Source organism: Paraburkholderia sp. J10-1, assembly GCF_905220165.1.
GTDB lineage: Bacteria > Pseudomonadota > Gammaproteobacteria > Burkholderiales > Burkholderiaceae > Paraburkholderia.
Genome location: NZ_CAJMYW010000029.1, coordinates 1 through 56,490, shown reverse-complemented (window position 1 = coordinate 56,490; position 56,490 = coordinate 1). Strand labels below are relative to the sequence as shown.

General features: G+C 65.6%; 51 protein-coding genes. 32 read left to right on the top strand and 19 right to left on the bottom strand.

The features are described 5' to 3' along the window. The first annotated feature begins 148 nt into the window (after window positions 1–148). The gene (locus tag U5A65_RS38745; RefSeq protein WP_321935790.1) at window positions 149–1,453 is read left to right on the top strand and encodes an MFS family transporter; all 1,305 of its coding nucleotides are present in this window, start codon (window positions 149–151) and stop codon (window positions 1,451–1,453) included. 24 nt (window positions 1,454–1,477) lie between these two features. Here U5A65_RS38745 and U5A65_RS38740 read toward each other — a convergent pair whose 3' ends face one another. Continuing rightward, window positions 1,478–2,896, bottom strand: a complete 1,419-nt coding sequence (locus U5A65_RS38740) for a PLP-dependent aminotransferase family protein (RefSeq protein WP_321949517.1) — start codon at window positions 2,894–2,896, stop codon at window positions 1,478–1,480. 98 nt (window positions 2,897–2,994) lie between these two features. Here U5A65_RS38740 and U5A65_RS38735 point away from each other — a divergent pair, with 98 nt between their 5' ends. From U5A65_RS38735 to kch, 4 genes are all read left to right on the top strand, one after another. After that, the gene (locus tag U5A65_RS38735) at window positions 2,995–3,942 is read left to right on the top strand and encodes a DMT family transporter (RefSeq protein ID WP_321949516.1); all 948 of its coding nucleotides are present in this window, start codon (window positions 2,995–2,997) and stop codon (window positions 3,940–3,942) included. A gap of 98 nt (window positions 3,943–4,040) precedes the next feature. Beyond that, a complete protein-coding gene (locus tag U5A65_RS38730) occupies window positions 4,041–4,577 on the top strand; it encodes an N-acetyltransferase family protein (RefSeq protein WP_321949515.1) in 537 nt (178 codons plus the stop codon). Between the two features lie 123 nt (window positions 4,578–4,700). Further along, window positions 4,701–5,582, top strand: a complete 882-nt coding sequence (locus tag U5A65_RS38725; protein ID WP_321916870.1) for a mechanosensitive ion channel family protein — start codon at window positions 4,701–4,703, stop codon at window positions 5,580–5,582. Then, window positions 5,579–6,760 carry a voltage-gated potassium channel protein gene (kch, locus tag U5A65_RS38720; RefSeq protein WP_321949514.1) on the top strand — a complete coding sequence of 394 codons (1,182 nt, stop codon included), beginning with the start codon at window positions 5,579–5,581 and terminating at the stop codon, window positions 6,758–6,760. Before U5A65_RS38725 ends, kch begins: the two co-directional genes overlap by 4 nt. 629 nt (window positions 6,761–7,389) lie before the next feature. Here the strand turns inward: kch and U5A65_RS38715 are convergent. The 3 genes from U5A65_RS38715 to U5A65_RS38705 form a co-directional block, all read right to left on the bottom strand. After that, window positions 7,390–7,650, bottom strand: coding sequence for a hypothetical protein (locus U5A65_RS38715; protein WP_321949513.1), 261 nt, complete (start codon window positions 7,648–7,650; stop codon window positions 7,390–7,392). Then, window positions 7,650–8,714, bottom strand: coding sequence for a hypothetical protein (locus U5A65_RS38710; RefSeq protein WP_321949512.1), 1,065 nt, complete (start codon window positions 8,712–8,714; stop codon window positions 7,650–7,652). Before U5A65_RS38710 ends, U5A65_RS38715 begins: the two co-directional genes overlap by 1 nt. A 223-nt stretch (window positions 8,715–8,937) precedes the next feature. Beyond that, window positions 8,938–9,519: a putative glycolipid-binding domain-containing protein gene (locus U5A65_RS38705; RefSeq protein WP_321949511.1), complete on the bottom strand. Its 582-nt coding sequence runs from the start codon at window positions 9,517–9,519 to the stop codon at window positions 8,938–8,940. 178 nt (window positions 9,520–9,697) lie between these two features. Here U5A65_RS38705 and U5A65_RS38700 point away from each other — a divergent pair, with 178 nt between their 5' ends. From U5A65_RS38700 to U5A65_RS38670, 7 genes are all read left to right on the top strand, one after another. Next, window positions 9,698–10,669 carry an urea transporter gene (locus tag U5A65_RS38700; RefSeq protein WP_321949510.1) on the top strand — a complete coding sequence of 324 codons (972 nt, stop codon included), beginning with the start codon at window positions 9,698–9,700 and terminating at the stop codon, window positions 10,667–10,669. Window positions 10,670–10,679: 10 nt separating this feature from the next. After that, window positions 10,680–11,456 carry a class II aldolase/adducin family protein gene (locus U5A65_RS38695; protein ID WP_321949509.1) on the top strand — a complete coding sequence of 259 codons (777 nt, stop codon included), beginning with the start codon at window positions 10,680–10,682 and terminating at the stop codon, window positions 11,454–11,456. A 44-nt stretch (window positions 11,457–11,500) separates the two neighbouring features. After that, window positions 11,501–11,689, top strand: coding sequence for a 4-oxalocrotonate tautomerase (locus tag U5A65_RS38690; protein ID WP_028205614.1), 189 nt, complete (start codon window positions 11,501–11,503; stop codon window positions 11,687–11,689). A 410-nt stretch (window positions 11,690–12,099) separates the two neighbouring features. Further along, window positions 12,100–13,539 (top strand): cytochrome ubiquinol oxidase subunit I, encoded by a 1,440-nt coding sequence (locus tag U5A65_RS38685; protein WP_321916861.1) that lies wholly within the window; start codon window positions 12,100–12,102, stop codon window positions 13,537–13,539. A gap of 37 nt (window positions 13,540–13,576) precedes the next feature. Further along, entirely contained in the window at window positions 13,577–14,581 is a 1,005-nt protein-coding gene (gene cydB / locus U5A65_RS38680; RefSeq protein ID WP_321935796.1) for a cytochrome d ubiquinol oxidase subunit II, read from the top strand. After that, window positions 14,556–14,696, top strand: coding sequence for a hypothetical protein (locus U5A65_RS38675; RefSeq protein WP_321916856.1), 141 nt, complete (start codon window positions 14,556–14,558; stop codon window positions 14,694–14,696). Before cydB ends, U5A65_RS38675 begins: the two co-directional genes overlap by 26 nt. 86 nt (window positions 14,697–14,782) lie before the next feature. After that, the gene (locus tag U5A65_RS38670) at window positions 14,783–15,562 is read left to right on the top strand and encodes a hypothetical protein (protein WP_321949508.1); all 780 of its coding nucleotides are present in this window, start codon (window positions 14,783–14,785) and stop codon (window positions 15,560–15,562) included. A 6-nt stretch (window positions 15,563–15,568) separates the two neighbouring features. On the opposite strand, the gene U5A65_RS38665 is transcribed toward U5A65_RS38670, so the two are convergent. Both U5A65_RS38665 and U5A65_RS38660 read right to left on the bottom strand, forming a co-directional pair. After that, on the bottom strand, window positions 15,569–16,273 hold the full coding sequence (locus U5A65_RS38665) for an isoprenylcysteine carboxylmethyltransferase family protein (protein WP_321949507.1): 705 nt from the start codon (window positions 16,271–16,273) through the stop codon (window positions 15,569–15,571). Between the two features lie 47 nt (window positions 16,274–16,320). Continuing rightward, window positions 16,321–17,181 carry an arylamine N-acetyltransferase gene (locus tag U5A65_RS38660; RefSeq protein ID WP_321949506.1) on the bottom strand — a complete coding sequence of 287 codons (861 nt, stop codon included), beginning with the start codon at window positions 17,179–17,181 and terminating at the stop codon, window positions 16,321–16,323. A gap of 320 nt (window positions 17,182–17,501) precedes the next feature. On the opposite strand from U5A65_RS38660, the gene U5A65_RS38655 reads away from it, so the two are divergent. From U5A65_RS38655 to U5A65_RS38630, 6 genes are all read left to right on the top strand, one after another. Further along, on the top strand, window positions 17,502–19,016 hold the full coding sequence (locus tag U5A65_RS38655; RefSeq protein WP_415766395.1) for a carbohydrate porin: 1,515 nt from the start codon (window positions 17,502–17,504) through the stop codon (window positions 19,014–19,016). Between the two features lie 94 nt (window positions 19,017–19,110). Further along, entirely contained in the window at window positions 19,111–20,271 is a 1,161-nt protein-coding gene (locus U5A65_RS38650; protein ID WP_321949505.1) for a hypothetical protein, read from the top strand. A gap of 2 nt (window positions 20,272–20,273) precedes the next feature. Then, window positions 20,274–21,593 carry an iron uptake transporter deferrochelatase/peroxidase subunit gene (efeB, locus tag U5A65_RS38645; RefSeq protein WP_321916848.1) on the top strand — a complete coding sequence of 440 codons (1,320 nt, stop codon included), beginning with the start codon at window positions 20,274–20,276 and terminating at the stop codon, window positions 21,591–21,593. Between the two features lie 42 nt (window positions 21,594–21,635). Continuing rightward, window positions 21,636–22,655 (top strand): iron ABC transporter substrate-binding protein, encoded by a 1,020-nt coding sequence (locus U5A65_RS38640; protein WP_321949504.1) that lies wholly within the window; start codon window positions 21,636–21,638, stop codon window positions 22,653–22,655. 73 nt (window positions 22,656–22,728) lie between these two features. Next, complete coding sequence (locus tag U5A65_RS38635) at window positions 22,729–24,354, top strand: iron ABC transporter permease (protein WP_321949523.1); 1,626 nt, start codon at window positions 22,729–22,731, stop codon at window positions 24,352–24,354. Window positions 24,355–24,358: 4 nt separating this feature from the next. Then, on the top strand, window positions 24,359–25,408 hold the full coding sequence (locus U5A65_RS38630) for an ABC transporter ATP-binding protein (RefSeq protein WP_321949503.1): 1,050 nt from the start codon (window positions 24,359–24,361) through the stop codon (window positions 25,406–25,408). Here U5A65_RS38630 and U5A65_RS38625 read toward each other — a convergent pair. Further along, entirely contained in the window at window positions 25,396–26,265 is an 870-nt protein-coding gene (locus tag U5A65_RS38625; RefSeq protein WP_158759449.1) for a LysR family transcriptional regulator, read from the bottom strand. The two genes, U5A65_RS38630 and U5A65_RS38625, sit on opposite strands and share 13 nt — an antisense overlap. Before the next feature lie 149 nt (window positions 26,266–26,414). Between U5A65_RS38625 and U5A65_RS38620 the strand changes: the two genes are divergently transcribed. After that, window positions 26,415–27,341, top strand: coding sequence for a DMT family transporter (locus U5A65_RS38620; RefSeq protein ID WP_321916843.1), 927 nt, complete (start codon window positions 26,415–26,417; stop codon window positions 27,339–27,341). A 19-nt stretch (window positions 27,342–27,360) separates the two neighbouring features. Here the strand turns inward: U5A65_RS38620 and U5A65_RS38615 are convergent, their stop codons facing one another. Next, the gene (locus U5A65_RS38615; protein WP_321916842.1) at window positions 27,361–28,662 is read right to left on the bottom strand and encodes an MFS transporter; all 1,302 of its coding nucleotides are present in this window, start codon (window positions 28,660–28,662) and stop codon (window positions 27,361–27,363) included. A 217-nt stretch (window positions 28,663–28,879) separates the two neighbouring features. Here U5A65_RS38615 and U5A65_RS38610 point away from each other — a divergent pair, with 217 nt between their 5' ends. The 8 genes from U5A65_RS38610 to mdcH are packed head-to-tail and all read left to right on the top strand — an operon-like array spanning window position 28,880 to window position 35,895. Further along, complete coding sequence (locus tag U5A65_RS38610; RefSeq protein ID WP_321916898.1) at window positions 28,880–29,683, top strand: GntR family transcriptional regulator; 804 nt, start codon at window positions 28,880–28,882, stop codon at window positions 29,681–29,683. Beyond that, window positions 29,667–31,340, top strand: coding sequence for a malonate decarboxylase subunit alpha (mdcA, locus tag U5A65_RS38605; RefSeq protein ID WP_321916840.1), 1,674 nt, complete (start codon window positions 29,667–29,669; stop codon window positions 31,338–31,340). Before U5A65_RS38610 ends, mdcA begins: the two co-directional genes overlap by 17 nt. Before the next feature lie 6 nt (window positions 31,341–31,346). Continuing rightward, complete coding sequence (locus U5A65_RS38600) at window positions 31,347–32,303, top strand: triphosphoribosyl-dephospho-CoA synthase (protein WP_321916838.1); 957 nt, start codon at window positions 31,347–31,349, stop codon at window positions 32,301–32,303. Then, the gene (locus U5A65_RS38595) at window positions 32,291–32,593 is read left to right on the top strand and encodes a malonate decarboxylase subunit delta (RefSeq protein ID WP_321916836.1); all 303 of its coding nucleotides are present in this window, start codon (window positions 32,291–32,293) and stop codon (window positions 32,591–32,593) included. Before U5A65_RS38600 ends, U5A65_RS38595 begins: the two co-directional genes overlap by 13 nt. Further along, window positions 32,590–33,471 carry a biotin-independent malonate decarboxylase subunit beta gene (locus tag U5A65_RS38590; RefSeq protein WP_321949502.1) on the top strand — a complete coding sequence of 294 codons (882 nt, stop codon included), beginning with the start codon at window positions 32,590–32,592 and terminating at the stop codon, window positions 33,469–33,471. The genes U5A65_RS38595 and U5A65_RS38590 overlap by 4 nt, the downstream gene beginning before the upstream one ends. Next, on the top strand, window positions 33,468–34,283 hold the full coding sequence (gene mdcE / locus U5A65_RS38585; RefSeq protein ID WP_321949501.1) for a biotin-independent malonate decarboxylase subunit gamma: 816 nt from the start codon (window positions 33,468–33,470) through the stop codon (window positions 34,281–34,283). The genes U5A65_RS38590 and mdcE overlap by 4 nt, the downstream gene beginning before the upstream one ends. Beyond that, window positions 34,283–34,960: a malonate decarboxylase holo-ACP synthase gene (locus U5A65_RS38580; protein WP_321949500.1), complete on the top strand. Its 678-nt coding sequence runs from the start codon at window positions 34,283–34,285 to the stop codon at window positions 34,958–34,960. The genes mdcE and U5A65_RS38580 overlap by 1 nt, the downstream gene beginning before the upstream one ends. Next, complete coding sequence (mdcH, locus tag U5A65_RS38575) at window positions 34,957–35,895, top strand: malonate decarboxylase subunit epsilon (RefSeq protein WP_321916828.1); 939 nt, start codon at window positions 34,957–34,959, stop codon at window positions 35,893–35,895. The genes U5A65_RS38580 and mdcH overlap by 4 nt, the downstream gene beginning before the upstream one ends. A gap of 135 nt (window positions 35,896–36,030) precedes the next feature. Here mdcH and U5A65_RS38570 read toward each other — a convergent pair whose 3' ends face one another. Both U5A65_RS38570 and U5A65_RS38565 read right to left on the bottom strand, forming a co-directional pair. Beyond that, entirely contained in the window at window positions 36,031–36,627 is a 597-nt protein-coding gene (locus U5A65_RS38570) for an alpha-ketoglutarate-dependent dioxygenase AlkB family protein (RefSeq protein WP_321949499.1), read from the bottom strand. Between the two features lie 89 nt (window positions 36,628–36,716). Then, window positions 36,717–37,052, bottom strand: coding sequence for a hypothetical protein (locus tag U5A65_RS38565; protein WP_321916822.1), 336 nt, complete (start codon window positions 37,050–37,052; stop codon window positions 36,717–36,719). Between the two features lie 453 nt (window positions 37,053–37,505). Between U5A65_RS38565 and U5A65_RS38560 the strand changes: the two genes are divergently transcribed. Both U5A65_RS38560 and U5A65_RS38555 read left to right on the top strand, forming a co-directional pair. Next, complete coding sequence (locus U5A65_RS38560; protein ID WP_321916820.1) at window positions 37,506–38,663, top strand: metallophosphoesterase; 1,158 nt, start codon at window positions 37,506–37,508, stop codon at window positions 38,661–38,663. Window positions 38,664–38,768: 105 nt separating this feature from the next. Beyond that, window positions 38,769–39,860 (top strand): AI-2E family transporter, encoded by a 1,092-nt coding sequence (locus tag U5A65_RS38555; protein WP_321916818.1) that lies wholly within the window; start codon window positions 38,769–38,771, stop codon window positions 39,858–39,860. A gap of 30 nt (window positions 39,861–39,890) precedes the next feature. On the opposite strand, the gene U5A65_RS38550 is transcribed toward U5A65_RS38555, so the two are convergent. From U5A65_RS38550 to U5A65_RS38525, 6 genes are all read right to left on the bottom strand, one after another. Further along, window positions 39,891–41,330 carry a heavy metal sensor histidine kinase gene (locus U5A65_RS38550; RefSeq protein ID WP_321916816.1) on the bottom strand — a complete coding sequence of 480 codons (1,440 nt, stop codon included), beginning with the start codon at window positions 41,328–41,330 and terminating at the stop codon, window positions 39,891–39,893. Continuing rightward, on the bottom strand, window positions 41,327–42,016 hold the full coding sequence (locus tag U5A65_RS38545; protein ID WP_042265081.1) for a heavy metal response regulator transcription factor: 690 nt from the start codon (window positions 42,014–42,016) through the stop codon (window positions 41,327–41,329). Before U5A65_RS38545 ends, U5A65_RS38550 begins: the two co-directional genes overlap by 4 nt. 139 nt (window positions 42,017–42,155) lie before the next feature. Further along, window positions 42,156–43,685: an efflux transporter outer membrane subunit gene (locus U5A65_RS38540; protein WP_321935826.1), complete on the bottom strand. Its 1,530-nt coding sequence runs from the start codon at window positions 43,683–43,685 to the stop codon at window positions 42,156–42,158. A 2-nt stretch (window positions 43,686–43,687) separates the two neighbouring features. Beyond that, a complete protein-coding gene (locus U5A65_RS38535; RefSeq protein WP_321949498.1) occupies window positions 43,688–44,935 on the bottom strand; it encodes an efflux RND transporter periplasmic adaptor subunit in 1,248 nt (415 codons plus the stop codon). Between the two features lie 19 nt (window positions 44,936–44,954). Beyond that, window positions 44,955–48,164, bottom strand: a complete 3,210-nt coding sequence (locus U5A65_RS38530) for an efflux RND transporter permease subunit (RefSeq protein ID WP_321916813.1) — start codon at window positions 48,162–48,164, stop codon at window positions 44,955–44,957. Between the two features lie 265 nt (window positions 48,165–48,429). Beyond that, window positions 48,430–49,476 (bottom strand): LysR family transcriptional regulator, encoded by a 1,047-nt coding sequence (locus tag U5A65_RS38525; RefSeq protein WP_321935812.1) that lies wholly within the window; start codon window positions 49,474–49,476, stop codon window positions 48,430–48,432. A gap of 217 nt (window positions 49,477–49,693) precedes the next feature. Here U5A65_RS38525 and U5A65_RS38520 point away from each other — a divergent pair, with 217 nt between their 5' ends. Further along, window positions 49,694–50,401 carry an MgtC/SapB family protein gene (locus U5A65_RS38520; RefSeq protein WP_321916809.1) on the top strand — a complete coding sequence of 236 codons (708 nt, stop codon included), beginning with the start codon at window positions 49,694–49,696 and terminating at the stop codon, window positions 50,399–50,401. A 186-nt stretch (window positions 50,402–50,587) separates the two neighbouring features. Next, entirely contained in the window at window positions 50,588–50,839 is a 252-nt protein-coding gene (locus U5A65_RS38515) for a GlsB/YeaQ/YmgE family stress response membrane protein (protein WP_321916894.1), read from the top strand. 87 nt (window positions 50,840–50,926) lie between these two features. On the opposite strand, the gene U5A65_RS38510 is transcribed toward U5A65_RS38515, so the two are convergent. From U5A65_RS38510 to U5A65_RS38500, 3 genes are all read right to left on the bottom strand, one after another. After that, window positions 50,927–52,453 carry an acetyl-CoA hydrolase/transferase family protein gene (locus U5A65_RS38510; protein WP_321949497.1) on the bottom strand — a complete coding sequence of 509 codons (1,527 nt, stop codon included), beginning with the start codon at window positions 52,451–52,453 and terminating at the stop codon, window positions 50,927–50,929. Between the two features lie 196 nt (window positions 52,454–52,649). Continuing rightward, window positions 52,650–52,871: a hypothetical protein gene (locus U5A65_RS38505; RefSeq protein WP_158759427.1), complete on the bottom strand. Its 222-nt coding sequence runs from the start codon at window positions 52,869–52,871 to the stop codon at window positions 52,650–52,652. Window positions 52,872–53,000: 129 nt separating this feature from the next. Next, window positions 53,001–55,220 carry an FUSC family protein gene (locus U5A65_RS38500; protein WP_321949496.1) on the bottom strand — a complete coding sequence of 740 codons (2,220 nt, stop codon included), beginning with the start codon at window positions 55,218–55,220 and terminating at the stop codon, window positions 53,001–53,003. Window positions 55,221–55,387: 167 nt separating this feature from the next. Between U5A65_RS38500 and U5A65_RS38495 the strand changes: the two genes are divergently transcribed. Continuing rightward, the gene (locus U5A65_RS38495) at window positions 55,388–56,401 is read left to right on the top strand and encodes a LysR family transcriptional regulator (protein WP_321916803.1); all 1,014 of its coding nucleotides are present in this window, start codon (window positions 55,388–55,390) and stop codon (window positions 56,399–56,401) included. The last annotated feature ends 89 nt before the right edge of the window (window positions 56,402–56,490 follow it).

The window sequence follows — 56,490 nt, the reverse complement described above, 5'->3', positions numbered from 1 at the left end:
CAGCATTACATTTTCCACACATTTAATTACAGTTAGCTAAAATCGCGGGCACCGCGCGCCGGGACCCGGCGGCGCGCGTTCGAACTCTCGCGACGGCTGCATGACGGTCGCTCGCCATAAAACACACAACCCAGGAGAAGACCCGCCCATGGACGTCCAGAACGACCCAACCACGCTATCCGCGCAGGACACGAGGCGACGCGTACTCGCCATCGTCGGCGCCTCGTCGGGCAATCTCGTCGAGTGGTTCGACTTCTACATTTACTCGTTCTGCGCGCTGTATTTCGCGCCCGCTTTCTTCCCGAGCGGCAACACCACCACGCAGCTTTTGAACACCGCCGGCGTATTCGCCGCGGGCTTCCTCATGCGCCCGATCGGCGGCTGGCTGTTCGGCCGCATCGCCGACCGCCACGGCCGCCGCAATGCGATGATGATCTCCGTGCTCATGATGTGCGGCGGCTCGCTCGTAATCGCCATGCTGCCCACCTATGCGCAGATCGGCGCGTTCGCCCCGTTCCTGCTGCTGCTCGCGCGCCTCTTCCAGGGGCTTTCGGTGGGCGGCGAGTACGGCACGAGCGCGACCTACATGAGCGAGGTCGCGCTCAAGGGCCGGCGCGGCTTCTTCGCGTCGTTCCAGTACGTCACGCTAATTGGCGGCCAGCTCTGCGCGCTGCTCGTGCTCGTGATCCTGCAGCAGACGCTCTCCACGGAAGAACTGAAGGCCTGGGGCTGGCGCATTCCGTTCGTGGTCGGCGCGGCCGCGGCGCTGATCTCGCTCTATCTGCGCAAGTCGCTCGACGAAACCTCGACGAGCGAATCGCGCCACAAGCGCGACGCGGGCACGATTCGCGGCGTGTGGCAGCACAAGGGCGCGTTCTTCACGGTGGTGGGCTTCACGGCAGGCGGCTCGCTGATCTTCTATACGTTCACGACCTACATGCAAAAGTACCTCGTGAACACGGCCGGCATGCACGCGAAGACCGCCAGCAACGTGATGACCTGCGCGCTCTTCGTCTACATGCTGATGCAGCCGCTGTTCGGCGCGCTTTCCGACAAGATCGGCCGCCGCACGTCGATGATCCTCTTCGGCTCGCTTTCGGTGCTCGGCACGGTGCCGATCATGCACGCGCTCAAGGACGTGTCGAGCCCGGTGGCCGCATTCGTGCTCATCATCGTCGCGCTCGCCATCGTCAGTTTCTATACGTCGATCAGCGGCCTCATCAAGGCCGAAATGTTCCCGCCCGAAGTGCGCGCCATGGGCGTGGGCCTGTCGTATGCGGTGGCGAATGCGATCTTCGGCGGCTCGGCCGAATATGTCGCGCTGTGGTTCAAGTCCGTTGGCAGCGAGACCACGTTCTACTGGTACGTCACGGCGATCTGCGCGGTTGCGCTCATCGTGTCGTGGCGCATGCGCGATCCGGCCAAGGAAGGGTATTTGCGCCACGAGCCGTGACCCGGGCGTGGCGCACGCCGTTGCTCAAACGGGCTGCGCCACGCGTTCCATCGCACGCTGCAACGTTTCGTAGACCTTCGGACGATTGCACTGCGAAACATTGAAACGCAGAAAATCGCCCGCGCTGCGCGACACGCTGAACACGTTGCCCGGCGCGAGCACCACGCCTTCCACCAGCGCCTCGCGCGCGATCTGCGCGGCGTCGAGCCCATCCGGCAATTGCGCCCACACGAATAGTCCGGCCTGCGGCCGCGTCCACGCGGTGAGGCCGAGCGCTGAAAGACGGCGCAGCGTGTCGCCCATCGCGTCGGCGAGCTTCGCGCGCAGGCCGTCCAGATGCCGCCGATACGTGCCGTCCACGAGCAGGCGGTGCACGAGTTCGGCCACCATCTCCCCGTTGCCGAACGAGACCGCGAGCTTGAGATCCACGAGCGGTTCGATCCAGTCCGTGCGCGCCGCGATGAAACCGCAGCGCGCCGCCGCCGACATCGTCTTCGAGAAACTACCAATGGTGACCACGCGCGCGAGGCCGTCGAAAGCCGCTAGGCGCGGCGCGGGTTCGATTTCGAAGTCGGCGAAGATGTCGTCCTCGACGATCAGGAGGTCATGTTCCTCCGCGAGCTTGAGCAGGCGATGCGCGACGGCAGGCGCGAGCGTCGCGCCGGTGGGGTTGTGGACCGCCGAGTTCGTCACGTAAAGGCGAGGGCGCGATTCGGCCAGCGCGCGCTCGAACGCGGCGAGATCCGGACCCGTTGGCGTGTGCGGCACGCCGACCACGCGCACGCGGTGCGCGCGCAGCAGCGCCTGGAAATTGAAATAGCACGGGTCGTCCACGAGCACGGTGTCGCCAGGCTCGAGCAGAAAGCGGCACAGCAGGTCGAGCGCCTGAGTGCCGCCGTCGGTCAGCACGATCTGCTCGGGGGCGGCCTCCACGCCATGCTGACCGAGCCGCCAGGCGAGTTGCTGGCGCAGCGCGGGCAGGCCGAGCGGCGAAGCGTAATCCGTGAGCGGCGCGCGCGGATCGCGTGCGATGGCGCGCAGCGCGCGCCGCACGGCGTCCTCCGGCAGCCACGAAGCGGGCAGCCAGCCGCAGCCGGGCCGCAGCGCACCCGCCTCGGTCTGCAGCGACTGGCGCGTGAGCCAGAGCGGATCGATCTCGCGGTCGAGCTGCGGCCCGAGCGCGGCAAGCGCGAGCGGCGGCGCGTGACCGGCCACGAAGAAACCCGCCCCGCGCCGTGCGACCAGCACGCCTTCGGCGACGAGGCGCTCATAGGCCTCCACCACCGTGGAATTCGACACGCCAAGCTGCTCGCTCATCGCGCGAATGGACGGCACGCGCGCGCCCGCGGCCAGCGAGCGCGCGGCAATACGCTCGCGCAGCGCCTGCATCACCTGCTCGACGCGCGTCATGGGCAAGCCTTCCGTTCTCGCTCTGTCTTTCATCTGTACTGCTCCGTGTTCAATACAGTTTGAAGAAATTGTACTGATCTGTAGCTTACCTCCGCGCGGCTCGGCGCGCATCATCGCTGGATCGATCACCGATGCTTTCCCGTTGGCCATTGCCCATGCGCAAAACGCTCGATCCCACCACCGATGGCTGGCTCTGCGGCCTCGCAGGCGTCCTCATCTTCAGCGGCTCGCTGCCCGCCACGCGACTCGCCGTGCTCGGCCTCGACCCCGTGTTCCTCACGGGCGCGCGCGCGACCATCGCGGGCGTGCTCGGCGTGTTGCTGCTTCTGTCGCTGCGCGCGGCGCGGCCGGCGCGCAACGAAATCTGGCCGCTCGTCATCGTCGCGCTCGGTGTGGTGGTGGGCTTTCCGCTCCTCACCGCGCTCGCGCTCCAGCACGTGAGTTCGGCGCACGCGATTGTGTTCGTCGGCTTGCTGCCGCTCGCCACCGCCGTGTTCGGCGTGCTGCGCGCGGGCGAGCGTCCGCAGCCGGCCTTCTGGGTCTTTTCAGCGGCGGGCAGCGCCGCCGTGGTGGCGTTCGCGCTGCGCCACGGCATCGACGCCTCGCCGCTCGGCGACGCGCTCATGCTCGCCGCCATCGTCGTGTGCGGGCTCGGCTACGCGGAAGGCGCGCGGCTTTCGCGGCGCCTTGGCGGCTGGCAGGTGATCTGCTGGGCGCTCGCGATTTCGCTGCCCGTGATGGCGCCGCTCGCGTGGTGGCTGCGCCCCGCGTCGTTCGCCGCCGTCGGCGCGGCTTCGTGGTGGGGGTTCGCCTATGTGTCGCTCTTCAGCATGCTGATCGGCTTCGTGTTCTGGTATCGCGGGCTCGCGCTCGGCGGCATTGCGGGCGTGGGGCAATTGCAGTTGCTGCAGCCGTTCTTCGGCTTCGTGCTCGCGGCGCTACTGCTGCACGAAACCGTCCCGCCGGCGATGATCGCCGTCACTGCCGTGGTGATCGCGTGCGTGGCCGGGGCGCGGCGCTTCGGGCGCGCAACGGGCGCATCCACGGTCGCGAATCGCACCCGCACGCAGCGCGTCTAAGCCATGCATTTTTGGCGCGCTTCAAAAGCGCCCGCGCGCGAGGCATAGTGAGGGATGCAAACCTCCTTCCGCTGTGCCTTCGCGCCCCGCTCCAACCGATGACCCCACACACCGACGCGTACGTGCGCGACGCCACCGCCGACGACTTTCCCGCCATCGCCGCGATCTATGCGCACCACGTGCTGCACGGCACGGCCTCGTTCGAGGAGACCCCGCCTGCGCTCGACGAACTCCTGCGCCGCCACGCCGCCGTGCGCGAACACGGCCTGCCCTGGCTCGTCGCCGAGATCGGCGGCCGCGTGGCGGGCTACTGCTACGCCACGCCCTACCGGCCGCGCCCGGCGTACCGCTTCACCGTTGAAGACTCGATCTATATTGACGAAGCGTTTCGCGGCCGCGGACTCGGCCACACGTTGCTTAACGCGCTGATCGAACGCTGCGAGGCAGGCCCGTGGCGGCAAATGATCGCCGTGGTCGCCGACCCGCGCGGCGGCTCGCTCAAACTGCACGAGCGCCTCGGGTTCGAACTGACCGGCACGCTGCGCGGCGTAGGCTTCAAGCACGGCCAGTGGCGCGACACGGCGCTCATGCAGCGCACGCTCGGGCCGGGCGCGGATACGCCGCCCAAAGGCTGACGCGGCACGCGCAAAAACGCTCCGGCGCGCCGCACACGCGCCGCAAGCGAAACGCGGCTCGTACAATACGTCCTTTCGCAACGGAGCCAGTTCCAAGGCTCCGAAGACAAGGACTGATTCGCCATGCAACCCCTCCTCGAACACCTGCACCCGGCCAACTGGGGCTTCCTGTGGGACGCGCTCTCCGCGCTCGCGCTGCGCTTGTGCGCGGCCTTCGCGATCATCTGGTTCGGCTGGTGGTTCTCCCGGCGCGTAGCCAACTGGATCGCGCGACGCGGCGGCGCCATCGACCCGACGCTGCGCCCCATCGTGCGCGACACGGCCGTGTGGGGCGTGCGCCTCGTCGCCGTGATCGGCGCGCTCTCGCAAATCGGCATCCAGACCGCCAGCATCGTCGCGGTGCTCGGCGCGGCGGGTCTCGCCATCGGTCTCGCGCTGCAAGGCACGCTGCAGAACATCGCGGCGGGGATCATGCTGTTGCTGCTGCGGCCGTTCAAGGTAGGCGACTATATCGACGGCGGCGCAGGCACCGTTGCGGGCACCGTCGAGGAAGTGAACCTCTTCACCACGCGCCTCACGAAGCCGGACGGCATCTGCGAATACGTGCCGAACAGCGCGCTGTGGAGCAATTCAATCCGCAACTACAGCCGCAATCCCACGCGCCGGCTCGACCTCGAAGTGGAGGTGTCGGTGCGCGACGACGTGAACCGCGCGATCGACGTATTGCGCACGCTCGCCGCCGCCGACCCGCGCGTGCTGGCCTCGCCCGCGCCGCAAGTGATGGTGACGCGCTTCGACGACAGCACCGCCGTGCTCAACATCCGGGTGTGGTCGAACATCGACACGTTCTGGGACATGCGCTGGGACCTTTCGCGCCAGGTGCGCCAGGCGCTCAACGACGCGCACTGCTCGCTGCCGCTGCGCACCCGCGAGCTGCACATCGTGCAGACGCAACCGGAGCAACCGACACAACCGACGCAGTCGACGCAACAAGCGCAGCAATGAACGCGTACGCGCGCCGCCTGCGCGGCTATGCCAGAGGGCTAGTGCCGCACGGCTACCTGGCCTTGCTGCTGGTGCTCGACGGCCTGCTGCTCGTGCGCCCGGTCGCGCAGAGAGCGCTCGAACACGCGCGCGGCAACTGGTTCGACGACTGGATCACGCTCATCAACGCATTCGGCGTGCTCGCGCTTCCCCAGGCGCTGGTCGCCACCGGCCTCACGATGATGTCGTTCGGCATTGCGCTGCGCGCGCGTGTGGCATGGGTGCTCTCACTCGTGCTGCTCGCCGGCGCGGCGAGCATCTGCCTGTGGGGCGACTATCGCAGCCACGCGCTAGCGGCCTTCTCGCTCGCACTCGCCTGCGCGCTCATTTACTACTGGCGCCGCTTCGATCGCGCGAGCGTCGCTGCGGGCTCCTTGTTCGCATTCCTGAGCATTGGCTCGTTGGTCGTCTACGCAGTGTTCGGCGCGCTGTATCTCGGCGACGACTTTGCGCCGCCCATTCGCAACCTCGTCACCGCGTTCTACTTCTCGATCGTGTCGATGTCCACGGTCGGCTACGGCGATATCGTGCCGCACTCGGACACCGCGCGGCTTTTCACGGCCTCGATCATCGTGCTCGGGATCACCGTGTTCGCGACTTCGATCAGCGCCGTGATCGGGCCCGTGATCGGCGGCCATTTGAAACGCATCGTCAAGGGAGGCATTTCCAACGTGACCCGCAAGAACCACTATCTGATCGTTGGCGCCTCGCCGCTCGCGCATAGCGTGTATGGGGGGCTCGTTAAGCGCGGCTACGCGGCAACCGTGATCGTCGCGCCGAATACGCCGCACAACTATCCGGCCGAGGCCGACCTGATCGTCGGCGACGCGAGCGACACCGCCACGCTTCACAACGCAGGCGCCGAAACCGCGCTCGCCGCGCTCGCGCTGCGCTCCGACGACGCCGAGAACGCGTTCGTGATTCTCGCGATCAGGGAGATCGCGCCGAAGGTGCGCACAGTGGCGCTCGTGAACGACAGCCGCAACTTGCAGCGGTTGCGCCTCTTGCAGCCCGACATGGTGTTTTCGCCGCAACTGCTCGCAGGCGAACTGCTCGCGCGCACGCTCAACAACGAGACCATCGACAACACGCTGATCGAGCAGTTGTTGTTTGGGAAGAACGCAGGGGGCTCGGCTTGAGTGGCGCGCGCCTTCCCTTGCCTGCGATATCAGTCATCAGCACCTAATCAGACCTTGCGCCCACTTCATTTGTAGTCAGTTGGCACAGAGGGAGATGCACGCCTCACGATTTGGGGTCCCTCCTCCACTATCACGGCGTCGCACTCGATTGCAACTTCGGCGTCAAGCGTCGAATAGACAAAAACGAGCAACCCCGCTTTCCTGCGAGTAAGCCGCTCGCCGCGTCCGAGCACAGTGCTGGCACGCGTGTACTTTTCATCGGTCGGTTGAACGACGTAAATACCATAGACGATGTTCAGCAACCCCATGTTCTCAATGCAAACGCACGTAGCACCTTCAAATCTCACGACCGCGCGCCTGTCGCCGAGACACAGGCCAAGTGTCACCGGGGCTCAGAGTTCGGCCCAACCGTTAAACTTTCCAGATACCAATCGTGGAAATAGTCCCATGGCGTCAGCACATTGTCTGTCATTCCATTCACCAAGGAAGCAAGGAAACCGGAGCGCCGCTGTCACGGCTTTCGCCTTGCTCGTTGTTGCTTCGGTGAGGTCATCAATCGTCTCTACCTCGAACGGCCGCTTTGTGAACGACCACTCTAGCGTTTGACGACCTGGCTGCAATTACAGCTATCACTGCCTCGGTTCCTGCGTCACAGAGATGTATTGCTTGATTTCGGGTTGACCAAGCGCGATCAGATTGAGCATAGCGACGCCGAGCCGTCGCGCAAATTCATCATCAAGCTTGAAGTCGTGTTCATCCAGGAGGATCGGCATTTCGATCTTTCCAGCAACGAGTGGAGCCAGTTTGGCAGGATCAACAGTTTGAACTGTGAACCTATGCTGATCTTCCGAATAGGTGAGAACGACAGAATAAGGTGGGTGCTTTGCCATCAATATCCTCGGCATTGTTGATAATTCTGAAACGCGCTTTGCTTACACAAGGCCTTTCCACGGTCGCCGCCCATCGCCCCCCCGAGGGCTTCGCACAAGTCAAGGTCCCGCTCGTATTGCGAGAAGCATTCGGCCTCATCTTCCTCACTTACGCCTCGCGCTGCAAGGTCTATCACATCCCTTCCGGCCGACTCCTCGCTGTACTCGATCGGCTGCGCATCGCCAAACGGGGTTGTGCCATTGCTACTGTCAGCGCCGCCGCTGCCGAACAATGCCCCCGCTACCGTTTCCACGACCCCGAACACCCCCGCGCCTCCACTGCCCGCACTACTTCGCGCGGCACTTCCCACCGCTCGCGCTGCCCCACGCGCGGCTTGGGCTCCCTGAGGGGACGCTTCGAATGCCGCGGACAGGGCAGACCCCGCTCCGGCCGTTTTCCCCTCCTGCGCGGCCTTGAAAGCAACCCACTCATCCCAGGTCAACGGGCGGTTCGCGTTTCCCCCACCAGACGCACTTGCCGACTGCCAGAACTGCGGTGCTGGCGTGAGCCGGAACACGCGCGGACGCTGCGTCCACTCCCTGTCCATATACGGCACAAGGCGACCACTGCGCACCACATCGCACAGTACGCGCCGGACATCGTCGTTGGTCTGCGGCTGGTTCCAATGGGCGAAGTCGAGAATATCGGAAAGATATTCCCGAATTGTCTGGAGGCCACGCTGGCCCGTTATCGTACGCAGGTCATCCTTCGGCCTGAAATAGCGGTAGAAGTCACTCCGGTCTTCGTCGCGCTGACGTTCAAGCTCATCGCGCTCCCAGCGCTTGCGCTCACGGTCGTCGCGCCAGCACCGGGGCGTACGCGTCGATGACTGTCGGGAAGAGAGGGTTCCGTCCCTGCCGTCGGGCCATCCCCATCGCGGCTTTCTGAGCGGATAGGGCTTGATCGTGGACCCTTGTTGACTCCAAACCGCTTCGCGGTACTGGCCGCCTGGTACAAGCGTGCATTGCCATCCGTTCTCCAGCGGTACTTCAAGGGTGTTCCATCGTGGGAAAGGCATGGGCATGGCGCATCCGTCGTCCTGTGGCTCATGACCCCATACGTAACACGCGTACGGAAACCGGACCTTGCGCTATGTCGACCCGCGCGAGCTCGATGGCGCGGTTAATGCGTGCTGCATTCGATCATGGTTTTCTCCTAAACCAAGCACACCGAATCTTTTCTGGATTGGATGTTACGAATGCGACGCGGCGAGGATACGGTCTCCGCGGCGCAAACTCCAGGCCGTTTTACCGCCCCGGCAGCGGCAATCGCCGAAACAACGTCGGATAGTCGATCACGAGCCCATCTTCGTCCACGCGCAAGTTCGCCGTGAAATCGCGGAAGATGCCCTCGTAGCGGTACTCGCGGTCGCGTTCGATGCACACGTAGGCCTGCTCGACCGGTTTGGGCTCCAGCTCCGGCGCGGCGATGTACACCACGCGAATTGGCTGGCGCTCGCCGCGCGCGAGGCCTAAACGCCGGATCGGCAGTGTGTTCGTGTACGGTGTCGCGGCGATGTCGATATCGATGCAGCCGTCGAGCGCTGCCAGTGCGCGCCCTTCCCCGTCGGTCCAGTGACCCTTGCCGTCGCCCTGTAGCACGAGCGAGCGGCCGCCCATCACGCGAAACGCCGCCCAACGCACGCGCCACTGCGCGTCGCACTCGATGGCGTAAGCCAGGCCATAAGATTTGCCGTAGCGCTCGCCGACGACCACGCTTTCCGCGCGGATCGTGTCGCCTTTTTCGCCAAATTTCGGGCCGCAATGCGCATCGAACGCCAGATGCTCCATGCCCTCGCCCGTTTCGGATGCCCAACGCACTTCCCGCATCGTCCGCCTCCACAAAGATCACGGCACCCGCCGTGTGCGTATCGTAACGCGGCGGCAAATAGCGACTATCAACCTACGCGCATGCGCGAAGCGGGCTGCATCGCCTATGCTCGCACTTTGGCCCGCCGTGCGTCTCGCACCGGGGCCGCACTCGCCAGTATCCGCACGCCACCTCTTCATGTCAGCCAGATTTCCCGCCGCCTCCGGTGCCACTGCCGATACTGCCGATACTGCCGATTCCGCCGTGGCTCCCGCCTTGCGCGCGCTCTTACGCAGCCTCGGCCAGATCGTGCTGCAGGCGAACGCGGGAACGGGCGCGTGCCTGCTCGCGGCGCTCGCGCTCACCGACTGGCGGCTGGCGCTCGCCGCCCTGCTCGGCGCCGCGGCGGCCAACGTCTGCGCGCTCGTGGCGGGCCACGCAGAAACCGCGATCCACGACGGCCTCGCCGGCTACAACGGCGCGCTCGCCGCGCTCGCGGCGTTCACCTTCGTCGGCGACGCGGGCACGGCGGCTGCGCTCGCGCTCATCGCGGGCGGCGCGAGCGCGTGGATCGCCGGGCCGCTGAACCGCTGGCTCGCCCGAGCGCGGCTCGGCCTGTATTCCGTGCCCTGCCTCATCGCGACCTGGATCTGGCTGCCGCTGCATCCGGGCAGCGAGCCCGTTGCCACCGCGAGCGCCGTTGCACCGCTCGCCCCGCACGGTTCGCCGCTCGAGGCTGCAGTCCACGCCGCGGCTGGCGTATTGAGCGGCCTCGCGCAAACCACGTTCGCTACGGGCGCGGCGGCGGGCCTGTGTGTGCTAGCCGGTCTCGCCTGGTCGTCGCGGCGCGCGGCAGTCTATGCGCTCAGCGGCGCGGCGCTCGCGAGCGCCCTCGAACTCGCGCGCGGCGTGAGTCCGGACGCCTTCGGCGCGGGCCTCGCGGGCTTCAATGGCGCGCTTGCGGCGCTCGCCGTGTGCACGCTCGGCATGCGCGCCGCGTTCTGTGCGACCATGCTCGCCGCGGCCCTGCATCTGGCCGCCGTGCGCTGCGGATTGCCCGCGCTAACCGCGCCGTTCGTGCTGGCGAGCTGGAGCGTGCATATAGCAGCGCGACGCCTGCGCGCGCTGCCCGCGTCAGCCACGCCGCCTGAAGAATCCACCGTCCGCTGAAGGAATTGCCATGTCTTTCGCCCATCGCCCGACGAGCACCTGCGCCGAGACCGCGCCGCGCTCCGCCGCCGAGCAGCAACTGCGCGTCGATCTCGCCGCCGCCTACCGCCTGATTGCGCTCAACGGCTGGGACGACCTCATCTACACGCACGTTTCCGCCGCCGTGCCCGGGGAACCTGGCCGCTTCCTCATCAATCCGTTCGGCCTCGCCTTCGACGAAGTGCGCGCCTCGAACCTGGTGAAGATCGACACCGAAGGCCGCATCGTCGGCGAAAGCGAGCACCCTGTGAACGCCACCGGCTTCGCGCTGCACGCGGCCGTGCATCTCGCGCGGCCCGACGCAGTGTGCGTAATGCATCTGCACAATACGGCGGGCATTGCCGTGTCGATGCAGCGCGACGGACTCTTGCCTGGCTCGCAGCACGCGCTGCGCTTTTACGGCCAGCTAGCGTGGCACGACTACGAGGGCCTTGCTTTCACGCCCGCCGAAGGCACGCGCCTCACCGCGAGCCTGGGCACGCACCCGGCCATGCTGCTGCGCAATCACGGCACGCTCACCACCGGCCGCACGGTGGCTGAAGCCTATGTGCTGATGGCGACGCTCATCAAGGCCTGCGAAATCCAGTTGCAAGCGCAGGCCGGCGGCGTGCCGCTCGTCTTGCCGCCGCCCGAGGTGGCCGAACGCACCGCCGAGCAATTGCGCGACGGCGGCGCGATCGAAGGCGTGCTCGAATGGCCGGCGCTGCTGCGCAAGCTCGATCGCATCGATTCGTTATACCGCGACTAACCACGCCCATTCCATCGCATCACTGACTTTCCGAGGAGACCCGCATGCCAACATTCCACATCGAAATGTTCGAAGGCCGCAGCGTCGAACAAAAGCGCCAGCTCGCCGCGGCACTGACCGAGACCACCTGCAAGGTGCTCGGCGTGGAGCCGCAATCCGTCGACATCATCTTTCACGACGTCAAGCCGGAAAATTGGGCGACGGCCGGCAAGCTGTGGAGCGATCCGCGCTGACGCTTCCCCTTCTATCGCATTCCTTATCTTTTTCCGCCTGGCGTCGCACGCAGCGCCCGCGCCGCCAGGCGCGACTGAATCCTCCCTCGCACGCTTTCTTGCGCCGCACCCCGAGGCGCATTGACGCACCCCACGCGGCTGCGCGGTGTATTGCCGCAGCGCCACACCCCTCGCACACCCCGCCTGCACAACGAACGTTTAATCTAAATTGATCTTTATCAATGCGTTAGCGCATGTTTTCTACTGATTGAGATTGACGACTGCGACACGCTGGCGCACGTCGCAGTGCAGCAAAACCGCCGCCATTCCCCTACGCTTACGTCCATCGCACGCAACCGCAGCGCCCCCACTGCGGTGCAGTGTGCAGGTTCCCCCGCGCATTTCCCGGTAAGCAAGCAACAGGCACGCACATGCACACGTCACTCTCCGCCTTCGACCTGGCCCGGCTGCAGTTCGCCTTCACCGTCTCGTTTCACATCGTCTTTCCGGCGCTTTCCATCGGGCTTGCAAGCTTTATCGCCGTGCTCGAAGCCTGCTGGCTCAAAACGCGTCAGCCGTTCTACAAGGACCTTTGCCTCTTCTGGTCGAAAGTGTTCGCCGTGGCCTTCGGCATGGGCGTCGTCTCCGGCGTCGTCATGAGCTATGAGTTCGGCACCAACTGGTCGGGCTTTTCGTCGTTCGCCGGCCCTGTAACCGGACCGCTGCTCATGTACGAAGTCATGACCGCGTTCTTTCTCGAGGCAGGCTTCCTCGGCATCATGCTGTTCGGCTGGAACCGCGTGAGCCCGCGCGCCCACTTCGGCGCGACGCTGATGGTCGCCATCGGCACGCTCATCTCCACGTTCTGGATCCTCGCCTCGAATAGCTGGATGCAGACGCCGCAAGGCTTCAAGGTCGTCGATGGCCACGTCGTGCCGGTCGACTGGTTCAAGATCATTTTCAACCCGTCGTTCCCTTACCGTCTTGCGCACATGGCGATCGCCGCGTTCATCGTGGCCGCGCTCGTGGTGGCCGCGAGCGGCGCATACCACTTGCTCAAGGGGCGGCGCGACCCCGCCATCAAGAAGATGTTTTCGATGGCGCTCGGCCTGCTGCTCGTGCTCGCACCGGTGCAAGCCCTCGTGGGCGACGCGCACGGCCTGAACACGCGCGAATATCAGCCCGCCAAGATCGCCGCGATCGAAGGCATTTGGGACACCGAACAAGGCGGCACAGCACTGAACCTGTTCGGCATCCCAGACATGCAGGCCGAGACCACGCGCTACGCCGTTTCCATCCCGCACCTGGGCAGCCTGATCCTCACGCATAGCTGGGACGGCGAGATCAAGGGGCTCAAGTCCTTCCCCGCCGACGAGCGGCCCAATTCGCCGCTGCTGTTCTGGAGCTTCCGCGTCATGGTCGGTTTAGGCCTCCTGATGATTCTGCTCGGCGTGGTGGGCTGGGTGCTGCGCCGCCGGGGCACGCTGTACGAATCGCGTGGTTTCCAGCGCTTCGCGCTCGCCATGGGACCAACGGGCTTCATCACGCTGCTTGCGGGCTGGGTCACGACCGAAGCCGGCCGCCAGCCCTGGGTGGTCTACGGCGTGATGCGCACGGCGCAAGCGGTGTCGCCGCTCACGGCGCAACAGGTGGGCGTTTCGCTGATGGCGTTCGTGGCCGTGTACTTCCTCGTGTTCGGCACGGGCATTTACTACCTGCTCAAGCTGCTGCGCAAAGGCCCTGCGCTGCCCGGCACGAAGCCGCACTCGCACGACGAGCCGCGTGAACCGCGCGTGGCCCACCCTGCGCTCACTGTGAATCAGACCGCACGCCGCCCCATGTCCGCCGCCGATCAGCTGATCGACGCTTGAGGCGCCCCGCATTCATCGTTACGAGGCTAGCAAGCAAATGGATGTCACCGTCATCTGGGCCGCGATCATCGCGCTCGGCGTTCTTCTCTACGTGGTGCTCGACGGCTTCGATCTCGGCATCGGCATCGTGTTTCCGCTCTTTCCCGACGAGGAAGAGCGCGATCTCATGATGAACACCGTCGCCCCCGTGTGGGACGGCAACGAGACCTGGCTCGTGCTAGGCGGCGCGGGGCTTTTCGCTGTGTTCCCCGTCGTCTACTCGACCGTGCTTTCCGCGCTCTATCTGCCGCTCGTGTTCATGCTCGCGTGCCTGATCTTCCGCGGCGTGTCGTTCGAGATTCGCGCCAAGGCCAATCGCACGAAGCATTTGTGGGACCTCGCGTTCATCGGCGGCTCGACCGGTGCGGCGTTCTTCCAGGGCATTGCGCTCGGCGCCTTCCTGCAAGGTATTCCGATGGACGGCGGCCAGTTCGCCGGCGACGCCTTCGGCTGGCTCACGCCATTCAGCCTGCTTTCGGGCTTCGGGCTCGTCGCGACCTACGCGCTGCTCGGCTGCTGCTGGCTCGTCGCGAAGACCGAGGGCGACCTGCAGCGCCGCCTGCGCAAGCTCGTCTGGCCGCTTACTGTCATGCTGCTCGGCTTCATCGCGCTCGTGAGCCTGTGGACGCCGCTGCAGGACCCGGCGATTGCCGATCGCTGGTTCCGTTCGGGCCTCTTCTGGCGTCTCGCGCCGGTGCCGCTGCTCGTGCTCGCCTGCGCCGCGTGGATGCGCTGGGCCGTGCATGCGCGCCATCACAAGACACCCTTCATCGCGGCCATCGGGCTCGTGCTGCTCGGCTACGCAGGCTTGCTCGTGAGCCTGTGGCCTTACGCGATTCCGCAGGGCCTCACGCTCTGGGAAGCGGCCGCGCCGCGCGAGAGCCAGACGTTCACGCTCGTGGGCGCCGCATTCATTCTGCCGATCATTCTCGCGTACACGATGCTCGGTTACTGGGTCTTCAGAGGCAAGGTGCGTCATGGCGACACCCATCACTACCACTAAGCTGCCCGGCTGGATCTGGTTCGTACTCCTTTGGTGTGCGGGCGTGGGTGCGGCCGTGTCGCTCGGCTTCGCGTTCAAGGTCTTCATGAACCTCACGCTGTTCGCCGTCAAGTGATTGGCACAAGCGGATTGGCACAAGCGCGCTCGATTTCATGGCGCCGCGTTAGACTGTAGGCTCTCTGTCACCCGTGTGAAACCTTCATGCAACAGATGACCTTCATGGAATGCGTCAAGCGCGCGTGGGCGAGCGCCTGGCAGGCCGCCGTGCAAATGCCGTTTCTCGTTCTGGCGACTTTCGCGATCTACGCGGCGCTCGGGTGGTTCGGGCTCGCCGGGCGGCCCGTGCCGGCCGAAGGCGCGACGCCCTCGGCCGGACTCATTGCGCTCGGCAATCTCGCCTCGCTGCTGAATTCGCTCGTCTATCTCTGGTTCACGCTGAAGATCTCGCGCTTCGTGCTGCTAGGCGAGCGCAGCGCGCCGCTCATGCCGGCAGGGGCGAAGCCGTTCCTGCGTATCTTCGCGGTCGGCCTCATTCTGGCGGTCGCGCTCGGCGCATTCGCGCTCTTGCTGTGGGTCGTGCTGCGGCCTCAGTACCAGGGCGGCGCGGCGTTCCTCTTTCTGGTGGTCCTTGCAATCTGGATGTTCGTGGCGGTGCGCCTCTCGCTGCTCTTTCCGGCGCTTGCAATCGGCAGCCCGATCGCCTTCGGCGCCGCATGGCGCGACAGCCGCGGGCATTTCTGGAGCCTCTTTGGCGTCACCTTCGTCGCGGCGCTGCCCATTGCCGTATGCGGCCTCATCGTGCTCATCGGCATGGGCCTCGCGGGCGTTTCGCCTGAAATCGTGCGGCAGCCCGGTTGGCTCACCGCGCTCGCCATTGGCCAGAGCATCGGCAATATCGTGTTCGCGCTGCTCACCACCACGGCGCTCGCCTGGCTTTACCGGCGCTACGCGCAAGCGTTGACTTCGCCCGCCACGCGCTAGTCCCTGCTACCAGATGCCCGGCACGAAGCGATAACGCACGCGCGCCAGATACTCGCGGTAGCCGGGCAAATTCTCCGCGAGCGTTTGCTCTTCGCGCACCGCGCGATAGCCGATCCCCACGACCATGACGGGCACGCACGCGAGCCCCCACCACGAACCGAGCATGAGCGGCGTGCCGGCGAGAAAGAGCAGCGCGAAGCCATACATCGGGTGACGCACGTAGGCATACGGGCCCGTGTCGCTGACCGTATGCCCGCGTTCGCTCTGAATCTTTACGACCGGTGCGGCAAAGCGGTTCGCCGCGAAGACCGCACGCGTTGCGTAGATATCGACGAAGATGAAAATGGCGCCGAGCACGCTGAGCCACAGCGGCACGCACGACCAGCCCATGCGCACGGCGTCGATGCCCATCAGGCACAGCCACGCGCAGAACCCCACCGATACGCACAGCATGAATACGCGGTCCCACGGCTGCTGTGTGCGTTGCGCGAAAGGCGCGAGCCGCTCGACGAGGAGCCCCGGATCTTCGCGCCCGAGCCACAGGCCGATCCACACGCCGCACAACGCCCACTCGATGAGCCACAGCCACGCTGCCGTCCAGGCCAGCGTGCCCGCCGAAACGAACAGCAGCGCACCCATCAACCCGAACCAGACCACGACTTGCACGAACAGCTTCGCCATTAGCGCTTTCGTCATTTTCGGCTCAGTCATGATGCCCTCCTTGCGCGCGGCCCAGGTGTTGTTACGCGCGCTTCCTGCTATGCGCCGTGCGAAGTCATGCGCGCATAGAGCACATCGGCGTCGATACGCTGCGCCGCTTCGCCGCGGGTGAGGTCGATGCCGAAGCGTTCGCGCAGACACTTCGCGAGTTCCTCTCCATTGGCGATCGTACGCTCCTCGCTCACCTGGCCTTGCGCGTCGCGCTCGGTAAATCGATCGTTGAACAGGATCGCGCGACCACCTTCACGCGCGATGCACGCGATCAGGCTGAACGTGAAAAACGAATCGGGCGACGCCGACGTATACCAGTTCGCCACTTCGTAATCGACCCACTCCGCGGGCGTCAACTCGAAGCGATAAACGTCGAACCACTTCTCGCCGTCGAACAATTCGAGTTTGCGCTCATCGTCTGAAAGCGTCACGAGCCGCGCCGGCTCGTGCGGCGTTTGCTGTTGCGCCTCGCTCGAAAGCAGGAGCGGTACGCACAACGTCGCGCCGCCGAAACCCACGTCCACGATCCACGAATCGCCCTCGGCCTCCACGCGCAGCAGCATATGCGTGCGCGGCGTGCGCGCGCCCGGCGCCTGGCCGAACAGCACGCGCGCGGAAAGCGGCGTCACGGAAAAGCCCAGTTGCATGAGCACATGCGCAAACAACGTGTTGTGCTCGAAGCAGTAGCCGCCGCGACGCTGCGCCACGAGTTTATCGGCAATGTCCGGCAACTTGACCGACACGCGCCGCCCGGCGAGCGGATCGAGATTCTCGAACGGAATGGCAAGCGGATGAAGACGATGCAGTTCGCGCAGCACGGCGAGCGTGGCGGCTCGCGAACCGCCGTAGCCGATGCGGGCGAAGTACGCATCGAGATCGAGTTCGTAGCGTGAGGAAGTGTCGGTCATGGAGCCAGTTTGGTTTGAAGTTTGAGCGGTGAACGTGCGTTCACAACCGTGATGATATGCGACTTCATTCGCCTGACTATTACGTCCAAAACTAACTGTCTGTAATGCACGAACGCGCAATAGACAGGCATCCGTAAGCATTCAGATGACGCCACGTAAAACTTGCGTAAAACGGTTGAGAATCATTCTCGTTTTTGTTGACGCTCGCATTTGCTGTTAGTACGATGGCGCCGTCTGGAGATGTCGGGTATTCAGCGGCTTGCGAATAACAAACGCCAACGCGATCAATCAAGCAATCATTTCAATAAGTAAGGAATACGATGGAATTGACCCGAACCGTCCGCGTGCCCGCGCCGGCCGGCTCGCGCAGCGCGGCGCCAGGCCGCCCGGCGCGTCGGCGCGCACCGGCGTTGCGCGCCATTGCCGTGCTCGCCGCGAGCGCGACATTCGCATGCGGCGCAGCGCGCGCACAGAGCAATGCCAACCCCGACGCCGCTCCTGAAGCTCCGGAAGCCGACCTCGCCATTCAGTCGCAGCCGTCGAACTTCTGGACCGGCATCTGGACGCGCCAGAACCTGCTCGGCGACATGGGCGGCCTGCGGCCTTGGCTCGGCAAATACGGTGTGACATTCCAGCTTACCGAGACGAGCGAGTACCTCGCGAATCTGCGTGGCGGTCTCAAGACGGGCGGCGCGTACGACGGCCTCACGACGGCGACGGTGCAGGTCGACACGAGCAAGGCGCTCGGCATTCCGGGCGGCCTCTTCAACGTGAGCGCCCTGCAGATTCACGGCACCAACCTGAGCACGTCGAACCTCGGCACGCTGAACACCGCGAGCGGCATTGAAGCGACGCCGACCACGCGCCTGTGGGAGCTGTGGTATCAGCAATCGTTCTTCAACAAGCGCCTCGACGTGAAGATCGGTCAGCAAAGTCTCGACCAGGAATTCATCGTGAGCCAGTACGGGGCGCTGTTCATCAACACGATGTTCGGCTGGCCTGCGCTGCCCTCGTACGACATGCCCTCGGGCGGCCCCGCCTATCCGCTCGCCGGTCTCGGCGTGCGCGTGCGCGGGCAGATCACGCCTTCGTTGACCGCGCTCGCGGGTGTGTTCTCCGGCGACCCGCTCGGCAACGATCCGAATAATCTTAGTGGTACGAACTTCAATCTGCACAACGGCACGTTGTGGATCGGCGAACTGCAATACGCCATCAACCAGCCGTCAGAAGGCGAACTGGTCAGCGCAGACAATCACGGCCTGCCGGGCACCTACAAGCTGGGCTTCTGGTACAACACCAACTCGTTCGCCGACCAGCGCTTCGACAACACGGGGCTTTCGCTCGCGAACCCGGCTTCGACCGGCATTGCGTTGCAGCACCAGGGCAACTACAGCTTCTATGCCGTGGCCGACCAGATGATCTGGCGCCCGGACCCGGACGAGCCGCGCAGCATCGGCGTATTCGCACGCGTGATGGGCGCGCCCGGCGACCGCAATCTCGTGAGCCTCGCGGCCAACCTCGGCATCGTGATGAAGGCGCCGTTCAAGGGCCGCGACAACGACAGCGTGGGCATCGCCGCCACCTACATCAAGGTCGGCAACAACGTGCACAACCTCGACCTCGACCAGCAGATGTTCACCGGCGGTCCTTACGGCGTGCGCACGCAGGAAACGGCGCTCGAATTGACCTATCAGTATCAGGTCACGCCATGGTGGATTCTGCAGGCCGACGCGCAATACACGTTCAACGCGGGCGCGGGCCAGAATCCGCAGGATCCGACCGCGCCGCTGCGCAACACGTTCGTGGTGGGCGTGCGGACCAACATCACGTTCTAAGCCCAAGAAAGCGCAACCGACCCATGTTCAACCCCAAGTCCTCGCGTTTTCCCAACCGCACGCACTGCGGCCGCGCGAGGCACGGAGATTCAGTATGAAACACGCTACGCGCACGCTCCTGCAATGCACGGTCCACGCGGCCTGCTCCGCGCTCGCGCTGGCCGCCGCGGCAGTGCTCGCCGGCGCGCCGCTCGCGGCCCACGCCGACCCGCAGGGCCTGCTCGAGACCGTCAAGCACCACACCACGCTCATCAACACCGTGCCCGACAACGGCGACCAGAACCCGTACGCGATCTTCGTCGCGCCGGTTTCCGCCGGCACGGTGAAAGAAGGCGACGTGCTGGTGGACAACTTCAACAATGCGGCCAACCTGCAGGGCACCGGCAGCACCATCATCGACTATCACCCCGACACGAAGCAGATGACGCTGTTCGCGACAATTCCGCGCGATCTCAAGGAGTGTCCGGGCGGTGTCGGCCTCTCGACCGCGATGACGATGCTCAAGTCGGGCTGGGTCATCGTCGGCAGCACGCCGAGCAACGACGGCACGACCGGCACCAAGGGCGCGGGCTGCATGATCGTGCTCGACAGCGGCGGCAAGATCGCGAAGGTCATCAGCAGTCCGAACATCAATGACCCGTGGGGCAACATGGCCGTGGTCGACAACGGCGACCACGCCACGCTGTTCGTGAGCAACGCGGGCTTCGGCGTGGGCAGCGCAGCAGGTGACCCGCCTGTGTTCAAGCAGGCCACGGTGCTGCGCCTCGACCTCGACATCCCGAGCGGCCAGGCGCCGGTCGTGAAGAGCGAAACCGTGGTGGCGAGCGGCTTTGGCGCGCAGGCGGACAAGGGCGTGTTCCTCGTCGGCCCGACCGGCCTCGCGCTTTCGGCGGACAACAAGCTGCTTTACGTGTCCGACGCGATCGGCAACCGCATCAACGTGATCGAAGACCCGCTCACGCGCGACACGAGCGCGGGCGTGGGCCGCCAGCTCACCGCCGACGGTCTGCTGCACCGCCCGCTCGCCATGATCACCACGCCGCAGGGCCACCTGCTCGTGACGAATGCCTTGAACGGCCAGGTCGTCGAGATTGACCCGACCGCAGCGAAGCAGCTCTACGCACGCTGGATCGATACCGACAAGGCGCAAACGCCCCCTGGCAACGGCGACCTTTTCGGCATCGCGCTGACCCCGGCGGGCGACGGCTTCTACTATGTGGAAGACGATGTGAATACTCTCGTGCTGGCTAAATAATCATGTCCTCCGACGATACTCCCAACAACCCAACGCGCCTGGCGCGGCGCGGCTTCCTGAAAGCCGGCGCCGCATTGGGTGCAAGCGTCGGTGCGAGCCTTGGCGCAGGCGCGGCCACGAGCGGCCTCGCCCAGGCCGCCGAGGCCAGGCACCACGCCATGCCCGCCGACCCGATGCTCGCGGTGGAGCCGTTCTACGGCGAGCACCAGGGCGGCATCGTGACGCCGCAGCAGGCGCACACGTATGTCGCGGCCTTCGACCTCACGACGACCTCGCGCGACGACGTCGTCAACCTGCTGCGCAAGTGGACCGAGTCCGCGGCGCGCATGAGCCAGGCGCAGCCGGCGGCGTCGCTGGACGGCACCGGCGACGACCACCCTGCGCCCGATTCCGGCGACGTGCTGGGCCTCGGCCCGGCGGGTCTCACGGTCACGTTCGGCTTCGGTCCCGGCCTCTTCACGTCGCAGGACAAGGATCGCTATGGTCTCGCGCACAAGCGCCCCGCCGCGCTCGTCGACCTGCCGCGCTTTAACGGCGACCAGCTGATCGCGCAAAAAACCGGCGGCGATCTCTTCGTGCAGGCGTGCGCCAACGACGCACAGGTGGCCTTCCACGCGGTGCGCCAACTCGCGCGCCAAGGCTACGGAATCCTGACGATGCGCTGGGGCCAGGCGGGCTTTCTCTCGGGCCCGCGCGCGCAGACGCCGCGCAACCTCATGGGCTTCAAGGACGGCACGAACAATCCGCCGACCACCGACCCGAAGGCGATGAACCAGTTCGTCTGGGCCACTGCCGCCGACGCGCCGTGGATGCAAGGCGGCACCTATACGGTGGTGCGCCGCATCCGCATCACGCTGGAGCACTGGGACCAGATGGAACTGGGCTTCCAGGAGCAGGTGTTCGGCCGCCACAAGTACAGCGGCGCGCCTATCGGGCAGAAGAAGGAGTTCGACAACGTCGATCTCGAAGCGCAGGACAAGGACGGCAACCCGCTGATTCCCGAGAATTCTCACGTGCGTCTTTCGAACCGCGCGTCGAACAACGGCGCGCAGATCCTGCGCCGCTCGTACTCGTACAACGACAGCACGGACTTCTATATCGAGCGCTGGCCGCCGTGGCGACAGGAAACCGAATACGACGCGGGTCTGATCTTTGTTGCGCACCAGAGCGACCCGCGCACGGGCTTCATTCCGATCAACGAGCGGCTCGCGAAGTTCGACATGATGAACCAGTTCACGACGCACGTGGGCAGCGCGATTTTCGCGTGCCCGCCCGGCGCGAAAGCGGGCTCGTTCATCGGCGCGGAGCTGTTCAGCGCCTGAGATCGCTTGAATTCATTCAATAACAATGGACAACGAAGCAATATGAAAATTTCCATGATGCGCGCGCCCTTGCGCGCCGCCGCCCTCTCGCTCGCGCTTGCGGGCATGCTGCCGCTCGCCGCGCACGCCGCGTCGATCACGCTATACAACGCGCAGCACGAGCAGGTCGTGAACCAGCTGGCGAAGGACTTCGGGCAGCAGACCGGTATCGACGTGAAGATCCGCAGCGGCGAAGGCCCGGCGCTTGCGGCGCAGCTCGTCGCCGAAGGCGAGAAGACGCCCGCCGACGTCTACTTCACCGAGAATTCGCCGGAATTGATGCTGCTGGAAGAAAAGGGCCTGCTCGCTCCCGTCCAGCAAGCCACGCTCGCAGCCGTGCCCGCACGCTTTAACTCGCCGCAAGGACAATGGGTCGGCGTGACCGCGCGCGAGAACGTGCTCGCGTACAACACGGTCAAAGTGCAGCCCGCGCAATTGCCGAAATCGATTTTCGATCTGGCGAAGCCCGAATGGAAAGGCAAGGTTGGCATCGCGCCGAGCGACGCCGACTTCCTGCCGCTCGTGGATGCCGTGCTCGCCGTGAAGGGCGAAGCCGCAACGCTCGAATGGCTCAAGGGCCTGAAGACCAACTCGCAGATCTTCGACGACGATGAAGGCGTGGTTGCTGCCGTGAACCGTGGCGCCGTCGCCACCGGCATCATCAACAACTACTACTGGGACCGCCTGCACGCCGAGATCGGCGACAAGAAGACCCAAAGCGCCGTCGCGCACTTCGCCGATGGCGACGTGGGCGCGCTCGTCAACGTTTCGGGCGCCGCCGTGATGAAGTCCGCGCACAATGTGGACGGTGCGCAGAAGTTCCTCGCCTACCTCGTGAGCGAACGCGCGCAGAAGCTGATGGCGCAGAACCATATCAGCTACGAGTACCCGCTGCGGCCCGGCGTGGCGAGCGATCCCATCAACAAGCCGTTCGACCAGCTGAAGCCGCCCGCGCTGACCATCCAGCAGCTCGGCGACGACAGCCAGGCAGGCAAGCTGCTGCGCCAGGCCGGCCTGCTGTAAACCGTATGGAGTTCGAAGCAAGATCGTGAGCGAAGCAGTCACTACGGCGCAGGCCGTACCCGAGGCTCATCAACTGGATGTCGCGGCTGGCCCTCCCCTACGCGCGCGACGGCGGGCGCCGCGCGCGCTCTTTGCAGCCGCCGCGCTCGGCCCGCTGCTGGTGCTGCTGCCGCTCGCGCTGACGTTCTGGCGCGCGCTCTCCTTCGGTCTGGCCGACGCCGCCGAGTTGATCTTCCGGCCGCTGGTGGGCGAGTTGCTCGTCAACACGCTCTCGATCACCGTTTCGGCCACGCTCGCTTGCGCCGTGCTCGGCACCGCGGTGGCGTGGCTCGTCGAGCGCACCGACGTGCCCGGGCGGCGCGCGTGGGCGCTCCTCGCCGCCGCGCCGCTCGCCATGCCCGCGTTCGTCACGAGCTACGCGTGGGTCTCGCTGAGCCTCGATTTGCAGGACTTTCTCGGCGCGTTCATCGTCATCACGACGGCGTACTTCCCGCTCGTCTATTTGCCCGTGGCCGCCGCGCTGCGCGGCCTCGACCCCGCGCTCGAAGAATCGGCGCGCGCGCTCGGCTGCAACCGCTGGGCCGTTTTGGTGCGTGTCGTGTTGCCGCAATTGCGGCCTGCGCTGTTCGGCTCGATGCTGCTCGTTGCGCTCGGCGTGCTCTCCGAATTCGGCGCGTTCACGCTGCTGCGCTTTCGCACGTTCACCACCGAGATCTACGCGGAATACCGCACGAGCTTCGATGGCGGCGGCGCCTCGCTGCTGGCCTGTGTGCTGATCCTGCTCTGTCTCGTGTGTCTCGTGCTCGAGTTTCGCGTGCGCGGGCGCTCGCGCTACGAGCGCGTGGATCGCGGCGCGCGCCGCGCGAGCGTGCGCCATGCGCTCGGCCGCTGGCGCTGGCCCATTGCGGCGGGCTTCGTCGCGCTCAATGTGGCGACGCTCGGCGTGCCGCTCGCGATGATCGGCTACTGGCTCACGCAGCCGGGCGCGGCCGCGATCACACCCGCCGAAGTCTCGCCGGAGTTGCTGGTTTCGACCACCTTCGCCTCGCTGCGCCTCGGCATCACCGCCGCGTTTTTCACCGTACTGCTCGCGCTGCCGCTCGCGTATCTGCTTGCGCGCTATCCCGGCCGCGCCGCCACGTTTCTCGAACGCACGGCCTTCATTGCGCAGGGCGTGCCTAGTCTCGTCATCGCGCTGGCCATCGTCTCGCTGGCCGTGCGCGCGCTCGAACCGCTTTATCAGGGCACCACGCTGCTGATTACGGCGTACGCGATCCTCTGCCTGCCCCTTGCGCTCGTGAGCGTGCGCGCGGCGCTCATGCAGGCGCAGCAGCGCCTCGAAGATACGGCGCGCGCACTTGGCCTCGGCTGGTTCGCGACGCTGCGCCGCGTCGTGCTGCCGCTCGCGGGCCCAGGCCTTGGCGCAGCCGCTTCGATGGTGTTCATCTCGGTGGTCACCGAACTCAACGCCACGCTGCTGCTCGCGCCGATCGGCACACACACGCTCGCCACGCAGGTCTGGACCGACACTTCGACGCTCGCCTTCGCGGCCGCCGCACCCTATGCCGCACTGCTCACCGCGCTTTCGCTCGCCGCTTCGGGCCTGCTGTTCGCGTTTGCAGGCCGCTCCGCGCTCGCGGGCCAAGCACCCGTGACCCTGTCGGTCGATACGGCCAACGCGCCCTCCCACGACGCCTGAGACCATGAGCACACTTCGCATTTCCGGCCTGCAGAAGGCCTTCGACGGTCATCCGGTTCTGCACGGCATCGACCTTTCCGTGCGTTCGGGTTCGCTCGTCGCGCTGCTCGGGCCTTCGGGCAGCGGCAAGACCACGCTGCTGCGCGTGCTGTGCGGCTTCGAGCGCGCCGACGCCGGCACGATCGAAATCGACGGCCGCCGCGTGGCCGGCGACCGGCTGCATCTGCCGACCGAGCAGCGTCATATCGGCTATGTGCCGCAGGAAGGCGCGCTCTTTCCGCACCTCACGGTCGCCGAGAACATCGCGTTCGGCCTGCCGCGCGCGCAGCGCCGCGCACGTCATCGCGTGGCCGAATTGCTCGAACTCGTCGGTCTTCCGGAATCCTATGCATCGCGCGCGCCGCAACAGCTGTCGGGCGGCCAGCAGCAGCGTGTGGCGCTCGCCCGCGCACTCGCGCCCTCGCCCGGCCTTGTGATGCTCGACGAGCCGTTCTCATCGCTCGACGCCGCGCTGCGCGTCGAAACGCGCGAAGCCGTGGCGCGCGCGCTCGCCGCCGCCGGCGCAACCGCCGTGCTCGTCACGCACGACCAGGCCGAGGCGCTCTCGCTCGGCCACGAGGTCGCCGTGCTGTGGCGCGGAAGACTGCTGCAAAGCGGGCCGCCGCAAATGCTCTATCGCCGCCCGGCCACGCGCGAACTCGCGGCCTTCATCGGCGAAGCGGTGCTGCTGCCGGGTACGGTGGCCAACGGGTTCGCGCATTGCGTGCTCGGCACGCTGCCGATCCAGCAAGACCAGTATGGCGCAGAAGGCGCCGTGGACGTCATGCTGCGCCCAGAGCAGATCGACGTGCTGCCCGAAGCCGCCCAGCGCGACGGCGCGCTCGATGCGGTGGTAAGCGCCATCACTTTCCAGGGCCAGGACGCCGCGCTCACGCTGCAACTGATCGATGCGCCCGCAACGGTGCGTGCGCGCGTGCCCGGCTATCGCACGCCACGCGAAGGCGAGCGCGTGCGGCTCGCGGTGGGCGGCGAAGTGAGCGTCTACCCGCGCTGACGCGGCACCGAAAGGTCCTGCACCATCTGCTGCGCGAGGTAGTCGCATGTCGGGCGATTCGATTTGACGCTGCGCGCCACCACGATCTCCAGCGGCTCGATCTTCGGCAGGCCCTGCGCCTCGCCGAGGATCGCGAAGCGCGACGGCACGCTGCAACGCGTGAGCGCGACGATCGCAATGCCCGCCTCCACCGTCGCCGTCAAACCCATCAAACTCGCGCTGCTATAGGCAGCGCGGTAGCGGATGTGCGCGGCATCGAGCGCCGCCACGGTATGCGCGCGAGCCACGCTGCCATGCTCGTAAAGCCCCACCGGCAGCGGCGACATGGCGAGCGGCGCGGGGTCGGTGGCGGACCCCACCCACACCATCTCCTCGGCCCGCACGAACTCGCCGCGCATCTTGCGGTCGCGCGTGACGAACGCGATGTCGATCTTGTTGTCCGCCAGCATCGGCCCGAGCGCTACGCTTTGCGCGCAGACGATCTCGATCTCCACATGCGGATAAAGAGTCGAAAAGCGCCGCAGCACCGGGGAAAGCAGCGACGCCATGTAGTCGTCGGGCGCGCCGAGCACCACGCGCCCCGTCACCTCGGGCCGCACCAGCGCCGCCCATGCCTCTTCCTGCAAATCGAGCGCGCGCCGCGCATATTCGAGCAGCGTGTTGCCGGGCCGCGTGAGCGCGAGATTGCGCGTGTCGCGCGTGAACAGCGTGGTGCCGAGCATCTGCTCGAGCCGCTTGATCTGCATGCTCACGGCCGCCTGCGAGCGATGCACGGCTACGGCGCCCTTCGTGAAGCTGCCCGCGTCCGCCACGGCGGCGAAGGTGCGCAACAAATCGATGTCGAATTCGGGGTTCATACGCGGGGCGCGTCAGGCAAAGAATGGCCTGCGGAGACCATTCATAAGCTGCGTTGATGGAATTCTTCAATTTAATTCGTTTGCCCGCGCCCCGCAACTGGCGAATACTGACATGTCCCCAACCCGCTTTCGATTCCCCCGCTCCGGCCATGCAATCCGAACATCACGGCAACCGCCAGCAAGGCGTCCTCATGCTCGCGGGCGGCGGCCTCCTGATGGGCACGATCGGCGTGTTCGTCGAAGAGGCACGCCTCGGCGCGCTCACGCTCGTGTTCTTCCGCTGCTTTTTCGGCATGCTCGCGCTCGCCGCGTACTGCGCCTACAAGGGCTGGCTCTCGCCGCGGCAGTTCACGCGCCGCACGCTCGCGCTCGCGGTGATCTCTGGCGTGCTGATGGTCACGCAGTGGGTGGCCTTCTTCGACGCGATCCATCGCACGAGCATCGCCGTTTCAACGGTCGTGTTCCATGTGCAGCCGTTCTGGGTCGTGCTGATGGGTGCGGCGCTCTTTCACGAGCGGCTCGGCGCCGACCGGCTGGGCTGGATCGGCATTGCATTCGTGGGGCTCGTGCTCGCTTCCGGCGTGCTTGCGGAAACCCATGTGGCCGACCGCACGAGCTACATGATCGGCATTGGCGAGTCGCTGGGCGGCTCGGTGCTCTATGCGAGCGTCACGCTCATCGCCAAGAGCCTGCGCAACTTTCGCCCGCATCTGCTGACGCTCACGCAATGCGTGGTGGGTTCGGTGTGCCTGCCGCTCATCGCGCCGTTTTTTGCTCCGCTCGAACTCGCGCATATCTCGGCCACGCAATGGGGCTGGCTCGTGGGCATGGGCGTGCTGCACACGGGGCTTTCGTACGTGCTGATCTACGGCGCGCTGCCGATGCTGACCACGCCCGTGATCGCCGTGCTGTTGTTCGTGTATCCGCTCACCGCGATCGCCGTCGATGCGATCGTCTACGGCCGCGCGCTGAGCGTGCCGCAGCTTGCGGGTATGGTTCTGATCGTGGCGGCGAGCCTCGGCGTCAATCTCGGCTGGCGCCTGTTGCCGCCGAGGCTCGTGAAGGCGCGGCGCTGATCAACGCGCCGCACTGAGGTTACGAAGGCAGCGTTTGACCCTTCGTTTCCGGCGCAAACGGAATGATCAGGAGTCCGAGCACGAAGGCCAGCGCCGTGAGCGCAACCGGCACGCCAAGCGTGTGCATGCGCAGCACTGCGGCACCAAGCAGGAAGTTCACGCCCGCACCCACGAAGCGGCCAAACGACGTGCAGAACGCGAACGCCGTGGCGCGCACGCGCGTTTCGAACTGCTCGGGCAGCCAGAGGCTGAAGAGCGCGAAGTTGCCGCCAAAGAAGCCCAGTACGAAGAGCAGCGCGATGAACGGCACGAGCCCGTTCTCCAGGTAGAACGCCCAGCCGAAGCTTGCCGCGATCGTCACAGCCATGCCCGCGAAATAGACGGCGAGCGTCCATCGGCGGCCGATTCGCTCGGCCATGGGCGGCAACGCGAGGCAACCCAGGATCGTGCCGATCGACAGGATGCCCGTGGCGATCGAAGCCGTGCGGATCGCCTCGGCCTTGTTCGCACCCGCCTTCGTGGCAAGCTGGATCACGGCGGACGGTTCATAGACCGCGCCTGCCCACAAGCCGATGATCGCGATGGTCAGCAACGCGCACGCCACCACGGTGCGCTGACGATAGAGGTCGCCGAAAATTTCACGCAGCGGACGGCCCCGATGAACGTGGCTCGCCTCCGACTTCTGCCACTTCGCCGGTTCCTCCACGCGCGTGAGCACGAGAATCGCCACCACCACCGGCACCGCGCCCGTGAGGAACATGGCACGCCAGCCGAAATGCACGCCGACCGTGTAATTGAGCGCGGCCGCAATGAAGAAGCCAGCGTAATAGCCGGTCTGCAGATAGCCCGCGCCCATCTTGCGGCGGTCTTCGGGCCACGATTCGGCCACGTAAGTGCCCGCGAGCGCCCACTCCCCACCTATGCCCACGCCCGCCAGAAAGCGATAAAAGCCGAGCGACCATACGCTCTGCGCGGTGGCCGCAAGTCCCGTGAAGATCGCAAACATGAAGATGGTGCCGGCCAGCACGCGCGTGCGGCCGAAGCGGTCGGCGAGCGGCCCCCAGATGAACGACAGGCCCCAGCCCACGAGGAAGAGCGCGAACAGGATCGAGCCGGCAAGCCCGATGTTCGCCGCACTCGCCTCATAGCCCGAGCGCGGCAACAGCTCCGTAAGCGCGGGCGTGAGCACGAGGGCGTAGATGAACGAGTCCATCCCGTCGAGCGTCCAGCCTGCCCAGGCGCCCCAGAAACCGGCGATCTGCGACCGGTTGAGCGGTGTCTTGGTGCGAGTTCGCCCCGCGGACCCGGTAATCGAATTCATGATGCTCCTCTCTCCTTTGATGCCTCGCCGGCACGCGCAGCAGGATGCGCACGCGCGCCGCGAAACGCGGAAATGCAGGCCGCGACAGTGCCGGCCGTGTTCAGGAACTCCCTGTAAGCCCCCGTTCTTCTTACCCGTCTATAGTGAATCTGGTGTTTCCGTGTTGCGGGTTTTCGAGGCTTTCGCCTTGGTCGTTTTATATATAATATGTGATCTCATGAGCGACGCAACGAATGGTTTTCCCCTGGAAGGCGCAGCCGCGCCCCGCACCAGCACCTCGCGCATGATCGCCGACGCCTTGCGCAGCGCGATCGTCGAGGGCAAGCTCGCGCCCGACGCGCCGCTGCGTCAGGACGCGATCGCGCGGCATTTTTCGGTCAGCGCAATCCCCGTGCGCGAGGCGCTGCGCCAGCTCGCGAGCGAAGGCTGGGCGAAGATCGAGGTGAACAAGGGCGCGAGCGTGGCCTCGCTTTCCGCCGACGAAGCGCGCGAGATCTACGAGATCCGCTCCGCACTCGAAAGCCTCGCGCTCGGCCTCGCCATTCCGAATCACACGAGCGCGACGCTGCGCGAAGTGACGGCGCTGGCCGCCGCCGCGAAACGCGAACGCGATCCGTCGCTCTACGTCGCGCGCAACGAGGCGTTTCACATGAGCCTCTACGCGCCTGCCGGCCGCCCCCAGTTGATGGAGATGCTCACCGCGCTGCATCGCCGCGGAGAACGCTATCTGCGCCTGAAATTCGGCTTTCCCGAATACAAGGGTGAATCCGATAGTGAGCACACCGAAATTCTTGCCGCCGTGAAGCGCGGCGACGTGCCCACCGCGCAAAAGCTCGTGGCCGAGCACCTGCTCGGCACGGGCGAACTCATCTACCGTTTCCTGACCGAGCGCGCCGCGCTTCCTGCAGTGGCAACTTCGGTGGCAACTTCAGTGCCGCCTTCGGCACACACTGCCGCCGCCAAGCCGCGCGCCGCCTCTTCCCGCTCACGGAGCCGAACTGCCGATGAAGCCTCAAGCTGATACGCCAACCTCGCCTGACCTCGCGCCACGCTCGTGGACTACGCGCCGGGACGAAAAGGCCCGCCGCCTCGCCGCCATTTCCGGCTGGCTCGAAGACGGCGTCCTGCCCGCCTCCCGCATGACCGATGCGCTCGAACTGCTGATCCGTCCAGGTGACCGCGTCGCGCTGGAAGGCGACAACCAGAAGCAGGCCGACTTCCTCTCGCGCTCGCTAGCAAAGGCCGATCCGGCCAAGGTCAACAACGTTCATCTGCTGATTTCGAGCATCAGCCGTCCCGAGCATCTCACGCTGTTCGAACGCGGCATTGCGCACCGGGTGGACTTCGCGTTCGCGGGGCCGCAGAGCCTGCGCGTCGCGCAGTTGCTCGAAGACGGCCAGCTCGAAGTGGGCGCGATCCATACCTATGTGGAGCTGTATGCGCGCATGTTCGTGGACCTGATTCCCCAGGTCGCGCTGCTGTGCGCCGAAAAGGCCGACCGTCATGGCAATCTCTATACCGGCCCGAATACCGAAGACACGCCCACTATCGCCGAGGCTGCCGCATTCAGCCAGGGCATCGTGATCGTTCAGGTGAACGAAATCGTCGATGAACTGCCGCGCGTGGACATTCCCGGCTCGTGGGTCGACGTGGTCGTGCAGGCCGACCGCCCGTTCGCGGTCGAGCCACTCTTTACGCGCGACCCGCGTCACATTGGCGACTTGCAGGTGCTCACCGCGATGATGGTCATCAAGGGCATTTACGCGCCCTATGGCATCACTGCGCTCAATCACGGCATTGGCTTCGACACCGCCGCGATCGAATTGCTGCTGCCCACGTATGGCGAGTCGCTGGGTCTCAAGGGCAAGATCTGCCGCAACTGGACCCTCAATCCGCACCCCACGCTGATTCCCGCCATCGAGTCGGGCTGGGTGGAAAGCGTGCATTGCTTCGGCAGCGAAGTGGGCATGGAAGCGTATATCGCCGCGCGCCCCGATGTGTTCTTCACCGGCAGCGACGGCAGCCTGCGCTCGAACCGCGTGTTGTGCCAGCTCGCGGGGCAATACGCCGTGGATCTCTTCATCGGCTCGACGCTGCAGATCGACGCGGACGCGAATTCCTCCACCGTCACGCGCGGGCGGCTCGCGGGCTTTGGCGGCGCGCCGAACATGGGCCACGATCCGCGCGGGCGGCGCCATGCGAGCGAAGCGTGGCTCAAGCTGCTCAAGGACAACGGACCCGTTTCGCGCGGCCAAAAGCTCGTCGTGCAACTGGCGGAAACCTGGAAGAAAGGCGGCGAGCCGACTTTCGTGGACGAACTCGACGCCATCGCCGTGGGCCAGAAGAGCGGCATGCCCGTCGCGCCCGTCATGATCTACGGCGACGATGTCAGCCACGTCGTGACCGAAGAGGGCATTGCGCACCTGCATCGCGCAGAGGGCATCGACGAGCGCCGCGCCGCGCTCGCGGCCGTGGCGGGCGTGACGCCCATCGGCCTGCGCGCGCAGCAGCAGAAAACCGACGAACTACGCCGCCGCGGCATTGTGCAGTTTCCCGAGGACCTCGGCATTCTGCGCGGCGAGGCCAAGCGCTCGCTGCTCGCGGCGCGCAGCATCGACGATCTGGTCACGTGGTCGGGCGGACTCTACACGCCGCCTGCGCGTTTCCGCAGCTGGTAAGCGGCGATGCGCACGCTTCCTTCTACCGTGCTTGCCGAGGGCTCGGCGGGCCTTGCGCGGCGCGTTGCCTACGCTGACGCTTCGCAAGCGCCCTGCTCCGAAGCGCTGCTCGCACGCCTGGCCCGCGACGCGCTGATCGAAGAGGCGCGCCTCACGCCGAAGCCCGCGCTCGTGGACGCACGCGGCAGTGGCGCGCACAACGATCTCGATCTCTCCACCATGCTGCGCTCGGCGCACGCGCTCGAACCCACGTTCGAAGCGCTCGCGCGCGCTTCGCGCGGGGCCACGCCGGGCGTGACGTTGCGCACCGATCTCGCGCGCATCGGCCGCGCCGGCGAAGCTGCGATGATGCGCGCGACGCAAGGCAGCAATGCACATCGCGGCGCGATCTGGATCGTCGGGCTGCTCGTGGCCGGCGCGGCGATCGTGCATACACCGCAAGGCAGCGACAGCGCGTGGGCGCATGCCGCACATATCTGCGAGACAGCTGCGCAGATCTCGCGCTACGACGACCTGCTCGCACAACCCGTGCAAAGCAACGGGGAACGCGTGCGCCAGCGCTACAACGTGGGCGGTGCACGCAGCGAAGCGCAAGAAGGCTTTCCGCACGTCGCGCGCGTGGGCCTGCCCGCGCTGCAGGCCGCTCGCGCGCAAGGCCACGACGAAGCCCACGCGCGCGTGGACGCCTTGCTCGCGATCATGGCCTCGCTCGACGACACCTGCGTGCTGCACCGCGCGGGACTCGCCGGGCGCGAGGCCGCGCAAGCGGGCGCGCAGCGCGTGCGCGATGCGGGTGGCGTCGCCACGCAAGCCGGCCGTGCCGCGTTCGACGCGCTAGAACGCGCGCTGCTCGCACTCAACGCATCGCCGGGTGGTGCGGCCGATCTGCTCGCCGCGACGCTTTTCATCGACAAACTGGTTCAGCACCGCATGGGCGGAAGGACGGTTTCATGGAACAACTGACATTCGACTATCCGGCGCAACGCGCCGTGACGACGCGCGCTCACGTGGGCGTGGTGGGCTCGGGCGATCTCGAGGTGCTGCTGCAGCCCGCAAGCGACATGCAGGCGCGCGTGGTCGTGCATACGAGCGTGGACGGCTACAGCCACATCTGGAAGAGCGTGCTCGACCGCTTCTTCACGCGCTATGACGGCGCGGCGCTCATCGAGATCAACGACTTCGGCGCCACGCCCGGCGTGGTGGCGCTGCGGCTCGCAGAAGCCGTAGAGGCGGCACAGGGAGCGCAGTCATGAGCAGCGCTAATCAACTGACGCCCGGTGCGCTGCTGCGCGAGAGCTTCATCGAATTGAGCGCGCGCGAACGCGCGAGCGCTGTGCTGGACGCGGGCACGTTTCGCGAACTGCTCGGGCCGTTCGACCGTATCGAATCGCCGTGGCTGCCGTTGCAGGGCATCGTCTGCCAGGCCGACGATGGCGCGGTGATCGCGCGCGGCACGATCGACGGCCAGCCCGCCGTGGTGGCCGCAATCGAATCGGCCTTCCAGGGCGGCAGTATCGGCGAAGTGTCGGGCAGCAAGATCGCCGCCGCACTCGAACTGGCGCTCGCCGACTGCGAGCGCGGCAAGATCGTGCGGCCCGTCATCCTGTTCGAAACCGGCGGCGTGCGCCTGCAGGAAGCGAATCTCGGCCTCGCGGTGATTGCGGAGATCCAGTCGGCCATCGTCGCGTTGCGCAAGCACGTTCCCGTGGTTGGCGTGATCGCGGGCATGGTGGGCTGTTTTGGCGGCATGTCGCTCGCGGCTGCGCTATGTTCGACACTCGTCATGACGAAGCAAGGCCGCCTTGGCATGAATGGTCCGGAGGTGATCGAGCAGGAAGCCGGCATCGAGGAACTCGATTCGAGCGACCGCCGCCAGGTGTGGCAATTGATCGGCGGAGAGCAACGTGCGGAGACGGGTTTCGCCGATGCGCTCGTCGACGATGCCGTGGACGATGTGCGCGCCGCTGTGCGCGCGGCGTTTGTACAAGGCGCGCCACACACGCCGCGATCGGCGAATGTCGACGGCACGCTCGCGAAGCTCGCGCAGATCGATCCCGCCAGCGTCACCCCCGAAACGATGCGTGCGGTGTTTACCGCTTCGCCCCTGAACCTGAGCGGAGAAAGCGCATGAACGATACGACGACGAGCCGCGGCGCACGCTGGCTGCGCGCCCTCGCGGGCGCGGAAACGCAAGGCGCATGCGTGCAATATGCCGATGCGCCGCTCGACGACGAGGCCGCGCGCTTCATCACCGTTGTGCCCGATCCTGCGAACCGTTTCCCGCGCGCACGCGACAACGTGGTGGGCCTCGAACAAGGCTGGCTTCTCGCGAAGGCCGTGCGCGAAGCGATTGCCGAAGACGCCGCAAGCGGCAAGCGCCGCCCCATCATCGCCATCGTCGATGTGAAGAGTCAGGCCTACGGCTATCGCGAGGAGATGCTCGGCATTCACCTGGCCTGCGCCTCCGCCGTGGACGCCTATGCAAGCGCGCGGCTCGCCGGGCATCCCGTGGTGGCACTGATCGTCGGGCCCGCGATGTCGGGTGCGTTCCTCGCCCATGGCTACCAGGCCAATCGAATCGTCGCGCTCGACGCGCCCGGCACGATGGTGCACGCCATGGGCAAGGAAGCCGCGGCGCGCGTGACGCGGCGCAGCGTGGAGGACCTCGACGCACTCGGCGAAAAGATCGTGCCGATGTCGTATTCGATGGCGTCGTTTGCGAAGCTCGGTCTGCTCGACGAACTGATCGAGGGCGTCGACGCAGAGGCGCCCAGCGACGCGCAGATCGCTCGCGTGCGCGATGTGCTTGCGCAGAAGGTGCGCGAAGCGCGCGGCGACAAGAGCGGTCTCGCGCATCGGTTGCAGGGCGAGTCGGCGCAGCGGACGCGCGCGGCGTCGATCGAGGTGCGCAAGCGCCTCGCGCAACAGTGGGACGCTAGCTGATGCGCGTGTGCGCCGCCCCGCCGTTCGCTGCTGATGCGCCACGTGGGGACGACGCGCGCTGGCGCCCGCACGACCTGCTGTGCGTCACGCGTCTCGCGCACGGCGACAATGAACCGGATTGGGTGCGTGGCGCGCTCGCTCGCGCGCCCTGGGTTGTCGTGCGGCGCACATGCGCGGCGGAGGGCTTCGTGGCCGTGGGTGTGCGCGGCGGCGTGCGTTCGGAGCGTTTCGGAACGTGGGTCAATATTGAGGATATCGAATCATATTCAAGCCCAGAGCATCTTCTCGACGTTGATCCCCTGCGCGCGCGGCGCGCGCTGCCTGCGTTCATCGCGCTAGCAACCCTGCGCACCTCCGCCGCGCCGTTGCGCAATCATGTTTGGGGCCCAACGGGCAGCGCCGGTTTCGAGCTCGCCACGGGCGTGCCCACCCTCACGGCCTCGAGCGATCTCGACATCCTGATTCGCCTGCCGCAACGCATCTCGCGTGCGGCGATCGACTCGCTCGCGCAAGCCCTCGCACAAGCCGCCAGCCGCGGCGGCACGCGCATCGACGCGCAACTCGAAACGCCCGCGGGCGGCGTCGCGCTCGCCGAACTCGCGGCGCACAAGCCACGCGTGCTGGCGCGCGCTTCGAGCGGCGCGCAACTCGTCGCCGACCCTTGGCACACGCCATGACGCTCGCCCTGCTCTTTCCCGGCCAGGGCGCTCAAAGCACAGGCTTCCTCCACAAACTGCCGCAGCACGACGCGGTGCGGGCCACGCTCGACGAGGCGTCGGCTGCACTTGGCTTCGACGTCCTCACGCTCGATAGCGACGACGCCTTGCGCTCCACGGTCGCCGTTCAGATCGGCCTCACGGTCGCGGGCGTCGCCGTCGCACGCGCGCTCGCGCAAGAAGGCCTCGCGCCGCAGTTCAGCGCCGGGCTCTCCGTGGGCGCGTATGCGGCCGCCGTAAGCTGCGAGGCCCTGGCGTTCGGCGACGCGCTGCATATGGTGCGCAAACGCGCCGAGCTGATGGAAAGCGCGTGGCCCTCGGGCTATGGCCTCACGGCCATTGCCGGATTGAGCGAGACTCAGGTGGAAACGCTCGCGGGCGCGTATGCGCGTGAGGGCGGCGAGCAGGTGTACGTGGCGAACGTCAACGCGCCGCGCCAGATCGTCGTGGCGGGCGCCGATGCCGCCCTCGAAACCTTCGCGGCCCGCGCGCTCGCCGCCGGCGCGCGCAAGGCGCAACGGCTGGCAGTAGCTGTTCCTTCGCATTGCGAACTATTGGCCGATGCTGCAGAGACGCTCGCCGAGTGGGCGCGAGACATACCGTTTCGCGCGCCGCGTGGCGTCTACGTGGACAATCGCGGCGGCCGGCCGCTCTACAGCGCCGACGCGATCCGCGCCGATCTCGCCACCAACATGCGCTACACGGTGCGCTGGTACGACGCGCTCACGGTCATGATCGAGTCGGGCGCCAGCGTGCTGGTAGAGGCGCCCCCCGGCCAGGTGCTCACAGACATCGCCCGTGAGCAGTATCCCGAAGTGGCGGCGCTCGCAGGCTCAGGTTTGCCGTTGGAGCGGCTCGTCGCGATCGTGCGGCGGCGGCTAGGCGACGACGCCTGAAAGCCATGCCAACGCCGACCACGGCGTTTATGCGCATAAATTCTTATTTTCTTTTTAACGCGAAGCCGCGCGCCGAACAGTCGTCGCCGCGTCGAAAATCGGCAATTGATCACCCATCCAACACGATCTCGCAGCCTACTTCCGCAAACCGGGCGTTACCACGCGAAACGTGAGGTTAACTCGCTCGCCAGTCACGGCAGGCTCTTTCGGCACGCGATGCCGCCACTGCGCCTGTGTCTTGCCCCGCATCACGAGCAGACTGCCGCTCGTCAGCTGGAAAGAGCGCACCACGCCCGTCGCGTTGTGACGCAAGTCGAAGCGCCGTGTCGCGCCGAGGCTCAGCGAAGCGATCACCGGTTCGGGGCCGAGTTCGGGTTCGTGGTCCGCGTGCCAGCCCATGCTGTCGGTGCCCATGCGGTAGCGGTTGAGCAGCACGCTGTTAAAGCGCACGCCGCAAAGCGCAGAAATGGCGTCGCGCAGTTCGGCGACCTGGCGCGTCCACGGCTGGGGAATATTTCGGATGCCTGAATAGATGTATACCGCACCCTCGTCGCCCTGCCAGGCGGTGAGGCGTGGCTGGTCCACCCAGCCGCCGGGCGTGCGAATGCGTTCCTGACGCCAGTCGGCCTCGGCAATGATGCGCGCGAACGCCTCGGCGGCCGCGCGAGGCGCGAGCCATGACGGATGCCACGCCACGTCGGGGGCCGGCGTATCGTCGAAAAGATCGAACATCGAGAATGCTTGAATCGAGCGGGAAACGTGCAGTTTCGCATGGCGCGGCCCCCGCCGCCGTGCGCCCTCGCTTCCCGCAGGATAGCGAATCAGGTGAGCAACGCGACGTAGAAAACCACCGCGCCAATGAGCGCGCCGACGAAGCAGAAGCCTTCTGCCGGCTCATCGGTGGTGCGAGATCGCAGCCAGGCCCCCAGCACGCCGAACATGCCCGCAATACCGAGCGCGACGAACACCATCACGACGTCGAACAACGCGCTTCGGCCAATATCGATGATATCGATGTGCTTGACCGCGATATACAGCGCGATGGCCATGATCGAGAGCCCAACCATCGGCAGCATGACATGGCTGCCCTCGTGCCCGACGTGACGACCATGCAACCCTTCGTGCAGCCCATGTGTGACTGGCCGGATGCCTTTCATGATCCGTCTCCCCCAGAGCGCCCGAAACAGCGCGGGCCTCATTTCGAGCATAGTCCATCGCAGAGGCCGATTCAATGGACGTTTAATAGAGTGTGCCCGGCCCCACGAGAACATAGTGCGACGACTGCGATCGCCCTGGCAATCCAGGGAAATGCCGCACTGCCACACGCGTAAGAGACCAAGCGCCAACGCCGATGCATACACGCATGCATGTATGTTGAAGCGATATCGATGCGATGTTGACGGGCCGGTTCATGACGCATCGCGGCATGCGCAGCCACTCACCGCCGCCGCCTGGCGGCACGAAGTCTGCTGCGCCGGTAGAATGCAACGCAGCTACCTGCGCTGCTCCGTTCGCCGGGTTTTCGACCGGGCCACGCATGGCCTGGCCACGCTGGCCGGGCCTCGATGGTCTGGCTTCACGCCGGTCCGCTCCCATCCGTTCGCGCCGCCATGCCCCGACTCTCGTTTCTGGTTCGCTTCATCGCCATTGGCGTGCTGCTGCACGCTTATGTCGGCTTTCGCCTGATTCCCGACCTGCCCGTGCCCGCCGCCGGCAAATGGCTCGCCGTGCTGTGGCTCGTCCTGTCGGTGCTGTTCATCCCGCCTGGCTTGCTCGCGCGGCGCTTCAAGCGCCAGCCGCTCGGCGACCGCCTCGCCTGGATCGGCATGCTCGCCATGGGCTTCTTCTCGTCGCTGCTCATGCTGACGATCGCGCGCGACATCGTGCTCGCCTCGGCCATGACCGTGGAAGCCCTGTGGCCCCACGCCATCGATCTCGCCGGCTGGCGCATCGTGAGCGCCGCCGCCGTGATCGCGCTTGCGTTCCTCACTACCGGGTTCGGCTTCTTCAACGCGCGGCGGCGCGCGCGCGTGCGCAACGTCGAGGTGCCGATTCGCGGCCTGCCCGCCGCGCTCGACGGCTTCACCATCGTGCAGTTGAGCGACATCCACGTCGGGCCGACGATCAAGCACGGCTATGTCGACGCAATCGTGCGCGCCGTGAACCAGCTCGACGCCGACGTGGTCGCCATTACGGGCGACGTGGTCGACGGCAGCGTGGCGCATCTCGCCAGGCACACCGCGCCGCTCGGCCAGCTCCATGCGCATCACGGCGTGTATCTCGTGACCGGCAACCACGAGTACTACTCGGGCGCGGACGCGTGGATTGCCGAGTTCCGCCGCATCGGCCTCACGGTGCTGATGAATCAGCACGTGGTGATCGAGCATGGCGGCGCGCGGCTCGTGCTGGCCGGCGTGACCGACTTCACGGGCGGCCAGTTCGATCCCGCGCACCGCAGCGATCCGGCGGCGGCGCTGCGCGACGCGCCCGCCGACGTCAACACGCGCGTGCTGCTCGCGCACCAGCCGCGCACGGCCCACGCCGCCGCCGACGCGGGCTTCACGCTGCAACTCTCCGGCCACACGCACGGCGGCCAGATCTTCCCGTGGAATTTCCTCGTGCGGCTGCAGCAGCCGTTCACAGCGGGCCTCGAAAAGCTCGGCAGCCTATGGGTCTACACCAGCCGCGGCACGGGCTACTGGGGGCCGCCCAAGCGCCTTGGCGCGCCTTCGGAAATCACGCAGGTACGGCTCGTGGGCGCCAGGTAAAAGCCGCCGGGCACGCTGCGCCCCACGGCCTGCATGGTCTTGCCGGTATCATCCGGCGATGCCGCCGTTCGTCCGCCAGAACGCTTTAACCGGAATTCATCGCACATGGAAGGCAACAAGCACCTTCACCAGACATCGTTCTATTTGCTGCTGTTCGCAGTGTCGATTGCGCTGTGCTTCATTCTTGCGCCGTTCTTCAGCACGGTGCTTTGGGGCGCCATACTCGCGCTGATCTTCCAGCCGGTGCAGCGCCGGCTCGTCGCGCGCCTCGGGCGGCGGCGCAATCTGGCCGCGCTCATCACGCTCGCGATCTGTCTCGTCATCGTGATCTTTCCGCTCACGCTCGTGACGGCCACGCTGGTGCAGCAGGTCGCCTCGGCGTATCAGCAGGTGCGCGGCGGCAGTCTCGACGTCGGCGCGTACTTCACGCAGATCGTTCATGCCCTGCCCGAGTCGATTCAGAACCTGCTCGCGCGCTACGACCTCATGGATCTGCCGGGGCTGCAGCAGCGCCTTTCGGCGGGCGCCGCGCAGATCAGCCAGTTCGTCGCCACGCGCGCGCTTTCCTTCGGGCAGAACACGCTGCAGTTTCTGGTGAGCTTCGGCGTGATGCTCTATCTGTTCTTCTTCCTCGTGCGCGACGGCCGCGAAATTTCGCGGCTCGTGCGCGACGCCATTCCGCTCGACGAGCAGCACAAGCTGCATCTCATGCGCAAGTTCACGACGGTGATCCGCGCCACGGTCAAGGGCAACGTGGCGGTGGCGGTCGTGCAAGGCGGTCTGGGCGGCATCGCGCTGTGGGTGCTCGGCATTCAGGGCGCGTTGCTGTGGGGCTTCGTGATGATGCTGCTCTCGCTGTTGCCCGCCGTGGGCGCAGCGCTCGTGTGGGGGCCCATTGCGATCTACTTCCTCTCCACGGGGGCGGTAGCGAAGGGCGTCGGGCTCATCGTCTTCGGCTCCGTCGTGATCGGCACCGTGGACAACGTGCTGCGGCCCGTGCTCGTAGGCAAGGACACGCGCCTGCCCGACTGGGTCGTGCTGATCTCGACGCTCGGCGGCATCTCGCTCATCGGCATCAACGGCTTCGTGATCGGGCCGCTCATTGCCGCGCTCTTCATCAGTTGCTGGGACTTGCTGCGCAAAGACCAGCACAACATCGAGAACGAGAGCGCGCCCGTGGAAGACGAGCCCGTGTAAGCGCCGCTAGAGGACAGCTTCAGAGCAACGTCAGGGCGAGACGTGCAGCGGCACACCGGCGCGGCCCTGGCGCGAGAGACCGGCAACGGGTGCTTCGGGCGCTTCGACGCCGTCCACGGCCACCGAAAACCCGAACGTGTTGACGCCGTCCGCACTGCGCACGAACACCGTGCCGCCGTGCATTTCCGCCACGGCCTTGACGATCGAAAGCCCGAGCCCGTGATTTTCGTGGCTGTTCGAGCGCGCTTCCTGAATGCGGTAGAAGCGGTCGAAAATATGCTCGCGCGTCACGGGGTCGAGCGGCTCGCCGGGATTCGAAACGGCGATCTCGACATGACCGCTCTGCGGCGCGACCGTAACGCGCAGCGTCGTGCCGGGCTGCGAATGCTGGATCGCGTTGACGAACAGATTGCTCACAGCGCGGCCAATCAGCGACGTATTCACCCATGCGCGCGCGTCGCCCTGCACTTCCACGCGCAGTTGCGCCTCTTCGAGCGGCATTTCCAGAAAATCGAGCATGCGTTCGATCTCCGAGCGCAACGACACTTCTGCCAGGTCCGTCGCGCGTTCGCCGCGGTCGCTGCGCGAGAGGAACAACATGTCGTTCACGATCACGCGCAATCGTTCGAATTCCTCAAGATTCGATTGCAGCGTCTGTTGCAGCTGCTCGACCGAACGGTCGCGCGTGAGCGCGACCTGGGTCTGCCCGATCAGGATGCTCACCGGCGTGCGCAACTCGTGCGCCACGTCGGCGTTGAACGATTCGAGGCGCTCGTAGGCCTTGTCGAGACGCTCCAGCGCACCATTGAACGACGTGGCGAGTTCGTGCAATTCCTCGGGCAGCTCGTCAGAATGCAGCCGTTGGCGCCGGTTCGACGGGCTCAGTTGCGCGGCCTCGCGCGAGAGGCGCGTGAGCGGCGCGAGCCCGAAGCGCGTGACCGCGCGGCTCAGCAACGCGACCGCGATGGTGGAGAGCGCGATCAGCACGCCGAGCGCAATGCCAAAGCGCCGCAGCATGCCTTCGGTGCGCACGCAGTCGCTGCCGACCACGAGTTTCACCTGGGGCCGGTCGCCGCTCGCGGGCACGATAAAGGTCGTCGTGATGATGTCGTAGCTGCAATCGGGCGGACGCACGAGCACATGGTTCGGGCCGACGTTACCCGTGACCTTGCCGACGATGGGTGTGCCGAAACGAAAGCGCGGATCGGGGCCTTCGACGTAGTAGTGCATGCGGCTGTCCGCAGGCGAGAGGTCGCGCAGCTTTTCCTGCACGAAGGCCCACTTCTGCACGTCCGGTGCGTGCGAGACGATCAGGCTCGCAATGCGCGCGCGCGTATCGAGCGTTTCGCGCAACTCGTTGAAGAGCTGGCGCTGCATCAGGAAGAAGAGACCCGCGCCCGTGAGCGTGAACACGATGAGCGACACCGCTGCGAACATCGCCGAAAGCCGCAGCGAGATCGAGCGTTTCATGACGTCTGGCCTCCTTCCTCGCGCACTTCGAGCACGTAGCCCATGCCGCGTATGGTGTGCAGCAGCTTCGCCGCATGCGGGCCGTCGAGCTTGGCGCGCAGCCGCTTGATCGCCGTTTCCACCACATTCGCGTTGCTTTCGAAATTCACGTCCCACACCAGCTCGGTGATCAGCGTCTTGGAAAGAATTTCGCCGCGCCGCCGCGCGAGCACCGAAAGCAACTGGAATTCCTTCGCCGTGAGATCGAGACGCACGCCGTCGCGCGTCGCGCGGCGGCTGATGAGGTCCACCTGCAGATCGCCCACCGAAATCAGCGTGGATTCCTGTGTGCGTGCGCGCCGCGTGAGCGCGCGCAGCCGCTCGACGAGTTCGAGAAATGAGAACGGCTTCGTGAGATAGTCGTCGGCGCCGTCGCGCAGGCCGTGCACGCGGTCATCCACGCGGTCGCGCGCGGTGAGCATGATGACCGGCGTGTCCTTCTTCGTGCGCACGGCGCGCAGCACGCCGAAGCCGTCGAGCTTCGGCAGCATGACGTCGAGCACGATCACGTCGAAGTCGTATTCCGTGGCCATCCACGCGCCTTCCTCGCCGTCCATGGCGACGTCCACGACCCAGCCCTGTTCCGTGAGTCCGCTGCGCAAATAGTCCACGACCTTGCGCTCGTCTTCGATAACCAATACTTTCATGCCCGCCCTCCTCTTCGCGCGCTGCCCTGGCGGTTCCGGCCGCTGCGGCTCGTGACCGCCGTTGCGCGCTGTTATATACCCTGGTGCCGGGCTCGCTCAAGCCCGCTTATATGCCCCGCTTTCAGTCCTTGCATACCGCTTAGCCTCTACCCTCGGCCTTCGGCACTTCGCGGCACGTACCCGCGCTGCATGCCATCTCGCGGTCGCCGGCGCTCCAGCCGCCGCCCAGCGCCTTGGCGAGAAACACCACGGTGGCGACCTGCTGGCCCTGAATCTGCACCTCCTGGCGCTCGCTGGTGAGCAACTGCTGCTCCGCGTTGAGCACGTCGATGAACGCCACGAGGCCGCCCTGATAGCGGTCGTTGGCGAGATCGAAGGACTTGCGTGCGTCGTCCACGGCCGCCTGGCCATCGGTCGATGCGCGCTCGAGCACCGAAAGGCCCGTTACCGCATTTTGCACCTCCTGGAACGCGGTGAGCACGGTCTGACGATAAGTCGCCTGCGCCGACTCGTAGCCGGCCTGCGCGAAATCCACGCCCGCCGCGCGCTTGCCGCCGTCGAACAGCACCTCGCTGGCCGTCGCGCCCACCGACCACATCAGGCTCGGTACGGAAAACAGGCCACCAAAGCGCGTCGATTCCCAACCGAACGTGGGCGAAAGCGTGATGTCCGGGAAATACGCGGAGCGCGCGACGCCGATCTGCGCATTGGCCGCGGCCATCGCACGCTCGGCCGAAGCCACGTCGGGGCGCCGCTGCAGCAGCTCGCTCGGCAGGCCCGTGGGAAGCGCCGGCACCGGGAGCGTCGTGACCTTCTGCGCAATCGCGAACTCGGGCGCCGCCCGGCCGACCAGCACGGCAATGGCGTTCTGCTCCTGCTGGCGCTGATTTTCGAGCAAATGCACCTGGGTCAGCGTCGCGGCGAGCTGCGCTTTTTGCTGCAGCAGCTCGAGGCCCGAAACCGCGCCGAGATCGTGCTGCGCGGTCACGAAATCGAGCGCCTTTTGCTGCAGTTGCGCCGAGCGGTTCACCACGTCGATCTCATTGTCGAGTTCCCGCATGGCGAAGTAGTCGGTGGCGAGTTCGGCGGTGAGCACGAGACGTGCGTTGGCGAGATCGTCGCCGGCCTGCTGCGTCGAAGCCTGCGCCGACTCGACCATGCGCCGGATGCGCCCGAACAGATCCAGCTCGTAGCTCACGGTCGCGCCAACGGTGACCTGGTTCTGCACGGTCGACGTGTTGGGCGTGGCGTAGTTCGTGAGCGGCCGGTTCGCGGAAATGCGCTCGCGCGCGAGGCCCGCGTCGAGGCCGACCTGCGGGCTTTGCTGCGACGACACCGAAGCGAGCGTGGCGCGCGCCTGAGCGTAGTGCGCGGCGGCCACGCGCAGCGTCTGGTTCTCGGCGAGCGCCGCGGTTTCCAGACCGTCCAGCTCGGCGTTTTCGAAGGCCTTCCACCATTGCGGATCGAGCGGCGCATGCGAAGGCTGCGCCGCGTGCCAGTATGAATCGGCGGAATCGACGCGCCACGCCGTCGGGCTCTGCGTTTGCGGGGCGTGGTAGTCGGGGCCCACGGTGCAGGCCGCGAGACCGATCGCGCCGAGCGCCGTGAAGTAAGCGCGCGGACGTGGCAGCACGGTTTGCCGCGCGTTTTGCCGCGTTTTTGGCCACATCGTCACGTCGCGCTCCGTCTGGCGGCCTCACGCGCCGATTCGGTCTTGTTCGGCGCGACCACGACGACGCTGTCGCCATCTGCAATCGAATCGCTCGGGTTGAGCACAACGCGATCGGTCGGATCGAGCCCGCCACTGATTTCGAGCGTCTGCCCGAGGTCCTGCGCGATTTCCACCGCCTTGAGCTTGACCTTGCCATCCGCATCGACAACCGCAAGACGCGGGCCTTCCGAGCGGAACAGCAGCGTGTTGCCCGGCACCGTGAGCACGCCCTTCGCATCGGTCTGCAAGGCGGCCTGCACATAGGCGCCGGGCAGCAGCCTGCCGTCGTGATTGGGCAGCGAGATTTCGGCCTCCAGCGTGCGCGTGGCGACGTTGATCGCCTGCGCCGTACGCGTAACGGTGCCGTCGAACGTCACACCCGGCAACTCCTGCTCGGTCACGCTCACGTGCTGGCCAACCGCAACCTGATGCGCGTAGGTCTGCGGCACGTCGAGATAGAGACGCAGCGGGTCGGACTGCGCAATCGAAAAGAGCGCATGCCCCGCACCGCCATTGCCCGCATTCACGAGGTCGCCGATATCGACGTTGCGCTGCGTGATGATGCCCGTGATCGGCGCGACGATGCGCTGGAACGACTTCATCTCCGTGAGGCGGCGCACGTTCGCGTCGGCGGCGGCGAGATTCGCCTGGCCGGTGTTGAACGCGCCCTGGCGGTCGTCGAGTTCCTGCTGCGAGACCGCATCGCGCTGACGCAACTGCTGCGCGCGATCGAACGAGGTCTTCGCGAGCGCGAGCGTCGCTGCGGCCTGATCGCGCTGCGCCTGCGCCTGCGAGAGTTCCTGGTCGATCTCGGGCGTGTCGATCTCCGCGAGCAACTGGCCTTGTTGCACATGCGCGCCGATATCGGCGTACCAGCGCCGCACGTAGCCGTTCGCGCGCGAGTAGATCGGCGCTTCGACATAGCCGCGCAGTGTGCCGGGCAGCACGATGCGGCCGTCCGCGCCTGCCGCCACGGGTTGCACGACGCTCACGTACTGCTTCGCGTTCTGCTTCGTGACATCGGCGAGATGGTGCGCATTCATGAGGTTCGAGACGATCGTGCGCGTGGCGCCTGCCGCGAGCAGCAGCGCGACCACGATCACCGCAAAGCGTGCGCGCTTGCCCGCCTGGCCGCGCGCCGGCAGGTCCATGCCCTGCTCGCCGCCGACGGTGATGTCGAGAGATGAATGGTGGTGGGGTTCGTTCATGTCTTCGGCCAATTGTGACTTAACGGGTATCGCCGCGTGCACCACGGCGCTGCGCCTCGCGCTCGCGCTTCGCGGCGGTGCGCTGGGCGAGCCGCGTATGCACGGTCGCAAACATCAGGGGTACGAACAATAGCGTGGAGACCGTAGCGAACAGCAGCCCGCCGATCACCGCGCGTCCGAGCGGCGCGTTCTGCTCCGCGCCCTCGCCGAGGCCGAGCGCCATCGGCACCATGCCGATCATCATCGCGAACGCCGTCATCAGCACCGGGCGTATGCGGGTGGCCCCCGCTTCGAGCGCGGCGGCGAGCGGCGTAGCCCCCGCGGTGAGACGCTGGCGCGCGAACGACACCACGAGAATACTGTTCGCGGTCGCCACGCCCACGGTCATGATCGCACCCGTGAGTGCGGGCACGCTCAGGTGCGTGCCGGTAATGAACAGCATCCAGGCGATGCCCGCGAGCGCGGCGGGCAGCGCGCTGATGATGATGAGCGGATCGGCCCAGGACTGGAAGTTCACGACGATGAGCAGATACACGAGCACCACCGCCATCGCAATGCCCACGCCGAGTCCCACGAATGACGAACGCATCGTGCCGATCTGCCCGCGCATGGTGATGGTCGTGCCGCGCGGCGCGTGCGCCTGCACATGCCGGATGATGTCGTTGATGTTCGCGCCAACGGAGCCGAGGTCGCTGCCCTCCACGCTCACGAGCAGGTCGATCACGGGACGGATGTTGTAGTGCGTGACGATGGCGGGCCCGTTATGCGGCCTGAGCTGCACGAGATTGCTCACCAGCTGCAGCGGCGCATTGGCGTTCGTGCTGTGCGCGGAAACGGGCGTGCCCATCAGTTCGTTCATCGAGGTTTCGCGATACTGCGGCGTTTGCACCGTCAGCGGATATTCCACACCGTTTTGCGGACTCACCCAGAACGCGGGCGAGGTCTGCGTGCTGCCCGAAAGTGCGATCAGCACGTCCTGGGCAACGTTCTGCGGGCTCAGGTTCAGCTGCTGCATGCGCGAGCGGTCCATCGCAAGCGTGAGCGCGGGTTCGTCGTTGCGCTGCTCGATGTGCGCATCCACGGCGCCCGGCAATTGCCGCACCTGCTTGAGCAGCGTGCTCGCCAGCGCCATGTCCTGATTCAGATTCGCACCCACCACCTGCACGTCGATTGCGGCGGGCTGACCGAAGTTCAGAATCTGCGTGATGATGTCCGCGGGCTGAAAGAAGAACTCGACGCCCGGAAACCGTTGCGGCAGCAACGCACGCAACTTGTCGATATACGTGCTGGAGGGATCGTGATCGGGCTTCAGCGCGATCTGGATTTCGCCGTCGAGCGTGCCCATCGTCCCCGCATTGCTGTATGAGAGATTGATGCCGCTATAGGGCAGCCCGAGGTTATCGACGATCGTATCGAGTTGATCGGGCGGCACCACGTCGCGGACCACCTGCTCCACCTGGTCGGCGAGGCGCGCGGTTTCCTCGATGCGAAAGCCCGTTGGCGCGCGCATGTGCAAGCGAATGTTGCCGGCATCGACCGAGGGAAAGAAGTCGCGTCCAAGGAAGAACACAAGGACGAGCGACAGCAGGCAAAACGCGAGGAAGCTGCCGCCGAAAAGCTTGCGGCGCGAGAGCAGCAGGCTCAACAGCGCGATGTAATTGGCGCGCACGCGCTCGAATGCATGATTGAAGCGCCAGTGAATGCGCGAGAAGAACGAGCCTTGCGCGCGCTGCGCATGCGCGCTGGGATCGTGGCCCTCGAACAGCAGCATGGCGAGCGTCGGTACGAGCGTGCGCGAGAGGATGTATGACGCGATCATCGCGAACACCACGGCTTCCGCGAGCGGCACGAACAGGAAGCGCGCCACGCCGGTCAGGAAGAACATCGGCACGAACACGATACAGATGCACAACGTCGAAACGAGCGCGGGCACGGCGATTTCGCCCGCGCCTTCGAGAATGCCGTCGTGCAGTTTCGCGCCCAGATGCAAGTGCCGTTCGATGTTCTCGATCGTGACCGTTGCGTCGTCAACCAGAATGCCGACCGCGAGCGCGAGGCCGCCGAGCGTCATGATGTTGATGGTCTCGCCAAGCGCATAGAGCGCGATGATCGAGGAGAGAATCGACAACGGAATCGACACCGCGATGATGAGCGTGCTGCGCCAGTTGCCAAGAAAGAGCAGGATCATCGCCGCCGTGAGCGCCGCAGCGATGAGCGCTTCGCGCACCACGCCCTGCACGGCTGCGGAAACGAATACGGACTGGTCGAAGAGCGGTTTGACAACAAGGTCGGCGGGCAGCGTGTCGCGCGCCTTGGGCAACAGGTCCTTGAGTACGCCCACCACCTGCAGCGTCGATGCGTCGCCGCTCTTGAGGATCGACAGCAGCACGCCGCGCTGGCCGTCCTGGCGCACGACGTTGGTCTGCGGCGTGAAGCCGTCGCGCACGTGCGCCACGTCGCCGAGATAGGTAGTCGCACCGTTCACCGTCTGCACGGGAATGCGGTTCAGGCCCGCGATCGTATCGGGCGACGCATTGGTGTCCACACGATATTCGGTTTGCCCGAGCTTGGCCGTACCCGTGGGCAAAATGAGGTTCTGCGCGTTGACTGCGTTGACGATATCGGCGGGCGTGAGGCCCTTCGAAATGAGTGCGCGCGTGTCGAGATCCACGGAGATCACGCGCGTCTTGCCGCCATACGGGTAAGGCACCTGCGCGCCGGGAATCGTAATGAGCTGCGGGCGCAGAAAGTTCATCGCGATATCGGCCAGCGCCTGCTCGCTCATTGACTTGCTGGAGAGGCCGAGCTGGATCACCGGAATGCTTGAGGCCGAATAGCTGATGACGAGCGGCGGCGTGGCGCCGGGCGGCATCTGCTTCACCTGCGCCTGCTCCGACGCCACGGCCTGTGCGATCGCCGTTTGCAGGCTCGCGCCCGGCTGCAGGAACAGCTTGATGATGGCGATGCCCGGCAGCGATTGCGACTCGATGTGCTCGATGTTGCTCACCGTGGTCGTGAGACTGCGCTCGTTGACCGAAGTGATGCGGTCGGCCATGTCCTTCGCGGAAAAGCCCGTGTACGACCAGATGATGCTGATGACCGGGATGTTGATGTTCGGCAGCACGTCGGTGGCCATCGACATAAGCACGAACGGCGTGGCCAGCACGATCATGATGGCCATCACGATAAACGTGTACGGTCGCTTCAGCGCGAGATTGACAATCCACATGTCAGTGTTTCGGACAACTCAGGCGAGGGGTTGAGACGAGGACGCATTCATCCAGCGGGTGCCGCATCATAGGCAATGGCGGTGGCAGTTTGCTGGCGCCAATATGGCGAAATTGACAGGCAACGCGCGAGGCGCGCGAAAGCGTACGGGAACGCAGATAGATCGCCGCTGCAGCGTCGCGAAGCGCCTGAAAAGCCGCCCGCGAAACGCCCGGTAACAGCCGCGCGCTTCGCGAGCCGTTCTTTAACTGCTTCAGTTCACTGCTTCAATTCACGAGGCGCAGGCGCTCCAGGTCGTGCGTGTTGTGAGCGCGGCCACGGCCGCTGCGCGCACGCGTACCTCGCGGCCCCGTGTGCGCCTCCATCTCGCGAAGCGGCGGCTCGTCACAGGTGGCGAGCGCGGCCTCCTGTTCGGCAAGAACGAGCGGCACCTTCTCGCGTAAAAACTCGACGAAGGTGCGGATCTTCGCGTCCAGATAGCGGCGCGAAGCGTACAGCGCGTAAATATTGAGCTTTTGCAGCGTGTGCGTGGGCAGCACGCGCACCAGGGTGCCGTCGGCAAGCCCAGGCAGCGCCACCGGCACCGGCAGCGGGCCGATGCCCATGCCTTCGCGTATGGCAAGCGCGAGCGCTTCGGGGTTGTTCACCTGGAACGGCGTCACGCCCGTATGCCGGAAGGTCTCGCCGAGCGGCCCCTCGGAAACCCATTGGCCGGCGGGCAGACTCGCGTCGGTCAGATGCAGGCAGGTATGCGCCTCGAGGTCGTCGAACGATTGCGGCTCGCCGCGCATGCGCAAATACGCCGGCGAAGCACAGAGAATCGCGGCGGTGCTGCCCAGATGCTGGGAGATCAGCGCGGAGTCCTCGAGCTCGGCGGCCACCACGACCGCCACATCGAAGCCCTCCTCGATGATGTCGGGCATTTGCTGCGCGATGGTGAGATCGACCGAGACTTCCGGCAAATGCTGCTGATAACGCGCGATGAGCGGCATCACGTAGTGCTGCCCGAAACTCGTGCCGCCGTACACGCGCAGCTTGCCCGCGGGGTTCGCGTGCGCCGCGGCGGCTTCGGCCTCGGCCTGCTCGATGTCGGCGAGAATGCGCTTGCAGCTTTGAAAGTAGCGCTCGCCCGCTTCGGTCATCGACATGCGCCGCGTGGTCCGGTTAAGGAGCCGCGTGCGCAGCCGCGATTCGAGGTCGGTGACCGCGCGCGAGACCTGCGCGGTCGTCATCGTTTCGCTCGCCGCAGCGCGCGTAAAGCTGCCGGACTCCACCACTCGCACGAAGACCCGCATATTGCGCAGCGTATCCATCAGAAACTCCCGTTCATTCGGCCTGCCTTCCCATCTCCACACGAATGAAACTAGTTTCGCCTACGAGCCGTGGCCAGATCCTGACTCGAACATGACGGCGCGGACAGCTTGGCGCAAAGCCCCGTCCCGCGTATGATCCACGGGCCCCCGATGTACCCGCCACGCTTGCGCGAGAGCCGCAAGGCGTGCGGCCGCCCTGCGTTTTCATGACAAAACGATGACTCTCGAATTCGCCCTGCGCCTTCTCGCGGCGTTCGCCTGCGGCGTCGCCATCGGCCTCGAACGCCAGATTCGCCAACGCACGGCCGGTCTGCGCACCATCACGCTCGTGGCAAGCGGCGCGTGCTTGTTCGTCACGCTCGGCGTGCTGACCGGCAATGGCTCGACCGGCGTCACGCAAATTGCGGCCTATGTGGTTTCTGGCGTGGGCTTTCTGGGCGGTGGCGTCATCATGCGCGAGAAGGGCTCGATTCAGGGCATCAATACTGCGGCGACGCTATGGTGTTCGGCGGCCGTGGGGGTGCTGTGCGGCGCAGGTCATTACGGCCCGGCGGTGGCCGGCACCGTCGTCGTGCTGCTCACGAATACCGTGCTGCGCGAGGTGAGCCGCATCATCAACGCATCGCCCGTTTCGAATGCGGATCTCGTGCGCGCTTATGTGCTTACCGTGGTTTGCCGCGAAGAGGACGAAGTCCATATCCGCACGTTGCTTTCAAATTCTTTGTACTCCACGCCGCTTTCATTTCAAAGCCTCACGAGCGAGGACCTGGCCGGCGATCCGCCGCGCCTGCGCGTGACGGCAACGATGCGCCTGCATCCGAAGTACCAGTCGAAGCTCGAACTCATGGCGAGCCGCCTGAGCATGGAGAAAGGCGTGTCCAGCGTGAGCTGGACGGCTGCGGAACCCGAAATCGCGCCCGAATGACGATTGCGCATGGCATCGGCTCGGATTCCTTACGATTGCATTTCTAATTTATTGCGCTTTTTAAAACTATCCGCGACAGAGTTCAAGAACTGTCAATTCTGGCCGCGTTGCATGGACGCTTATTCGCCCTTGGACTAAGCTGCATTCACCGTGATTCTTTCACGCCAACAAGGGGAGTCTATTCATATGGAACACGGCATCATTGCCTGGCTCATCATCGGCGCAATCGCAGGCTGGCTCGCTGGCGTCCTCGTCAAGGGCGGCGGCTTCGGATTGTTCATCGATATCATCGTCGGCATTGTCGGCGCGTTCATCGGCGGCTGGCTTGCCGGGGTGCTCGGCATTCATATCGGCGCCGGTATCATCAGTTCGATCATCACCGCCATTGTCGGTGCGGTCATTCTGCTCTTCATCATCCGGTTGGTTAGACGAGCGTAGCGAATCCGCGCTATCAATGAAAAACGGGAGCACCGTTGCCGGTGCTCCCGTTTTTATTTTGTGTACTGCTTTTGATCGCTCCCGCGATTATGCGTTCGATGCGAGTCCGCCCGTCGCTTCGGGCAGCATCGAGCCCGTTTGATTGAAGCGCAGATGCATTTCATACGCACGCGCGAGATCGTGCGGTGTCTGGCCGCCGATCTTGAGGGCGTCGCGATAGTAGTCGCGCAGCAGGTCGCGATAGAGCGGATGCGCGCAGCGCTCGATCACGAGGTTTGCACGTTCGCGCGGCGCGAGACCGCGCAGATCGGCCAGACCTTGTTCGGTCACGATCACGTCCACGTCGTGCTCGTTGTGATCGACGTGCGGCACCATCGGCACGATGCTCGAAATGCGGCCGTCCTTTGCAATCGCCTTGGTCGCGAAGATCGCGCACGATGCATTGCGTGCGAAATCGCCCGAGCCGCCAATGCCGTTCATCATGTGCGTGCCGCCCACGTGCGTGGAATTCACGTTGCCATAGATGTCGCATTCGAGCGCGGTGTTCAGCGCGATCAAGCCGAGACGGCGAATGACTTCGGGATGGTTGCTCACTTCCTGCGGACGCAGCACAAGCTTGTCGCGATAGCGGTCGAGTTCGGCAAGCACCTGAGCCTGACGCTGTGCGGAGAGCGTCATCGAGGCGCCTGAGGCGAAGACCATCTTGCCGGAATCGATCAGATCGAAAGTCGAGTCCTGCAATACTTCGGAGTACATCGTAAGCGCTTCGAACGGCGAATCCACAAAGCCCGAGAGCACCGCATTCGCGATCGTGCCAATGCCGGCCTGCAGCGGGGGCAATTGCGCGTTCATGCGGCCATGCTTCACTTCGTGCTGCAGGAATTCGATGAGATGGCCGGCAATGCGCGCGGTTTCTTCATCGGCGGGCAGCACGGTCGAAGGGCTGTCCGACTCGTTCGTGATGACGATGGCGGCGATCTTCTCCGGCGGGATTTCGATGGCGGTCGTACCCACGCGGTCCTGCGGCCGCACGATCGGCAGCGGATCGCGATGCGGGCGCCGGCCGGGAATCCACACGTCGTGCAGGCCTTCGAGCGCGAGCGGCTGCGCGAGGTTGATCTCGACGATCACTTTCTCCGCGAGAATCGCGAAGCTCGCCGAATTGCCGACCGAAGTGGTGGGCACGATCGCACCGGTTTCCGTGATCGCGGCGGCTTCGATGATCGCGAGATCGAGCTTGCCGAGCAGGTTCGCGCGCAGCATCTCGACGGTTTCCGAAAGATGCTGGTCGACGAACATCACTTCGCCGCGGTTGATTGCCTTACGCAGCGTCGAGTCGACCTGGAACGGCAAACGGCGCTCGAGCACACCGGCTTCGGTGAGCATGCGGTCGACGTCGTGGCCGAGCGAGGCGCCCGTCATCAGCGTAATGCGCAGCGGCTCCTTCTCTTCGCGCGCGCGGCGCGCCAGTTCGATCGGCACGGCCTTCGTGTCGCCCGCGCGCGTGAAGCCGCTCGCGCCAACGCGCATGCCATTGCGCACGAGTTGAGCCGCCTCGGCAGCCGAAGTAATTTTCCCGCGCAAGGCGGCACAACGAATACGGTCTTCGTACATCACAGTCTCCACAAACTCTCTGATCGCCTGGTGCCTATTCTCAGGTCTTGCATCGGCGGTCGTGCACTGCGAGTTTCACAAAACACTATTGCAGTGTTTCGCGCAGCCACAATGCGCAAAGCCGCGGCACCCATATGAAGGCGTCGCGGCACAAGATGTCGGCGTGCGCCTGCACATGGCGGGCGTGATCTCGATCTCAGCTACCGAAATAAATATTGCAGAAGCTGACCGGGCCGACGCATTCATCTTTCTTTGCCGGCTTGACGATTTCGCGGTGAGCGGGCGCTTGCGCTACTTGAGGAGCAGCGGACTGCGCGACCTGCTGAGGGACACTCGCTGCCGGTGCTTCGTTCTGTGCATAAGCAGCGGCGGCGGCAAACAGCGAACAGGCAACAACAGCGATCTTCACGGACTTCATTTTACTCTCCAGTGCTAACGGGTACTGCGAAGCAGTGATGTGACTATATGACTCACGGTCGAATTGATTAAGAAGGCGGGGTGGAAGGCATATTTCCAGACTGCAGCAAGATCGCGCGCGCCTGCTTTTTCATTGTGTTTTCAACGATCTGCGCGGCGCACGCGTGCGGCGTGCACGGCGCGCCAGCGGCCCGAGCGGCGCATTGCGGTCGAGCAGCGCGCTGCGGATGAAGTGCAGGTGGCTCAACAGACGCTGCACCGCGTGCCGCCTCTCTCGCTCGTGATGCACCGTCGCGAGCGCTTCCTGGGCGATCCAGGTCGCCGCGCGCACGGCACTGAGCGCGTGGTCGAGCGAGGTTCCGTCCGGGCTCTCGAAAAGATGCGCGATAGCCTCCTGCACGCGCTCCAATGCGGCAGGCCAGCGCGCGTCATGACGGTCGAACCACGCTGCCGCATGCGCCTCGTTGCGCAGATCCACCACGGCATGCCCAACTTCGAGCGTCACGAGCATCCAGCGCAGCGCGCGCCGGTGCGCCTGGCGGCGCCCGTTCAGCAGGAGCCGCAACTGGTGCATCAGATCGTGCGTGCCGGACTGAAAGCGCTGCCCGAGGCCTTTCAGTTCCCCATGGCAGGCCAGCACGACCTGCCCGCGCAACGACACGCACATACGCTCGACGAGCCAGTTCATGTGCGGTGGAAACACCACTGCGAATGCGAGCGAGGCAACCAGCATCGCGGCAACGACGGCGATGCCGTTGTTGATCAGCAGATCCGGCGTGTAGACGATCACGTTGTCGGGACCCGCAAGCAAGCAGAAGAACACCGAGAAGCCGACGCCGTAGCCCGCGATGCGCGAGCGCGTGGCAAGAAGAGCGCCGATGGCGAGCACGGGTACGAGCGTCGCGCAGAGCAACGGAAAGCCATCGACATTGGGATAGACGTAGCAGGTGAAGAGATAGCCCGTCACGGCGGCAAAGACTGCGCCGACCGCCATCTGCACGGCCATGCGCGACGCGTTCGGCGACGACGAGGTGAGCGCACACGTGAGCGCGGCCGCGATCATCGCGAGGCCGCCGCTCGGCCAGTCCGTCTCGACCCAGAACCAGCCCAGCGCCGCGACCACCACGGCCGTGCGCACGAAGGTGAACGCCACCACGTACCAGCTCGTGCGAGGCACGTAGCGCGCGCCGCGCGGCTCCTGCGCAGGACGCGCCTCCATGAGCGATGCCCACGTGCGGCTGTAGCGCACGATCTCGGTCGTGAAGCGATAGATGAGTTCAGCCGAGGTGTCGAAGTCGGGCAGCGCGTCGGGAAGCGTATGTTCGAGCGGCCGCCGCGTCTCGCGCACGTGACGCGGCAGCGTGCGCTGGAAGGCTTCGAGCCCGTCGGCGAGCCGCCGCGCATAGGCGCGATCGCTTTCGTTGCGGCTCGGCCGTTGCGCGAGCAGCGCGGCAAGCTCGCCGAAATATGGCGCGAGCGGTGCGATCGCCGCGTCGCTCCAATGCAGCCTTTTGAGCAACTGGCGCAGCGCGTGCAGCCGCGCGCAGGCGTCCATGAATTCGGAGTTCAGGCGCGAAAGCAGGCCGCTGCGCGCGCGCATGGTCGGATCTTCGAAGAATGAGAAAGCGCGCGTCGCCTCGAAACCGACGACATCGTCGACGAGACTCGCGAATCGCCCTTCGAACGCGCCCCTTTCGAGCCGCCCTGCCAACACCGCCGCGGCGAACGCAGTAAAATTGAGATATCGGGCGCGCAGGGTGCGATCGAGCAGCGAGCCCGACTGCCGGGGCACGATCACTGCGCTGACCATGCCCGAGCAAAGAATGCCAACGGCCACTTCAGCGCCGCGTCCTAACGCGGCGAGAAAGAGACCGTTGGGCTGCATGACTAGCGGGATGCCGATCAGCGCCGCCGTGTAGCCGGCGAGCACGAAACCGTACCAGCGAAAATGGCGATTCCTCATGGCGGCAGCCGTACAGGCAGCCACCCACACCGTCATCCCGAGTATGTAAAGCTCGGGCTGCTGGACGAACACGGCGCCCAGCACGACTGCTGCAATCATTCCCACCGCGGTGCCGACGATGCGATAGAAGCTCTTGGCGAACACCATGCCGGAGAGCGGCTGCATCAGGACGAAGACCGTGGTCATCGCGATTCGCGGCTGCGGCAAATCCAGCAGCATGGAAATGCCCATGGCAAGCAAGCCGGCCGCCACCGTTTTCAGCAGATGAATCCAGATCGCGCCATCGGTGGCCTGCCAGTCGCGCAGCGCCCGTCTGGCGGCGCGCCATATGATTTCCGCGCGCCGACGCGAGTCGAACGCTCGATGTATCGCAGGCTGGCGGCTCATGACAAACGCTCGGGCTGTTTCGAGGACAGGGGCCGATTGTAGGAGCGTCATTGCGCCGCATTAATGGGACGCGCGGGGAACCTCCGTTCCAGATCACTCAACAATGACGCGCCCCGAGAGGCGGACAATATCGTTTCTGCACCGAACAAGAAGGTCAAGAAGGTCTGATGGATACGTTACAAAACATGCGGGTGTTCGTCCGCGTCGTAGAAGCGGGCAGCTTCACGGCAGCGGCTCAGTCGCTGGATTCGACCACCGGCGCAATGTCGCGCGCGGTATCGGAACTCGAAGCGCATTTGCGCACCCGTCTGCTCAATCGCTCAACGCGCCGGCTTGCGCTCACGCCAGCCGGCGAGCGGTATCTGAAGCGCTGCTCGCAGATTCTCGCGGACGTCGATAGTGCAGAAGAAGAAGCGAGCTGCGCGCACGAACGCCCGGCCGGCGCGCTGCGCATGCACAGCTTCGCGAGTATCGGTCAACAGTACGTCCTGCCGGCGATTTCGCGCTATCGCGCACTGCATCCCGAGGTCACCGTCGAACTGACGCTCTCGCAACGCATGCCAGATCTTTTCGAGGGCAGCAGCGATGTGTCGGTGGTCACGGCGTCGTCACTACCGAATTCCGATCTTGTTTCGCACCAGTTGGGCTCGACGTACAGCATTCTGTGCGCATCGCCTGGTTATGTGCATACGCACGGCGCACCGCGCTCACCCGCCGATCTATCGCATCACGACTGTCTGATTCTCAAATCACCGGCGTTTCCAGCGCACGAATGGACGCTTGACGGACCCGAGGGTAGCGTCGAAATGCACGTGGACGGCCCCGTGCAGGTGAATATCGCGGAATCCCTCGCAGTGGCGATACGCGAGGGGATGGGGATTGGGATGCTGCCGGTCTACGCGGCAATCGAAGGACTGCGTAACGGTACGCTCGTGCGCGTGCTGCCGCAGCACAAGCTGCAGAAGACGAACGTCTACGCGCTTTATCCGTCGCGCAAGTTCGTCGACGCGAAAACAAAGACGTGGGTGGAATTCTTGCGCGCGCATCTTCCGCAAGTCATCGAGCGCGACCTGGCGCTGCTCGAGGAGCTGACGCAGGAGCAACTCTCGGATGTCGCAGAGGATGCTGCTTTGGCGAAGGACGCCGCGGTCGCGGCGGCTGTGCAGAAGGCGGCGCAATAAGACTTTGATTGCTAAAGCTGGCTAAAGCAAAAAAGCCGTCCAATGGACGGCTTTTTTCCTGCCTGGCGCCTGGCGTGTCGCGTTCTTTC

Bases quoted from the DNA above. Each gene is read 5' to 3' on its own strand.
- U5A65_RS38745 (WP_321935790.1), top strand. From the start codon at position 149: ATGGACGTCCAGAACGACCCAACCACGCTATCCGCGCAGGACACGAGG.
- U5A65_RS38740 (WP_321949517.1), bottom strand. From the start codon at position 2,896: ATGAAAGACAGAGCGAGAACGGAAGGCTTGCCCATGACGCGCGTCGAG.
- U5A65_RS38735 (WP_321949516.1), top strand. From the start codon at position 2,995: ATGCTTTCCCGTTGGCCATTGCCCATGCGCAAAACGCTCGATCCCACC.
- U5A65_RS38730 (WP_321949515.1), top strand. From the start codon at position 4,041: ATGACCCCACACACCGACGCGTACGTGCGCGACGCCACCGCCGACGAC.
- U5A65_RS38725 (WP_321916870.1), top strand. From the start codon at position 4,701: ATGCAACCCCTCCTCGAACACCTGCACCCGGCCAACTGGGGCTTCCTG.
- kch (WP_321949514.1), top strand. From the start codon at position 5,579: ATGAACGCGTACGCGCGCCGCCTGCGCGGCTATGCCAGAGGGCTAGTG.
- U5A65_RS38715 (WP_321949513.1), bottom strand. From the start codon at position 7,650: ATGGCAAAGCACCCACCTTATTCTGTCGTTCTCACCTATTCGGAAGAT.
- U5A65_RS38710 (WP_321949512.1), bottom strand. From the start codon at position 8,714: ATGCCCATGCCTTTCCCACGATGGAACACCCTTGAAGTACCGCTGGAG.
- U5A65_RS38705 (WP_321949511.1), bottom strand. From the start codon at position 9,519: ATGCGGGAAGTGCGTTGGGCATCCGAAACGGGCGAGGGCATGGAGCAT.
- U5A65_RS38700 (WP_321949510.1), top strand. From the start codon at position 9,698: ATGTCAGCCAGATTTCCCGCCGCCTCCGGTGCCACTGCCGATACTGCC.
- U5A65_RS38695 (WP_321949509.1), top strand. From the start codon at position 10,680: ATGTCTTTCGCCCATCGCCCGACGAGCACCTGCGCCGAGACCGCGCCG.
- U5A65_RS38690 (WP_028205614.1), top strand. From the start codon at position 11,501: ATGCCAACATTCCACATCGAAATGTTCGAAGGCCGCAGCGTCGAACAA.
- U5A65_RS38685 (WP_321916861.1), top strand. From the start codon at position 12,100: ATGCACACGTCACTCTCCGCCTTCGACCTGGCCCGGCTGCAGTTCGCC.
- cydB (WP_321935796.1), top strand. From the start codon at position 13,577: ATGGATGTCACCGTCATCTGGGCCGCGATCATCGCGCTCGGCGTTCTT.
- U5A65_RS38675 (WP_321916856.1), top strand. From the start codon at position 14,556: ATGGCGACACCCATCACTACCACTAAGCTGCCCGGCTGGATCTGGTTC.
- U5A65_RS38670 (WP_321949508.1), top strand. From the start codon at position 14,783: ATGCAACAGATGACCTTCATGGAATGCGTCAAGCGCGCGTGGGCGAGC.
- U5A65_RS38665 (WP_321949507.1), bottom strand. From the start codon at position 16,273: ATGACTGAGCCGAAAATGACGAAAGCGCTAATGGCGAAGCTGTTCGTG.
- U5A65_RS38660 (WP_321949506.1), bottom strand. From the start codon at position 17,181: ATGACCGACACTTCCTCACGCTACGAACTCGATCTCGATGCGTACTTC.
- U5A65_RS38655 (WP_415766395.1), top strand. From the start codon at position 17,502: ATGGAATTGACCCGAACCGTCCGCGTGCCCGCGCCGGCCGGCTCGCGC.
- U5A65_RS38650 (WP_321949505.1), top strand. From the start codon at position 19,111: ATGAAACACGCTACGCGCACGCTCCTGCAATGCACGGTCCACGCGGCC.
- efeB (WP_321916848.1), top strand. From the start codon at position 20,274: ATGTCCTCCGACGATACTCCCAACAACCCAACGCGCCTGGCGCGGCGC.
- U5A65_RS38640 (WP_321949504.1), top strand. From the start codon at position 21,636: ATGAAAATTTCCATGATGCGCGCGCCCTTGCGCGCCGCCGCCCTCTCG.
- U5A65_RS38630 (WP_321949503.1), top strand. From the start codon at position 24,359: ATGAGCACACTTCGCATTTCCGGCCTGCAGAAGGCCTTCGACGGTCAT.
- U5A65_RS38625 (WP_158759449.1), bottom strand. From the start codon at position 26,265: ATGAACCCCGAATTCGACATCGATTTGTTGCGCACCTTCGCCGCCGTG.
- U5A65_RS38620 (WP_321916843.1), top strand. From the start codon at position 26,415: ATGCAATCCGAACATCACGGCAACCGCCAGCAAGGCGTCCTCATGCTC.
- U5A65_RS38615 (WP_321916842.1), bottom strand. From the start codon at position 28,662: ATGAATTCGATTACCGGGTCCGCGGGGCGAACTCGCACCAAGACACCG.
- U5A65_RS38610 (WP_321916898.1), top strand. From the start codon at position 28,880: ATGAGCGACGCAACGAATGGTTTTCCCCTGGAAGGCGCAGCCGCGCCC.
- mdcA (WP_321916840.1), top strand. From the start codon at position 29,667: ATGAAGCCTCAAGCTGATACGCCAACCTCGCCTGACCTCGCGCCACGC.
- U5A65_RS38600 (WP_321916838.1), top strand. From the start codon at position 31,347: ATGCGCACGCTTCCTTCTACCGTGCTTGCCGAGGGCTCGGCGGGCCTT.
- U5A65_RS38595 (WP_321916836.1), top strand. From the start codon at position 32,291: ATGGAACAACTGACATTCGACTATCCGGCGCAACGCGCCGTGACGACG.
- U5A65_RS38590 (WP_321949502.1), top strand. From the start codon at position 32,590: ATGAGCAGCGCTAATCAACTGACGCCCGGTGCGCTGCTGCGCGAGAGC.
- mdcE (WP_321949501.1), top strand. From the start codon at position 33,468: ATGAACGATACGACGACGAGCCGCGGCGCACGCTGGCTGCGCGCCCTC.
- U5A65_RS38580 (WP_321949500.1), top strand. From the start codon at position 34,283: ATGCGCGTGTGCGCCGCCCCGCCGTTCGCTGCTGATGCGCCACGTGGG.
- mdcH (WP_321916828.1), top strand. From the start codon at position 34,957: ATGACGCTCGCCCTGCTCTTTCCCGGCCAGGGCGCTCAAAGCACAGGC.
- U5A65_RS38570 (WP_321949499.1), bottom strand. From the start codon at position 36,627: ATGTTCGATCTTTTCGACGATACGCCGGCCCCCGACGTGGCGTGGCAT.
- U5A65_RS38565 (WP_321916822.1), bottom strand. From the start codon at position 37,052: ATGAAAGGCATCCGGCCAGTCACACATGGGCTGCACGAAGGGTTGCAT.
- U5A65_RS38560 (WP_321916820.1), top strand. From the start codon at position 37,506: ATGCCCCGACTCTCGTTTCTGGTTCGCTTCATCGCCATTGGCGTGCTG.
- U5A65_RS38555 (WP_321916818.1), top strand. From the start codon at position 38,769: ATGGAAGGCAACAAGCACCTTCACCAGACATCGTTCTATTTGCTGCTG.
- U5A65_RS38550 (WP_321916816.1), bottom strand. From the start codon at position 41,330: ATGAAACGCTCGATCTCGCTGCGGCTTTCGGCGATGTTCGCAGCGGTG.
- U5A65_RS38545 (WP_042265081.1), bottom strand. From the start codon at position 42,016: ATGAAAGTATTGGTTATCGAAGACGAGCGCAAGGTCGTGGACTATTTG.
- U5A65_RS38540 (WP_321935826.1), bottom strand. From the start codon at position 43,685: ATGTGGCCAAAAACGCGGCAAAACGCGCGGCAAACCGTGCTGCCACGT.
- U5A65_RS38535 (WP_321949498.1), bottom strand. From the start codon at position 44,935: ATGAACGAACCCCACCACCATTCATCTCTCGACATCACCGTCGGCGGC.
- U5A65_RS38530 (WP_321916813.1), bottom strand. From the start codon at position 48,164: ATGTGGATTGTCAATCTCGCGCTGAAGCGACCGTACACGTTTATCGTG.
- U5A65_RS38525 (WP_321935812.1), bottom strand. From the start codon at position 49,476: ATGGATACGCTGCGCAATATGCGGGTCTTCGTGCGAGTGGTGGAGTCC.
- U5A65_RS38520 (WP_321916809.1), top strand. From the start codon at position 49,694: ATGACTCTCGAATTCGCCCTGCGCCTTCTCGCGGCGTTCGCCTGCGGC.
- U5A65_RS38515 (WP_321916894.1), top strand. From the start codon at position 50,588: ATGGAACACGGCATCATTGCCTGGCTCATCATCGGCGCAATCGCAGGC.
- U5A65_RS38510 (WP_321949497.1), bottom strand. From the start codon at position 52,453: ATGTACGAAGACCGTATTCGTTGTGCCGCCTTGCGCGGGAAAATTACT.
- U5A65_RS38505 (WP_158759427.1), bottom strand. From the start codon at position 52,871: ATGAAGTCCGTGAAGATCGCTGTTGTTGCCTGTTCGCTGTTTGCCGCC.
- U5A65_RS38500 (WP_321949496.1), bottom strand. From the start codon at position 55,220: ATGAGCCGCCAGCCTGCGATACATCGAGCGTTCGACTCGCGTCGGCGC.
- U5A65_RS38495 (WP_321916803.1), top strand. From the start codon at position 55,388: ATGGATACGTTACAAAACATGCGGGTGTTCGTCCGCGTCGTAGAAGCG.